Genomic DNA, 46,379 nt, shown 5'->3' on the forward strand with positions numbered 1-46,379 from the left:
TTGGCATCAGCATTATCTTCACTGATTATTTCATCACTGACGAGAGAATCAGCTTCAAGGAATTCTGGTCCAGTAGCAAGACCAGCAGCAAGGTCTACTCGATCAGCTTGGTTCTCCTCGTTATCGCAGTCGTTGTTTTAAACTTATTCATTCACGTCTGGAACTTGGACTAAATAATAGCCGCCAGCAAATTGGCAGTAATAGTTCTGTCAATGCGGGCCAAGCAGGCTAAACGGGGGTCATCTCATGAAGAACGCAATGAGATGACCATTAGTCTATAAAGTTGTCTCTCCTCAAAAAATAGATACAAGAAAAGAGTGAGTTCAATGAACCCACTCTTTTTACATATCATAGTTTATTCAACGATGCCGAAGCCGCCAGTCCAGGCGATTTGTTCGCTAGCTGCCAGGGTCATTTGCAGGAAGCCAGTTGCTTCCAGTTCTCTAGCCCGCTTCAAGGCACCGGCGTCAAATACCCGCAAGGGGCTGCCAGCTAAAGCTTCCTTGATGGTCCCCTTAGCTTCCTGGTCATCGCTAGCCAGAAGAACCGTGGTTGGCAGGTCGCCAATTTTTCCGCTTTGCAAAGTTGCGGCAAAAGTTGTGTTGAAGCCCTTGACTACCTTGGAGTCAGGCAGCCAGGACTGGAGCAATTGCGCGGCTGATGAGTCTGCTGGCACGACCAATTCGTCCCAAGTGTCAAAGTTCAGAGGGTTGCTGATGTCGATGACGATCTTGCCCTTCAGCTCGTCCTTATATTGGTTAGCAATGCTTTCCAAAGCACCGAATGGCACAGCCATGATTACCAGGTCGCCAAGATTTTCTGCCTTGTCGCCATTACCAAAGTATTCCACTTGATTGCCGGCCAGTTCAAAGTTCTTGCCGATTGCCTGCCCCATGTTGCCCTTGCCAAAAATTGTTACCTTCATTGTTTTTACCTCGTTGCTTTCTTTTTGTAAGTTGTTAATTAAAAGAATACACGCTTATCAAAAGTAAGTCAAGGCTTTTCTTATAAAAAGTTAGTAAAATAATAATCCAGCCCGAAATTGGGCTGGATTAAGTTTATTCTGGATCTCTGTTCTTTTTGATCATGTCTAAAATTGCCTGCATGGCTTTTACTCTTTGGACTTGCTCGCCATGGATGTCTGGATTGGAATTCCATTCATCAGTCGTCCAGCCCTTAAGGACATAGACGTGCCGGTTCTTGTCATAGTTGCGGATCAGTTCTAAAATATTATCTTCAATCTCTTTGTTAAACGTTTTGCCGCCATTAGCCAGCAGCTGGCGGAACTCCTCTTTAGGAATTGGGTCAGCTTCCTGGAGGCCACTCTTGCTCGTCCAGAGGAAGTGGTCAACGATCTTTCTGGCCAAGTCTTTGCTTTCCAGGCTGACAATCTTGGCATCCCTGCTCCCTAATTGGGTAAAGTAGGCCAGCATGTCCAGCTCTTCCTTCTCCTGCTGGTGACCAGCATAAGCCAGCATATCTTCCGGCTCCCAGTATACATTTGCGTACTCGCTAAAGTAGACATTGTAGACGCCTTCCAGTGATTTTAAGCCATCTGGACCCAGCAGGTCTGCATTCACAAGTATCCGTTCAAATTCTAAGTCGATCCCGTTTTTAAACAGCTCATGCTGTTCAAAAACATAGTAAGGCACCTTTTCCCGGCGAACCAGTTCAGCAAAATCGATGAATTCATCGTCGCTGATGTCAGGGTAATGATTTTTGCCCTTAATATCTTCGTAAATTTGGGCGAGGTCAACGAGTTCGATCACGCCGTAGAGGTTGACGGCTGCTTGGAAGAATTTGTGCAAGAAGTCCAGCTTCTCTTCATTAAAGCCGGCATCCGCATACCGCTTCTTCATGGTCTTATCGAGCAGACGCTTAGGGTAGCTGGCTTTTTTGCGCATTGCGGCGCGTGGGTGGGTATCACTGGCTAAGTCTAATAGCGCCTGGCCAAGTTGCTGAAGGTGATCAGTTAAGACCTCGTCTTCATCTAAATCGAAAAGGTCGTTATCATCTTTATAGAAAGAATCGTCGTAAAAATCATTCTCTGTGATGTCTTCCTTAGGGATACCCATCATCTCCCCATAAGAATAGCCGCCAAGGCCCCAGCAAGGGAGGTCGTAAAGTGCCCTCTTCATCAGCGTGCAGATTTCCTGGAAAGTGTGCTTGCCATAATCAAGCCGGTAGAATAAGGAGAGATTTTCAAATTCTTCAGAAGCTGCCTCCAAATTACCCGGGCTGGTTTGATAGGCATAGGTTACTAACTTAGTGATTTCGTTTAGGCCAGTGTCGTTTGGATAGATCTGACTTTCCACTTCATCAAGCGGTTTGCCAAAGGCCTTCAGCTCTGCCAGAACTTTTTGAAAAGCCCGGTCGTCGGCTGTTTCTTTGTGTTCTGCAAAGTCGCGGAGGTCTTTGGGCGTCAAGTAGAACTTGCTGCTGAATTCGCAGAGGTCCATGTAGAGATACCAGATTTCATGAATACTGTCTTCTTTCCAGGCAACACTTTCATGAACCAGTAGTGGGCTGGTTAAAGGGATGCCAGAATCATTGCAGTACTTGTTTATGATTTCTGGACTGAATATAGCGTAATGCTCAAGCAATTTACTGCCTGTGACTTCGCCGAAAGTGAGGAATTGCTCAAATGTGATTTCCGGGTAGACATGGTTTTGCATTTTGATATCTTTGTACAAGCCGTACAGGTCCTCAAGGGAGATGATCCCGTATGCATTAACCGCGCCAGTATAGAACTGGAGAAGGAAATCTATCGACTCCTCTGACAAGCCTATTTTCTTGAGTTTAGTGATTACAGATTTTTGCATGGTCAAGCTCCCCCCTTTTTGTAAAAAACGAAATTGCGTCTAAGACTATTTTACCCGATTTGGAGAGGAACGCTGGGATTTGTGGGACAAAAATAATCCAGTCCGAAAGTGGACTGGATTATTTAGTTACTTGACGTTGACGATGAAGTTGTCTGTGTCGTAGCGACTTCCGTCTGGGAACTTGATAGTTAAATACCCTTCATACTTCCCTGGATCCAATGTATCTGTAGAGTCCAAAGAATCATGGAAATACACCACAGTTCCCTTCGGTAATGCAGATGCGTTAGTCAAAAAGAAACTTGGATCAACTAATGTATTTTCCAATAAATCATCATCCCAGTATTCTAAAGCTGAGGATGATGAAACCGTAAAGCTTGAAGCTTTTGGTGCAACCTTAATCGTTTCAGCTTGTGACGGTAACACTGTAATCTTAAATTTGTTAGTATCTTCATAAGATCCGTCTGGATAAGTTACCTTAACGTGTACCGTATAAGTCCCTGGCTCCCTAACGGAGAATGAATTTTCTGAATCTGTTTGTAAGTCAAACTGTGTTCTATCAAATGTCCACTCAAATTGTGAAAAGATTGGGTCATTTGGGAAGTAGCCTGCTGGATTGGTAATGAAGTCCTTACGGATAGAATAATCAGCACCGTACTCAAGTGTTACATCATGGACAGTCGGCTGATACTTATCAACATCAGTAGTCGGAACCACAAAGGTTACTGAGCCAACTACTTCCTTTGAGCCATCACTATACGTTGCTTGAATTCTAGTCGTGTATGTGCCACCTTTCTGAGTATCAACTTTATCCAAGTAATCATAGTCAACAGTTGACGGTAAAGAAGATTTATTAGTAATAAACTCTTCTGGACGATTACCATCCAAATAAGATGTAAGACTCGCTCCCCAATCTACTTTAACTGTACCGCTCTTAACCTGTGGTTGGTACTTGTCCGCCATAGTCAGACGCTTAATAACCGTCTGAGCGGGTTTCTTAGTGGTGGCTTTCTTGACAACCTTCGTCACTGGCTTCTTGGTGGTTGTCTTCTTTACCACCTTTTTGGCAGTCTTCTTGCTAGTAGTCTTCTTTGTAGCAGCTACGTTCTTCTTGACTACCTTCTTTTTAGCCGCCTTCTTCACCGGCTTCTTAGTAGCTTTCTTCTTGCTAGTCTTCTTAGCTACTTTCTTAGTCGACTTCTTCTTGGTACTCTTTTTGGCTTTCTTCGCCTTCTTAGTACTCTTCTTTGCAGCTTTCTTGGTAGATTTCTTCGCCTTCTTAGTACTCTTCTTTGCAGCCATGGCAGTTGGCGTAGCTTCTACTGCTGGAACTGCAGCGCCTAAAAGAGCCAAGGCGACAGAAACCTTACTGATGGCTTTCAGCTTTTTACCCATAATTTTGTCCTCTCACATATTATTAGATGATTACACACTTTAATTTTTGACCCAAACGCTGTATTTGTCAAATTACTTTTTTGCAAAACAATCATCTATTGTATACAGACTAGTTTATCAGTCTTAATGCTTGCCCCAGCGCTAATTATAACAAAATTCGTAAATATCCAAAAAAATAAAAAAGTATGATCCCGAATATATATCGGATTCATACTTTAACAAGCTTAACTAATCTCCCTAATAATTACACTACTGTAATTACTTCTCACTTTGGACTTTCCAAGAGTCCTTGTAAGCTTTATAAGCCTTTGCCACTTGCTGATTAACCCCCTTAATCTTTTCCACTTTAGCATTGGCCTCCTCATAAGCCTTTTTACTGCTATTCACATTCTCTTGAGCAGCATTGACCTCTGACTTGTCAGCTTGTGCTTGTTCGTAGTTGGACTTTGCCGTATTCATAGGCGACTCGTAGGACGCTACATAACTGTTAAGCGCAGCTTCAAAATCATCAGCGCTCACTTGCGTCCCCGTTTCACTAGTTAAAATCTTTCCTCTGCCAAAATCTGCCGCGCTTGTCCCCGTACTTTGCAGCTGCCGCAGAAGAGAAAGACACATCCATAGAATGGATCGAGATTGAAACTCTTCTTAATTAAGTAAGCGAATCGATTCCCAGGCGCATATCGGTCTTACCACAAACAATGAACATTCGACCTAATTCATCTAAATTAATCATGGCTCAAGAACCTATCCACGACCTCGATCATAACCTCGTTCGTGGCATCACTGTAAAATGATACAACCCCTTTGGACTCCGGATTAAGGACAAGTCTATTCTTTGTGATCCTGTTCTTAGGCTTAACTCTGCCCTTCGGCAGCTCGAGCGGTACAATTGGATGTTCAGTCATAATATCGTAGTCCTCCGTATTCCGTATTCAATTGTTAAGAACAGTATATGACTATTGAATTTTTAACGTGTTAAGGAATAGAATTATTTTCTAATGTAGAATTGTGTTGTCGACTGTGTAGATATTGTCGTTGAAGTGCCATTTCGACACATCAACATTCTCCTTTTTATATTCTGCATTCATGGCCTTGGTGATAATTGGGTACTTAGCAGCCCATTTTGCTTCGTACTCACGGTAAGCCTTTTCGCCCTTCATGTATGCAGTATAAGCTTCTTTGGTGTAACATCCACCGGGTCTCAATGCTATTTCTCTAATATCTTGAGCATAGCTCTTGTTATGCTTCTCAAATGTATTTTTTGAAATATGAGTCTTCCACCGGCTTAGACCCTCGATCTCAGATTCAAGTGGGTGTGCGTCATCCCATAAACCTCCTGCCCAAGCAGTTGCTTCATGATAAGAAGCTTGGTCTTTTTCAGCCTCAGCGAGATTGGCATCATATGCAACCTTGATTTGAGCCGGCGTTGCGGTGTCACGGAGATTAAGGTCTTCGATGGCATCAACATCAGCATAGTCTATAAACTGAACATCTTTGAAGAAGTCTTGCTGGACGTCCTTGGCCGGGACCCATATTTCGCCACTGTAATTGCCGGGACCGCCATATTTGTTCTTCGTATCCCAAAAGTGCTTGTCGCCGGGCTTGGGTTCCCAGTATTCTTGATAGACTCGGTACATCAGCTGTCCGTTCAAGACTTTTTGCTCGCCGGTGACAACCTTAGTGCCTTTCTTAATACGGAGCTTGCCTTCATTTTTTCCGCCCATGCTCCATACATAGAGATTAAGAGGATTGCCCTTGCCGCTAAAGACAGTCACGTAAGCTGAAGCTGGGGTGACCTTCTTGGTCGTCTTCTTAGCAGTCGTGCTCTTCTTAGGCATTGTCTTCTTGACAGTCTTCTTAGTCACAGCCTTCTTTGCGGTCTTCTTGACTACCTTCTTCTTAGCAACCTTTTTCACCGATTTCTTAGTAGCTTTCTTCTTGCTAGACTTATTAGCTACTTTCTTAGTTGCCTTCTTCTTGGTACTCTTTTTGGCTTTCTTCGCCTTTTTAATACTCTTCTTTTCAGCTTTCTTAGTAGACTTCTTAGCCTTCTTAGTAGTCTTCTTTGCAGCCATGGCAGTTGGCGCAGCTTCTACTGCTGGAACTGCAGCGCCCAACAGAGCCAAGGCAACAGAAACCTCACTGATGGCTTTCAGCTTTTTACCCATATTTTTGTCCTCTCACATATTATTAGATGAGTACACACTTTCATCTTTGAACCAAGAGTTGTATTTGTCAAATTAGTTTTTTACAAAAAAATCATCCAATATGCGCAATAGATTTCTCCGACTCATAAAACCCATCATAATGCGTATTACGTCCCAAATTTACAATAATCTAAAAATTCAAGAAGACTTTATGCCTAGCATTTTACCGAACAATTCTAACACAAGCTTATTTTATTTATTCTAATAATTACGCTTTTATTATTTCTTCTTAAATGAAGCTTCCAAAGACTTTTTGTAAGCCTAATAGCCTTTTGCCAATTATTACTCAATTTTCTCATCCTTCCTGGCTTCACCATCTTCATTACTGAATCACTTTGCCCTGTCAATACAAGTGCTGACAGCGTTGTCTATGCCGGTGAATCCGGCGTAGAAACTGGCAAGGAAGCTGACAAGACCGGCGTTTTGAATTCTTCACAGATCAACACGCTGAACAGCCAGATTCGCAACATTCAAGCCAAGGCCAATGGGGCAATCACGATCAGCGACAATGTAAGGGAAGTCAAAGAAGATCAGCTGCCAAATGTTACCAGCAAGCTGAATACCTTGAGTTCTTTGATTGACCAGTACAACACCGCCAGAGCAACGATTGAAACGCAAAACCACTCAACGGAAGGTACTGTCGGGGTTGCCGGGCAACTGGAAACCGTTGACGTCACGGGGTCAAATCTCGATGAAACCATCAGCAATTTGCAAAAGCTTTTGACCAGAATGCAAAGCACGATTGCTGCCAATCAAAAGGCAGTGGATACGGACGCCAATGCCGCCAATCAAAACCGTGTCCTGATGGACAAGATCAGAGAAGCAAACCAGACCATTTCCGGGACCGCAAGCACGATCAAGAACTACAAGGACGGGATTACAGGCGACTTGGATGTGGTCAAGAGAAAGAGCCAGGACTCAATTGCCGCTGGCGGCGTAGTCGTTGACAACACCGAAACGCAAAAAATCAATACGGTCAAGACCAACCAGACAGTCACCGCAACGACCAAGGTAAACTCGATTGATGAAGCAAACAAGGAATTGTCCAGAATCTTGGCTGATTTGCAAAAGCAGAATACTGTGTGCAGCCAGGAAGCTGTCAAGGCCGCCAGCTACAAGGCCAATGCCTTGGCCAACATTGACAGCATCAACACTTGGCTTGGGGAAATGAAGCAGATTGCCGAAAATGCCAAGCAGACGGCAGGGACTTTGGACAAGTCCGTTTCCGCTCTTGATGCCTACAAGGCTGACCGGCTGGCCAAGCTTCAAGCAAAAATCGATGAATATAAAAAGATAGGCTATACTACTGAGGACACGCTGGACAAGATGCAGGCAGTCGTTGACGGCGTGAACAACTCAAACATTACGACTACCACTGTAACTGTTGGGCCAAGCGAAACGATCGACTTCGGTGACATCGGTCAAGCCTCAAGCGCAAATAACGGTGCAAAAGACGGCAGCATTGACGCCACCAAGGAAACCGAAAAGAATTCCTTGACCAGCCAAACCAATGCGGCACTGGCAACGGCTAAAGCGCAAGACGATGCTCTTGTGGCCAAGATCAATGAGGCATATTCAATCACTGACAATGCGATTGCCGAAATAGATAAAGCTATTGCCGAAGCCAAGGAAATGGCCAGAAAGGACAGCGAGTTCCAGCAAAAGCTGACTGCGTTCAAGGATTCCTTGACAACTCTTGAAGGCAAGATCAAAGAGGCCGACAAGGAACTGGACGACGACGATAAGAAGGCAGGCGAGGCGATTCTTAACAAGATCACCGATCAAATCCAGATCGCCCGTCAGCAGGTCAGTGAAAGAAAGTTTGAGAATAAATATCTGCCAACGACGGCAAGCACGATCAACACTGATGTTTCCGATTGGAATAATTTCGCTAAGACCCACTCTTCCGGTGGTGTTCAAAGTATGACTGAACCAGATATTAGAAAACTTATTGCCAAACTTGCTGGTAATACTGGGCAGTCTGAAGATCTTGAACGTTGGATTTGGAGAAATATGAAGGACTCTGTAGATCCTGCTGGTAAAGCTAAAATTGCCAAGCTGACCAAAGACCTCAAGGGCGATGTTTCAAACACGACCACTGCCCGCTTTATCGATGTTACTGAGCCTAAAACAAACCAATACTCGCTTATTTCCGCAATTAAGGCCAATAAGGACAAAGACATACAGAGCAACAGCTTTGGCTTTATTTGGAAGAACGGCAACTTAAAAACAGCCAAGTGGACTGATAAAAATGGCCTTTGGTATACTGGGCAAGGTAACAGTTTCATAAAAAAGGTATTTCACGATACGTTTGATACAAGTGAGCGACTTCTTGATCCATCATATAACCCTTGGTATGGCGACTACAAGAACCAGTATGCAGACAACAAAGACTATACCACTATAATGGCGATTGGGACGAGTTCCACTGAAGAAGTTACGATTCCAAATGGATTTGTCTACTATGACACTGCAACCAAAAAGATCTTGCGTCTTGATGTCAAAGTCAAGATGACACTGACCGACCAAAATGGCGATTCCCTTGATCTTTATGATCCCGGTAAAGATACGATCAAAGGTCAGCACTATGTCACTTCTGACACTAAAGTCTTAAAAATCTTCTCTATATCCGCAGGTGAAGACTGCAAGCTGCACATTAATGGCGGCGTCATTATGGGTCACAGGTATTCGGCCCAGGCTTTACGGGCAGCGGCGGCGTTATCATTCCGGGTGATGGGGAAGGATTGCTTCTTTCATCTTCAGCTGTCGGTCGGGGCGGCCAAGGATCTGGATTTTCGGGCACTCTTTTGCCAATGGCCGTTGCCAATAATGGCAAAGTAGCATACGGTCTACGGCTCAAAACCACGATTTCACTTGTTCAGCCAAAAGGCGTTTCTGATCCCGAGTGGTCTGCGGCAAAGGAGAATCGTGAGAACTCAATCTATGGCCGTGCGCACCATGCCTTTAACCAGATGCCGGTTGCCGTCAATGATATTGACGACGGTCAATCTATCATGACACAATCGGAATCGGGCAACATTTATTATTCCAAGTCTAATATGAACAAGTCAACGACTACGATTGATGGCAAGAAATATTTGGTTGCAACACCAAAAGATTCTAAGTCACAAGTTAACCTCAAGACTAACGACAACAACGAGATCAACAACTTCAACGTGGTCATTGACGACCAGTTTACAAAAGAATTTTATACTGTGCGTGATCCAAGCAATTCAACCACACCATACATGTCAATCGACGTTGCCTTCGGTGGTTCTGGGGTTGACCTTCTGCCAAGCAACAAAGAATTGCCTCCTTTGCCTAAAGCAACAACTCCGCCAAATATACCAACGTACCCAATCGTTCATACGACTGTTCTTGGCGGGCTCAACAAAGTTCAAGTGAATGACGTTACTGCCAAGGCTCATACCGCTGGCACATACAGCATTCAAAGTAATATCGAATATCTGACGGCTGAGGGCAATCCAACTTTCGTTCCAGAAAACATTGCCGGCCGGCTTAATCTTGACTTGGTAAAGGCAACGCTTGAGAAGATCAAGCAGACGTCAAGCAATACTTCGCTTGTCGTCAAGCGGGCTGAAGACAGAACCGTCAAGACTTCCTCCGGGAACTCCATGACTGTTCGGGTCAAGAACAACAGCGTCAAGACTTCCTCTGGGAACTCCTTGACTGTTCGGATCAAGAACAATACCGTCAAGACTTCTTCTGGCAACTCCATGACCGTTCGGGTCAAGAACAGCAATGTCAAGACTTCCTCTGGCAACTCACTTGTCGTTCGCAGACAAAATGATAAAAACGGGACTGTGACAACTCCTGTTGGGACGATCGAAATCTCCAGCTACGGGCCGACATTAACTGTCCCAGTGGGTGTCTCAATCATTACAGGCGAAGGGCCAAAATCCCCAGAGTCTATGGTTACGGATACCGTTTGGCCAATTGGTCAGAATGGCTTGAACGGTGCCGTTCCGGTCGTGCAGACAGATCTTGACGGAACACGGACAGTTGACATGTCGATCTATGCCGACCCTTCAATGCTCGAAATGGCAGAAGAAGCTATTTCGAAATGGAATGAAGCACTGGCAAAGTACAAGGTCAAGATCAGCGCTACTTACACGACAAGCGTGAGCGACCTCAAGAAAGGCGTGACCATCGCCATTATGGAATCCGCCTCAAACAACGAAGCAATCAGCTCCTACCAGCGGGCAGGACAAAGCGACATTACCTTGGAAAATCATGCGGGTCTTTCAACGGCTGTCGTAAGAGACATTCTCAAAGGCAATGGCATTGGTGACGTCTACAACAAGTCTGGCACGATCACTGCTGGCGATACGCTGAAGAACTCCCTGTTCACCGTTCAAATCAATACGGATGGGATTCGGCAGACTAGCGCTAATGCAAAAGATGCAACTTTCAAGACTCTGCTTCACGAACTGGGCCATGTCTTTGGACTCAGCCATGACGATAACGATTCATTGATGACGCCATCTATTGGCAACAATGCCTTTTCGGGCGTGATTTCAGACGCCGATGCTAAGCGTGCGGCACTTGAACTGGTAAGCGATCCAAGTCACCCGTCTGACCTGTTCATATAGTTAGAATTATTCCCCACATTTGTGGGGTTAATCTTCTGTAGAAAGATGTGTGATCACAATCTTTCTAGTTAGTCATAAAAAAACGACATGCCTTGTTTTGAGGACATGTCGTTTTTTTGTTTCGGGAGTAAAAATGTTAAAAAAGGCCTCCAGCGTTGTTCTCTGGATGCGAAAAGAGGATCAACCCCACAAATGTGGGGAAATTTTAATGCACAGAGGATTCTTACAAAGTTATTTTCTGATATTATCGACAGTGTAATAGTTATCGTTGTAGTGCCATTCAAAGGTGTTCAAGTTGTACTTCTTGATTGTATTACTTTCCTTCGTTACAGATCTTGTAATGTTTGGATACTTGGCAGCCCATTTTGCTTCGTATTGACGATATGCCTTTTCACCATTCATATAAGCAATGTAGGATTCCTTGGTATAGCCTACGCTCATTCTACCATCCTGTGCAGCTGCTTGAGCATAAGTTAAATTATGTTTTTCGAACGTGGATTTTGATACCTTGGTATCTTTGCTATACATGCGCAGGGCTTCGAGTGGGTGAGCATTGAACCATTCGATCATTCCGTCACTATTCTTTGGATTACTGTTTTCGATTTCAGCAAGATCGGCATCATATTTGGCTTTAATTTGAGCAGGAGTACCACTGCCTAAATAATAGTCAACAAAATGAACATTCTTGAAGTAGTCTACTTTGACATCCTTGGCCGGGACATAAACGTAAGGATCATGGTCAATTTGGTACATCAATTGACCATTGATAGTTCCTTGCCCTAAGACTTCAACCTTACTTCCCTTCTTTATGTTGGTCTTTTCCAGACCGTGATTGCCGGGTACATAGTAGCTGGTAGGCTTGCCCTTGATGCTATAGAAGGTTACATTAGCTGAAGCTGGAGTGCTCTTCTTAACAGCCTTCTTAGGCGTTGACTTCTTTACTGGCTTCTTGGGCACTGCCTTCTTAACGTGCTTCTTGACGTGCTTGATTGCCTTGTAGGTAATCTTGACAGTCTGGTTCTTGGTTTTTCTAGTGACCTTGGCAGCACCCACAACAGCTCTGCTTGCAGTATAGCCGGACACCTTTGCTACCTTATACTTCTTCCAAGAAGAAGTAGACCACTTGCCGTAAGTCTTCTTCTTGGTCTTCTTATTAGTCTTGACCTTCCGTTTAATGTAGGCCTTTTGAACGACCTTCTTTACGCCTTTAGGCTGGTACATCTTAATGGTTCTAGTGATCTTCTTGGTTTGAACACTATAGTGATACTTAGCAGTCTTCTTAGTAGCCGCCATTACATTGTCATTTTTTGGAATTGCAATGGTGGCTGTCGCGCTGGCAGCACAAAGCGCCAGCGCGACTGAAACTTTGCTGATATTTTTCAGTCTTTTATCCATGATTTTGTCCTCTCATATATTATTAGATCATTACACACTTTAATTTTTGTCCCAGACGCTGTATTTGTCAAATTGCTTTTTAGCAAAGCGATCATCTATTCATTGCGGACATTTTTGTTAGCCATTAAAGCTTGTCCCAGCCCCAATTATAGCTAAATTAGCAAATATCTAGAAAAAGAAAAAAAGTATGATCCCAGCTATACATATCGGGATCATACTTTAACAAGATTAACTAATTTGCCACACTCATTACACCACTATTATTTCTTCTTGTGTGCAGCTTTTAAAGACTTCTGGTAAGCCTTATAAGCCTTTGCCAATTGTTGGTTGACTACCTTGACCTTTTTCAGCTTAGCATTAGCTGCATCATAGGCCTTTTTACTGCTGGTCGCATTTTCTTGTGCAGCATTGACCTCTGACTTATCAGCCTTGGTTTGCTCATACGTTGTCTTTGCAACATTCATAGTCGACTCATAAGAAGCAACATAATTATTAAGTGCTGCTTCAAACTCATCAACGGTCACTTGCGTCCCCGATTCGCTAGTTAAAATCTTTCCTCTGCCAAAATCTGCCGCACTTGTTCCCGTACTTTGATCAAGAACCAAACCAACATACTCATAATCGCCCATGCAGTTCGTATAGTGGCCAGTCACACCACTGCCGTGAGCATCATAAATCGCCTTTTCTTCAGTGTACCAACCAGTTAATGGATCACTGTAGCCCCAAGCCAAATTCTCAGCACGGGAAGCATACACTTCAGTAGGAGCGTTCCTAAAATATGTATGATTCATCGTGCTATCTGAGATAAAACCAGAGATGCTTGCATAGATCATGAGATCATAGTCGACCCCTAGAGCATTATGATTGGAAAAATTGTTGTCCGATGCTCGGAGACTGTTCAGCTCTTTGATCAAAGTAACATCTTTCTTTAAATTGCTGGTCGACAGAAAACTCTTGACTGAATCATCCAAGCCATTTACATAGCCGGCCAACACAGCTACATTTGCCATGCCAGCTTTTGAGTCTTGGTAAAAATTAGCCGTTGCTTTGCTCATGATGAAATCATAGCCAGCTGCTTCATAAGCACTTGAGGCTTCATCATAACTTGCTTTAGCAGCTGCAACCTTGTTATTGTAGCTAGTTTCAGCATCCTTGTAGGCCTGGTTGGCACTATCAAAGGCTGCCTTCTTTTGACTCAAGTCATCTAGCGCGGCTTCTAATGAACCCAGTTCTGCAGCTTGCTTCTTGTACTTTTCATAAGTAGCCTTAGCTGGATTATAAGCCGCCTTCTTCGCGGTTACCTTAATCTTGATATTCTTGATCTTATCTTTTGACTTGTCTGGATAAGTCACGATCACGCTGACCGTATAAGTGCCAGCCTTCTTCAAGTTTGGCTTTGGTGAAAAAACATACTTAGTCTTAGCGGGCAACTTGCTGGCGTTAGTAATGACACTCTTGGCTGAAAGCTTGCTGCCAGCCTTGACAGTTGCGCTCTTAGCCTTTGGCGTGTATTTTTGCGCGTTTGTCTTCTTTTTAGCAACCTTCTTCACCGGCTTCTTAGAAGCTTTCTTCTTAGCTACTTTCTTAGTTGCCTTCTTTTTGGTACTCTTTTTGGCCTTCTTTGCCTTTTTAGTACTCTTCTTTGTAGACTTCTTAGCCTTCTTGGTAGCCTTCTTTGCAGCCATGGCAGTGGGAGCAGCTTCTACTGCAGGTACAGCAGCACCCAAAAGAGCCAGGGCAACAGAAACCTTACTGATGGCTTTCAGCTTTTTACCCATAATTTTTCCTCTCACATATTATTAGATCATTACACACTTTAATTTTTGTCCTAAACGCTATATTTGTCAAATTGCTTTTTCCCCACAATTGCTAAAAGCAGGCAAGCAGCTTCTTAATCAGTGAAAGCTTGTCACTATGCCGATTATAGATGACCTTGATCTTGTACCGGCTCCTCTCCTGCATCCCCGCCAATGGTAAATAACTTATATGCTCCCGATCCGTCAGCACATACTCAAACAAACCCTTAGGATAAAAAGCCACCGCCTTATTCAAGGACACCAGCATCTGCATCTGTTCAATATTGGAAATATGCGCGCAGCTGGCCTGACAATCCTCTGGCAAGGTCGACAAAAAAGCCTGCCGCAGGTAATGTGAGCTCTCCTCCGGCATATAATACAAAACCGGCAGCTTGCCAATCTCCGTAAGGGGAAATTTCTCTAGCTTGCTAAGCGGGTTCAAATCGCTGACGCCCATGATCATTTCATTTTCATACACGTCTGCACTGGCTAAATCCGGCTCAGTAACCACCAGGCCCGGATCCCCGTAATCCAACACCGTCGCCAGATCCACCAGGCCATTGGCAATATCACTCAGCAAGTGATCGATACTTTCATGCACTATGCTCAGCTGCATCTTTTTATCTAAGAAGCCGTACAGCTTTTCCCGCAGCAAGGCCCCGTCAAATGGCGAAAAATAGCCGCAGATCAGCCGCTGCTTGGTCGTTGACTCGTAGCGCAAAGCACTAACGTTCACGCTAAACTTCTGCAGCATATTCCTGACATATATGTAAAAGTCCCGGCCTACCGGGGTGACAAAAATCTTGTTCTTCTCTCGGTCAAAGAGCTTCAGCCCCAGCTCATCCTCCAGCTTCTTCATCATCTGCGATACCGCCCTTTGCGAGACAAACTCACTCTCCGCCGCCTTCTGGAAGCTGCCCTCTTCAACTACCTTGCAAAACATCTTCAGCTTTTCAAAATCCATCGTCTCACCTTTTCTAAAATCTGCCCGAACTATCCGCTTCGCCTGTGCAACCGTTTACTCTCTATTACTCTAACCCTAAATCCCTTATAGTTTCAAGTGTAAGTAATCTTAAGTAGTTTTTGTAAGGAGAAAATCATGACAATTGCAGCTAAAGACAAGTATGATGTAGTAGTTGTTGGTTCGGGTGCGGCAGGTCAAGCCGCTGCCTTGACTGCCCAGGAAAACGGCGCCAGCGTCCTCTTATTGGAAAAAGGCCGCACTACCGGCGGTAGCGCCAACTACAGTGAAGGAATCTTCGCCGTTGGCTCCTACCTGCAAAAGGAAAAAGGGATCGAAGTCTCCGGTACTGACGTTTTGAAGGAAGAAGTCGAATATTCTAAGTACAAGGCTGACTCCAGAATCTGGCGCAAGTACGTTGACGCCAGCGCAGAAAACGTTCAATGGCTGGCCAACGAAGGCGTTGTTTTTGAACGCGTGCAAGCCATGGGGGCCGGGGAAGCAACTTGGCACATCTACGAAGGCTTCGGCTACGGGGCCATCCACAAGGCTCTGGAACCGAAATTCCTCAAGCTGGGCGGGGAACTCTTAACCTCTACCGCGGCTGTTGCCCTGAAGCTGAACGAAGATGGCAGCAAGACCATCACGCTTAGAAACGAAGCTGACGGCACTACTGAAGACGTTACGGCCAAGGTTGTCGTTCTGGCAGCTGGCGGTTACCTCAACAACAAGGAAATGATGGCTGAAGAAACTGACTACGACTTGAGCCGGATGATCCCTGTTTCAAGCGGCAAGGGTACTGGTGACGGCCTTCGCCTGGGCTGGAGCGTTGGGGGCCGCAAGTACGGCACCGGCATGGCTATGCTCTTTGGCGGCTACTTGGATGACCCAGACCAGCCTTACTTCAAGATGATGTCCAGCCAGATGAACGTCGCTGCCGGCCAGCAGCCCCTTCTCTGGGTCAACGAAGATGGTGAACGCTTCGTCGACGAATCCGTCATTTACAACTTCAGCTACGCTGGCAATGCTCTCTACACCCAAAATGAAGTCTACAGCATTTTGGACACCGGGGTGATTGAAAAAATGGCTAAGGACGGCAACTACATGGGTCTGGGCGTTTACGTTGAACGTGGCGACAAGATGGACAAGCTGGCCGCTGAAATCGACCAAGCGGTTGCTGACAAGAAACCATTCATCTTTAAAGCGGACACGATTGAAGAACTGGCAGAAAAGACTGGCCTGCCAAAGGACCAATTGACTGAAACCATCGCCCGCTACAACGGCTTTGCCGCTAAGGGTGAAGACGAAGACTTCGGCAAGGATGCTGACTACCTGGTTGCTGTTGAACAAGGCCCATTCTACGCCTTCAAGCTCAACATCGGCGCCTTCTGCACCATGGGCGGTTTAAAGGTCAACGTCAACAACGAAGTTGAAGACGAAAAGGGCAAGGTGATCCCTGGTCTTTACGCGGCCGGTAACGACGCCAGCGGCTTGACCGGCGACACTTACGGCCCGAACATGCCTGGTACCTGCGCTGGCTACGCCTTCTACTCCGGCAGAAACGCTGCCCTTGACGCGCAAAAGTATCTGTAAACACACAAAAAGACTGCCTTCCGGCAGCCTTTTTTCGTTTAGTCGCTTATTTCTGGCTTCTTTGCCTAATTTTTGGCCAAAAAGCCACTAGGAGCAAGACCAATGCAGCGAGTCCGCTGATCAAGCTTCCTAGCTTCAGCTTCGGGATTGTGTAGGTCAGCTGGATCTTGTTGACGCCTGGCTTAAGCTTGAACTTCATGAAGGTGCCCAAGTAGCTGTAAATCTCAGCCTTCTTCCCGTTATTCATCGCCTTCCAGCCGCTCTTGACCGGCACTTCCAGGTAGGCATAGCTGGCCTTCCCCTTCTTGCCAATAGCGGAAAAAGTGATCCTTGGTCCCTTAAAGGAGATCTGCTTGATGGCCTTAGCTTGAATTTCCTGACTTGCCTTTGCCAGTTTTTGCAAGTCCAGCTGGTAAAACTGAGTCTGATAGGCATTGGGCGTCTTGGTCTTTAAGGTCACTCTGGTTCGCTTTTGGATCGGGATGTAGAAGACGCTCGGTGACAACCAGCCGGCGTAATTGGAGAGGACTTTCCCGTTGATTTCCAGGACATTGTCCCCGGCCTGGCTCCAAGGCAGATTGCCGTAGAGCGGGTTCTTTTTATCCTTTGCATTCAGCAGATAAGTTACCTTGCCTGCCTGAACCGTCTTTTTATAGGCCACTCTTTTATAAAGCGTAAGCTTTTTGCCCAGGAGCTGACTATAGGCCGCTTCCTGGTAGGCAAAAGGATTCCCTGTAAAGACCGGGTTATTTACGTCATTTTGGCTGGAAAAAGCCAAGGGCAAAGCTAAAGGATTGCGGTAGACGGATTTTCCGTTAGCAGCTGGTAGTGACGTTTTCTCCAAGCCTGGAAAATCTTGACCGGTCAGTACGTATTTAACCCCTAATAAGGAGTCAGCACCAAGGACTGAAGTGTTGACGATAGTCACCCGCTGGGCGGCAGACCGGTAGCCGACACTTTCCATAAATTTCAGCTGCTTAGGGTCCTGACTGGAGACATAACTGGCGATCGGCCAGTAATTGTAGGCCAGACCTTCATTGTATTCCGCGGTCAAGTTCAAGCGTAGTTTGAGTCTGGTAGAGGTCTGGCTGACCCGGTAATAGCCTGGATCATATTTCTTTAAAGCGGCGATCTGCTTTTCCTGCTGGCTGCTGTATGCAGCAAATTCATCAACTCTGGCATTTTTATAGTCATCCTTATAAGTGGCCCAGAGCTTTTTGGCATTGTAGGCAAACTCCGTTACGAGCAGGCCAGCCACTGCTATAAGAGCAAGCTTTTCCATCCCCTGCTTCCTGGCTTTTTCGTAATAAATCAGCAGGCCGGCCATAAGTGCTGTTGACAAGACAGTATAGACCACGCCCTTGCTGGTCAAGTTTTTCCAGTTCTGGATGATAAAAATGGTGAGATATGCTGCCGTCCCATACAAAAGCGGCTGGACCTTGTCTTTGACCTGGCTAAAGAAAATCCCGGCCATGAAGATCAAGATAAAGATGCCGAGATAAGAGTAGCGGGACCAGTAGCTGTCGACCAGCTTGAAAAGTGAAAAGGCGAAATTGGCTGGCTGCCAGTAAAAGAGGAGGAGCATCCCCAGCCCTAACAAGGCCATAATTGTCTTGAATCTCACTGTCAATTCCTTGCTAAAGAACAAGGCAAAGACTGCGATCACTACGATACTGCCGCAATAAAGGGAGACATTGGTGGAGTCACTCATCACGTTTAGACCCAGCTTGCCGATCGCTGTAAAAGGATTATTGATCAAGTCTGGCTTGAGCAGGCCCCAGTCAAAAGAGCTTCTTGCCCCGCTTTTCAGGCTGACATAGTTGGGCAAAAAGATAAAGGCGCTCAAAGCCAGGCCCAAAAATACTGCAGAGAGATAGCCGCCAAGCTTTTTGACCAAGGCTTTTAACTCATAATTGCCCTCATAGAGATACAAGACTTCCTCAATGACCAGCCAAATGGCGGAAAAGATGATATTGATAAGACCCGTATACCAGTTAAAGACCATACTGCAGGCGATGCTGATGGTAAGTAGGAAGAAGCCTGTTCTCTTGTCGACTGCAACTAGTTGGTATATACCCAGCAAGATTAAAGGCAGCAGGTACACCCCGTCCAACCAAAGGATATTGCAGGATTGAGCGATATTGTACTGGCAGAAGGCGTAGCTCATGGCCAGGAAGAGCTGGAATTTCCCAGTGATTTTTGGAAATCTCTGCTTTAAAAAGATGGCCATGCTGCTAGCCGATAAAGACAGCTTGAGGGCGAGCAAGATGTCATAAAAGATAGGCAGCTGGCTCTTTTGAAAAAAGACGACCAGGAAATTAAGCGGCGACATCAAGTAATAGGCAAATGTGGCCACCTCATCCCCGCCTAGCAAGGCACTCATCGTATATGTGGCAGAGTTTTTCCCGGCCAAGACATCCTTTAAGTAAGCAAAGAGATCAAGGTACTGGATATTGGCATCCGCCCCGGCAACCGACTTGAGGCCAAATGGCGCGTAGCCGAAGGCCGCGAAGATCAGCATGGTGACCAGGAAGCTGGCCGCAAAGGCAACGAGCGGCCTGGATTTTAGGACTTTTTTGACAAGATTCACGCTTTCTTCCCCTTCAATCTGGATTCAAGTTAAAATTATACCATCTTAAAGCAAAAGAGCATCCCTGCCCCGCAAATTCGCGGAGGGGATGCTCTTTCGATTACCGTAAATCCTCATAGCTCGGCTTGGTTAAGACCTTAGCCGCGTAAGAACAAGTCGCCCGCAGTCTGACGCCCTTCTCCCGGGCAGCAGAAACAACGGTATCAACCAACTTCCGGCCCAGGCCTTGTCCGCCATAGGCCGGGTCTACCTTAGTCGTCGTGATGATCCAGTGATCACCCTTGTCTTCATATACGCACTGGCCAATCAGCTTGCCGTCATCATATACCGCGGCCCGCTTTTGCTCTTCTTCAAACTTGATTTCCATCTTATTCACCTAATATTGCTTCTTCCAGCTTTTCAGCTGTATCCACGATCACAGTTGCCCCGTGTTTTTGCAAAAATGGCACGCTTCTAAAGCCCCAATTGACCGCGATTTCGTCCATTTCAGAATTTCGCGCGGTCTGGATGTCGATTTCAGAGTCGCCGATGTAGACGCACTTGTCTCTTGGCACGCCTAAGACCTTGACGCACTCACTGGTCATGTCCGGAGCTGGTTTGCGGCGGATCCCGCTTTTTTCACCCAAGGCAAAGTCGAAGCTGCCCGGGAAAAGTTCTTCAACCAGGACCTGGACGGCTTCATTTGGCTTGTTGGAAACGACAGCCAGCTTGACGCCTTTTTGCCGGAGATTTTTCATCAAATCCAAGATGCCTGGGAAGGGACCAGTTTTAATCTGGCAGTGGTCAGCGTAATATGGCTTGAAAACTTCCAAGACCCGGTTAACTTCTGCTTGGGTAACAGCTTCCGGGATCTGTTCATCCTTAGTGCCAAAGGCGACCAGACTTTCCCGGCTGCTGCCAGCTTCATAGGCCAGGGCCCGGGTCATGGCTACCACGACCCCGCTGCCGAAGAAGTTCTTGATATCTTCAACGGTAAAGTCATGCCGGTGGCCGGTTTGTTCAAACGCGTAGTTCAATGCGCTGGTTAAGTCAGCGCTCGTGTCTAGGATAGTGCCGTCCATGTCAAAAATCGCGGCTTCATATTTCATCAGTTTCACATCGCTTTCATTATACCATCTGGCGGAAAAAATAGGCCTGCCCGTATAGAGCAGACCTATTCCCTTCCCTGTTAGTGAGGGAAAAATCGATTATTCATCATCGCGCTTCTTGCGCCAAATTCCGCTTAAGGCAGTACCAACCGCGGCCAGGAGCAATCCGAGCCAGGAGAGCTGCTTGCCGCTGGCTTCACCAGTTTGCGGCAGCTTAGCTGACTGAGCCTTCGCCGTTTGCCCAGCTGGGCTTACAGCTTGCTGACCCTTTCCTGCAGTTTGGCTACTTGCAGGAACAGACGGCTTTTGGCCAGCTTCTTTACCTTTTCCAGTAGTCTTTGGCTTAGTTGCTTGCTTGCCAGGGGCAACGGAAGGATGCATGTCAAGCGATGGCACCAGGCGGATGACGAAGTTGTTTTCGCCATCGGTGCTTGCAAAGACTGCCTTCCAGATGCTTTCAAGATCGCCTGTTTCCTTGTACCCTTCCTGCAAAAGCTTTGCCAGCTGAGCCTTGGCTTGGCTGAAGTTGATGGCCTCATTTGGCTTGCCGCTGTCGAAGTCAGCCATAAGCTTGATTGTCTTGCCGGTCTTTGCATCAACAAAGGAGATCGTGGCTTTTTGCTTGTTCGGGTAGTAGTAGACGTTTTCTTGGCTGTCAGCATCCCCGTGGGTAACCTCCCGGCTTGTGATCAAGCTGGTGCTTGGCGTGTAATTGCTGAGCTCTGGCGTCTTTTGACTGGTGAATTCGCTGCGAGTCCAGTCGCCATAGCTAGTTGCGCCGGTAACCAGGTCGGTCGTGACCGGCCGGGTCAGTTCAGCAGTTTGTTCAACCGCTTCAGTCCCGCTTGGCAGGTGGTAGTTGATCGTCCGGGTGATGGTCTGCTTTTCGTCGCTCTTAGCGTATGAGTGCACCAGGTGAGCTTCGAAGAGCTGGGTAGGTGCATCAAGGAAGAGGGCGTAGGCAAACTTTTCGCCGGACAGGTCTCTGTTGCCGCTTGCCGCGAAGAGGTAGCCCATGCGCACGTAGTTCAATAAGGACGCGTCAGCAAAGTTGAAGTCGATTGCTTCACCAGTCTTGCCGGCCAGGGATGCGGTGCTGAGCAGCTGGCCAGTCGTATCGTCGTAGATCTTTACGAGAGCCTTTTGGCTTTCGCCCGTGTAGTAGATGTCAACCACTTGGTCTTGGGTTGAGCCATCTACAGGAGATTGGGCGACAGTCTTTTGGCTTGCAGTGTAGCCTGTGACCTCTGGAGTTGCTTTTGCGCTCCACTCACCGCTAGTCCATGAGGCAAAAGTCTTACTCTGGTCGACGTTATCCGTCGTAACCACTCTAGTCAGCTGAACTGGCTGAGTTACTGTCTCAACACCGTCCGGCTTGTGGTAGTTGATCGTACGAGTGACAGTTTTTGATTCTGTGCCCTTGCTGTAAGTGTGAACCAGGTGAGCGATGAACTCTTGCGTAGCATCATCAGCATTGTCGAAGTTGGCTGAAGTGAATCGACCGTTGGTCAAATCGCTGTTTCCTGATTCAGCTAAGGCATAGCCCTTGGTTAAAAGGCTCTTCAGCGATGCATTAGGTTGACTGAAGTCGATCGTTTCGCCAGTCTTGCCTGCAAGGGATGCAGTGCTGAGCAACTTACCAGTCGTGTCGTCGTAGATCTTGACTACTACAGCTTGACCATTTGCACTGTAGTAGACGTCAACTACTTGGTTTTGGGTTGCGCCATCTACAGGGGTCTGCGCTACAGAGTTTTGACTTGCAGTGTAACCGGTAATCTCTGGAGTTGACTTTGCATTCCATTGACTGCTAGTCCACGGATCAAAAGTCTTACTCTGGTCGACGTTATCCGTCGTCACCACTCTTGTCAGCTGAACCGGTTGAGTTACTGTCTCAACCTTGCCGTCTGGCTTGTGGTAGTTAATCGTACGAGTGACGGTCTTGGCTTCGTTTGTCTTAGCGTAAGTGTGAACCAGATGAGCCACGAACTCTTGAGTGGCCTCATCTGAGTTGTCGAACTTAGCTGAAGTGAACTGGCTGTTGGTCAGATCACTGTTGCCGGCTTCTGCCAATGCGTAGCCGCCTGCCAGGTAGCTAGTCAGTTGCTGGTTGGCTTCGTTAAAGTCAATTACTTGACCCGTCTTACCAGTCAATCCAGCTTGACGGAGCAGCTGGCCTGTCGTGTCGTCGTAGATCTTCACAACTGCGGATTGACCATTTGCACTGTAGTAGACGTCAACTACTTGGTCTTGAGTTGCGCCGTCTACAGGAGTCTCAGCTGCAGAGTTTTGACTTGCAGTGTAGCCTGCAACTTCTGGAGTAGTCTGTTCACTCCATTGACCGCTAGTCCATGGATCAAAAGTCTTGCTCTGGTCAACATTGTCGATCGTTACCAATCTCGTCAGTTCGACCGGCTGAGTTACAGTTTCAACCTTGCCGTCTGGCTGGTGGTAGTTAATTGTACGAGTGACTGTCTTTGTTTCAGAGCTCTTAGCATAGGTGTGAACCAGGTGAGCCACGAACTCTTGAGTAGCATCATCAACGTTGTCGAAGTTAGCTACAGTAAATTGACCATTGGTCAATTTATCGTTGCCTACTTCAGCTAAGGCGTAACCACTTGCCAGGTAGCTTGTAAGTTGCTGGTTGGCTTCGTCAAAGTCAACTGCTTGGCCAGTCTTACCAGTCAAACCTGCTTGACGGAGCAGCTTCCCAGCCGTGTCATCATAGATCTTCACGACTGCAGCTTGACCATTTGCACTGTAGAAGACATCTACCACTTGGTCTTGGGTTGAACCATATACAGGAGTCTCAGCTACAGAGTCTTGACTTGCAGTGTAACCGGTAATCTCTGGAGTTGACTTTGCATTCCATTGACCGCTAGTCCACGGATCAAAAGTCTTACTCTGGTCGACGTTATCCGTCGTCACTACTCTTGTCAGCTGAACCGGTTGAGTTACTGTCTCAACCTTGCTGTCTGGCTTGTGGTAGTTAATCGTACGAGTGACTGTCTTTGTTTCAGAGCTCTTAGCATAGGTGTGAACCAGGTGAGCCACGAACTCTTGAGTGGCCTCATCTGAGTTATCGAAGTTGGCTGAAGTGAATCGACCGTTGGTCAAATCACCATTACCGACTTCTGCCAATGCGTAGCCACTTGCCAGGTAGCTTGTAAGTTGCTGATTGGCTTCGTTAAAGTCAACTGCTTGCCCAGTCTTACCAGTCAAACCTGCTTGACGGAGCAGCTTTCCAGTCGTGTCATCATAGACCTTTACAACTGCTGCTTGACCATTTGCGCTGTAGAAGACGTCTACAACTTGATCTTGAGTTGCGCCGTCTACAGGAGTCTCAGCTACAGAGTTTTGACTTGCAGTGTAGCCTGCAACTTCTGGAGTTGACTTCGCGCTCCACTCACCGCTAGTCCATGGATCAAAAGTCTTGCTCTGGTCAACATTGTCAGTCGTGACTACTCTAGTCAATTCAACAGGTTGAGTTACTGTTTCAACCTTGCCATCTGGCTTGTGGTAGTTGATCGTACGAGTGACTGTCTTTGTTTCAGAGCTCTTAGCATAGGTGTGAACCAGGTGAGCCACGAACTCTTGAGTAGCCTCATCTGAGTTGTCGAAGTTGGCTGAAGTGAATCGACCGTTGGTCAAATCACCATTACCAGCTTCTGCCAATGCGTAGCCACCTGCCAGGTAACTAGTCAGTTGCTGGTTGGCTTCATTAAAGTCAATTACTTGACCGGTCTTCCCAGTCAAACCAGCTTGACGAAGTAATTTGCCTGTTGTGTCATCGTAGATCTTTACAACTGCTGCTTGACCATTTGCGCTGTAGAAGACGTCTACAACTTGGTCTTGGGTTGAGCCATCTACAGCAGTTTCCGCTACAGAACTTTGACTTGCAGTGTAACCTGCAACTTCTGGAGTTGTCTTTTCACCCCATTGACCATTTGTCCACGGATCAAATACCTTGCTCTGGTCAACGTTGTCGGTCGTGACTACTCTAGTCAATTCAACAGGTTGAGTTACTGTCTCAACGCTGTTTGGCTTGTGGTAGTTGATCGTACGAGTGATGACCTTCTTCTCACTGTCCTTGCTGTACGTGTGAACCAGGTGAGCGATGAACTCTTGCGTAGCTTCATCCGCGTTATCGAAGTTAGCTGAAGTGAATTGACCATTAGTCAGATCACCATTACCAACTTCTGCCAATGCGTAGCCACTTGCCAGGTAGCCAGTTAGTTGCTGGTTGGCTTCGTTAAAGTCAACTGCTTGCCCAGTCTTACCAGTCAATCCAGCTTGACGGAGCAGCTTCCCAGTCGTGTCGTCGTAGATCTTTACAACTGCAGATTGGCCATTTGTACTGTAGAAGACGTCTACAACTTGATCTTGAGTTGCACCATCTACTGGAGTCTCTGCAACTGACTTTTGACTTGCAGTGTAGCCTACAATTTCTGGAGTTATCCTTTCATCCCATTGACCATTTGTCCAAGGATCAAATACCTTGCTCTGGTCAACATTGTCGGTCGTAACCACTCTGGTCAGTTCGACTGGTTGAGTTACTATCTCAACGCCGTTTGGCTTGTGGTAGTTTATCGTCCGAGTGACGGTCTTGGTCTCGTTAGACTTAGCGTACGTGTGAACCAGGTGAGCTACGAAGTCTTGGTCTACCGCATCATCATTATCGTAGTTGGCAGCGATAAACTTGCCGTCAGCCAGGTCGTCATTGCCAGTTTCTGCCAAAGCAAAGCCCTTTGCCAGGTAGCTAGCCAGTTGCTGGTCAGCCTCCGTAAAGTCAATTGCTTGATCAGATTGGCCTGCAAGCCCTTCTCCCCGGAGCAGTTGCTTGGTCGTGTCGTCATAGATCTTGACCATCGCTTTTTGCCCCTTGGCAGTGTAGATAATATCTACTACTTGGTTCAAGCTATCGCCATCAACCGTGACTTGCCCAACGCTATCCAGACTTGCCGTGTAGCCAGCAATTACCGGAGTAGTCTTTTCATCCCATTGACCCTTTGTCCAAGTGCCAAAAGTCTTACTCTGATCAACCTTGTCAATCGTCATGTCTCTAGTCAGTTCAACCGGCTGCGTTACCGTATCGATCTTGCCGTCTGGCTTGTGGTAGTTGATCGTCCGGGTGACCGTCTTCTTTTCACTATCCTTACTGTAAGTGTGAACAAGAATTGCAATAAATACTTGGTCGACATTGTCAACATTATCGAACTTGCTTGGCGTAAATTGCCCATCAGTCAGATCGCTATTGTCGTCTGCCAGAGCGTAGCCCTTTGTCAAGAAGACTGCCAGTTGGTCGTCAGCATTCTTGAAGCTGATCTTCCCGTCAGTAGTGCCTAACAAGTTCTCTAGGTAGATGTCTTTGCCAATCGTCTTGTCAAAAATCTTCACGACGGCCTTTTGATCATTAGCCGTGTATCTAATGTTAATCGTTGTGTCTTGGCTATCTCCATTGACCAAGACTTGGCCAACGGAACTCTCACTTGGCGTGTAGCCAGCGATCACTGGAGTGTCCTTTGCATCCCATTGACCGCTAGTCCATTCACCATAACTAGGCACCTTGGTAACCTTGTCAGTCGTCACGTCTCTAGTCAGTTTAACCGGCTGAGTCACCGTCACCACGCTGCCATCTGGCTGCTGGTAATTGATCGTTCGGGTTACCGTCTTATTTTCAGTACTTTGAGCATAGGTATGTACCAAATGTGCCACGAATTCCTGGGTAGCTTCATCATCATTGTCAAACTTGACTGGAATGAAGCTGCCGTTTGACAGATCATCATTGCCTTTTTCCGCTAAGGCATAGCCTTGGTTAAGGTAAGCTTGCAATTGGTCGTTGGCCGGCTTAAAGTCAATCATCTGATCCGACTTACCAGGCAAGTCCATTTCCTGGACCTTTGCTCCAGTATTATCGTCAAAGATCTTAACCTTAGCAGTTTGACCATTAGCAGTGTAGACAATATCAATCGTTTGATCCTGGCTGTGTTCATCAACCGCAACCTGACCAACGCTGGCTTGGCTAGCCTTGTAGCCTGGAACAAGTGGACTGATTGCTTCATTCCACTGGCCGCTTGTCCACTTGCCAAAAGTCTGCGTCTGATCAACATTGTCAGTCGTTACAACTCTAGTCAGTTTAACTGGCTGCTTTACAGTCTCAATGGTGCCATCTGGCTTGTGGTAGTTGATCGTCCGGGTGATGGTCTTTGGCTCAGTCTGTTCAGAATAAGTGTGAACCAGGTGAGCTTCCAAGATCCGCGTATCATCTGGCAAGTAGTTAGTTGGCTTGAACTCGCTGTTCTCAAGAGCTTGGTTCTTGTCCTTAGCCAATGCGTAGCCACTAGCCAGCTTGCCTGCCAATTCCTTGTTGACTGAGGCAAAGTCGACTGCTTGGTCAGTCTTGCCAGACAGACTGGTAGTAAACAAAGTATTCCCAGTCTTGTCATCGATGATATTAACTGTTACTTGTTGCGTATCAGCAACGTAGTACACATCGACGGTTTGAACTGGAGTATTGACAGTAACCGCCACTTTATCAACCTTTGGTTGAACCGCCTTGTAACCAGGGATTGCTGGTGTTATCTTTTCATCCCAAGTTCCAGTTGTCCAAGAACCATAGTCCTTGGTTTGATCAACGTTATCAGTTGTAACCTTTCTGCTCAATATTACAGGCTGAGTTATTGTGTCAACCTTACCATCTGGCTTGTGGTAGTTGATGGTCCGTGTAATTTGAATATCTTCAGTTGACTTAGTATAAGTATGCTGCAGGTAAACCGTGAAGACTTCATCTACAGTATCATCACTATCCATTTTGGCTGGAACAAACGCCGTTCCGCTAACAATGGTCTGCCCATCTACTAAGGCATAACCAGCTTTAAGCAAACTTGCCAGTTCCTGGTTAGCCAAAGTGAAGTCGACATCCGCGCCTTGCTTCTTGGCCTCGTTGCTCTTTGCATCTACAAAAAGCAACTTATTCTTGGTCTGGTCAAAGATCTGAACGATTGCCTTCTGGTATTTCTTGTAAGCTAAAACGCCGGTCTGATCAATTTTCCGTCCTTGGTCATCCAAAAGCAGACTCGTCTGACCAATATTCTGGTCATCTGCTTCGTACCGGTACCAGCCATCGAAGTCAACACCGGAAACTACTGGAACCTGTTCATCTGGTACACCGCCAGTTTCGGTGCTGTTTACCTTAACCGTCCAAACACCAAGATTAGTCGTGTAGTCACCTGTCACAAGGTCAATTGTGTAGGTGATTCCGCGCTGGTAGATAACAGTTTGTACGATATCGCTTGCTGCCGGCACTTGTTCATTAGGATTCGTAGTTTCAAACTTATGTCTAATTGTCCGCTTGACTATGACTTCATTTGTAAATACATCTGGAATTTTTACAGCTGTCGTCGTCGGGTAGTTGTAGTCTGTACCATTTACATCCTTAAAGGATTTGCCGGCTTCCGGCAGACTGTTTACCGTCACCTTCTGATGAATCAAGTGAGCAACAAAGCTTTGGTCGCTGTCGTCCAATTCGTCAAAGTCAGCTGGAGTAAAGACGTTGCCCGTAACTGTTGACTTGACATCATCCAAAACATACCCACTTGCCAAGTATGATTTAAGTGCAGTGTTTGCATTTTTAAAGTCAACTGAAGTATCTTGCTTGCCAGTTGTCGTAGTATCAAACAACATCTTCTTGTCTGGATCAGATTCATCGTCGTCGATTACCTGAATCTTTGCATTCTGATAATGCTTGTAGGTAAGATCAACCGTCAAATCATCACCGGTTGCCAATGTCTTAGCATCAACGTTAGCAGAAGTCTGGTACCAGCCAGCAAAGCTGCCGGTTACGGCTGGAACTTCAGCTGAAGCAAGATTATTTGTTGCCCCATTGACAATTACCGGGCCACTTTCTTTCAAAGTTTCGGCTGACGTGTTGCCAGTAGATCCAGATACAAATGTCCATGCTCCGTAGATTGGATCATCTTTAATCTCACCAGTTACCATGTCAACCCAGTAGCTCTTGTTTCTATTGAAGTTGATTGTCTGCACGACTGTGTCTACCACCGGCTTAGCCGTGCTGTTGCCTTCAAAGACATAGCGTACTTTCCGTGTAGCAGTTGCGTTCTCACTAAAGTTAGAAGCGTTTTGCAGTTTAGTATCAATCTCCTTCGGCGTGTAAATAACAGGTTGATTATTTTCATCATGAACATTGTCGCTCTCGCCTACAGTCGGCACACCAGAAACAATCGCAATTCGGTGAATTAAGTGAGCAACAAAGCTTTGGTTGCTGTTATCTAACTTATCAAAGGTGGCAGGGGTAAAGGCATCATCAGTAACATCGGACTTACCACTGACTAAGACATAGCCACTAGCCAAGTAGTCTTTAAGCCAGCCGTTAGCTTCGTCAAAGTCAATTACCTCGCCTTGCTCACCGGTCAAGTCTTTGCTATTCAAAACAGTGCTAGTTGTATCGTCAATTACTTGAACAACTGCCTGTTGGATCTTTGAATAGTGCAGACTGCCTGCGACATTTTGTCCCGGCGTCAAAGTCATTGCGCCGGCATTAGTTGAACTTGTCAGATACCATCCGTCAACATCAGTTGGAGCTGCTGAAATTTTGTCATCCTTTGAAGTCCATTCACCATAAGTCGGTCCATCAAGAATATCACCAGTTGCCAGATCAACCTTGTAAGATACTGGTCTTTCAAAGTTGGATTTTTGCACCAGATCTGCCTTTTGCGGCTTGTCTGTGCTGTCGCCATCAAAGACGTAGCTGACCGTCCGACTTGCAGTACTCTTGACCGTAAAGGACTTGTTTGCCAAATTGTCAGTCTTTGGATTGTAGTCGACTTGCTTACCGTCTTCGTCAGTGACCTTTCCGCCAATCGTTGGCCGGCTGGTAATCACCGCCATGTCGTGCTTCAAGTAGATTGTGAAGGTTTGGTCGCTGTCATCTTTGTTATCCAAAGTTGCTTTAGTGAAGCCAAATTGATCACCGGTTGAAGTCTTATCAGTTGCAAAGATGTAACCATGACTCAACAGATATTGAAGTTTAGTATTAGCAACCTTAAAGTCAACGTTGCTCCCCTGCTCCTTCTGAGCATTGATTTGATCATCGTAGTAGATTGCCTTGTTTGTATCCTTACTGTCTTCATCAATGATCTGAACGATTGCCTTCTGATATTTCAGATAGGTCAAGTTCACTTCTTGATCCTTGCTGCCTTGTTTCAATTCTGTAGCATTAGCTGTTGCAGATTTTGGATCAAGATACCAGCCTATTGCAGTAAAGTCACCGCTAACAGCTGGTACGATTGCATCCTTACCCAAGCTCTCTGGCTCAGAAACAATCGTCCCATCAGCTTGTGCAGTTTGCTTAGTCGTTGTTGATACATTGCTTGAGAAACTGTAGTCCCCATAGCTGACATTCAAAATTGTCCCCTCTACCAAGTCAATTGTATAAGTGACTGGCCGAGTGTAAGTGACTGTTTGTACAACGTAAGCGACGCTTGGCTTATTCGTGCTATCACTAGCAAAGACATAGTTGACTGTCCGCTTTACTGAGCTTGCATCTGTATAACTTGCTTTATTCTTAAGCTTGTCAACGATCGGCGTTGTTGATGGCACTAGCTTGTCAGCATTGGTATTGCTGCCAGCAATTGGCACACCAGTCAATTTGGCGGTGTCATGCTTTAAATGAGCTTCAAAGTATTGAATTACAGCATCAGACTTTTGCGCGTTGTTAGTTGCATCGAATTTCTGTTCAGCAAAGCTTTGCAAGTCGGTTGCCAGATCGGTGTTACCACTAGCAGACAGAATGTATCCTTGGCTAAGCATTTCCTTCAGCTTAGCATTAGCATCTGTAAACTTGATAGCTTCGCCAGTGTAGCCATCAATCGTGAAGGTAACTGTCTTGGTTTTATCATCATCATCAATCAATTTGACGACTGCTTGCTGGAAGTCAGCCGTGTAAGTCACGGTCGTGTCCTTGCCAGCATCTTCAGGAGTGATGGTTTCTGTCGTCTGTTTCTCTACTGGATCAAAAGTCTTAGTTCCGGACTTCGTTGTGATCGTCGCCGTATAACCTGGATACAAGTTAACTTGGCCAGTCACCGTCTTAGCGTCAGAATTGGTCGTGTATTGAACCTTTGTGTTGCCACCCGGTTCATTTTCACCAATTACAGAGCCATTCGGTTCGTAATGAACCGTGTAGACAATAGTTGGATCGGTTTCCGTTGGCGTGTAGCCACCGGCAGTGTCAACGGTTTGGCTGCTTTGATCAGTCGTCTTCTTTGCATCAACGCCCGTTACGTGGTAGCCAGGAACGAATGGGTAATCGGTCAAAGCATCAAATGGTTTGATTCTCCAATTACCAGTTGACTTCAGCTTGCCAGTTACCTTGTCAAAAGTAGCGGTTCTGGTCAAAGTCTGCGTTTGTACGTCATCTGCTGGAGCTATGTCATTAGGTACGTCAAAGGTGATCGTCTGACTAGCTGCCTTGGTCAAGTAGTCTCTCGTAGCTTCACTTGGATACGTTGCAATAGCTGCCTTGCCAGTATTAATCTTGCCACCGGCAGTCTGCGGGCCATTAGCCCCAGTTTCTTGCCCATCCAAAGTGATGGTGTCATGAACAAGGTAAATCGTGAATTCTTGAGTCGTATCGTCATCACTGTCATATTGAGCTTCCTTGAAGCCGCTGGCCGTCCCGACGTCCGACTTTTCAAACTTAAAGCCGCTGTTTAACAAGTCCGCCAAAAGTGTGTTGGCACTGCTAAAGTCGACATCATCGCCTTGCTTCTTTTCGTCAGCCAGGGTGATATTGTGAACAAAAAGTTCTCCTTTATCGCTGCTATCGCTAGTTAAGACGCCTTTTTGCAACGTCATCTTATCATTTGCGTTGTCATCAATGATCTTGATAACCGCAGTCTGGTACTTCAGATAGTGAATTTCACCGGTTATAGTGTGGTCTTTTAGTTTGTTCTTTTCCACAACAGGTTCAATAAGCGTGCTATCTGCGTTGTCCCGCCAGTCTTCATACCAACCAGCTTTGGTAAAGTAACCAATGGCCCCGGGCACTTCTGGCGAATCTAACTGTTCTGCACCATAGTAGGTAATTTCGTTACCATCACTTACAGCGATCGTTTCTGTAGTCCCGTTGTTCCCATACATGTCAAAGCTTGGGTTACCATAAGTGGTCGTCACAATTGCCCCGGTGACCAAGTCAACTTGATAAGAAACGGATTGCTGGAAGGAAATAGTCTGCATGACTTGGCTGACTTGAGGTGCTGAAGTACTGTTGCCATCAAAGACATAGCTGATTATCCGTTGTACCGTTGCCTTGTTTGTATAACTGTTACTGTTTGTATAGGTCGGATTATTTTTAACCACATTTGGCAGATCTACTTCTTCTCCAGAAATGTCAGTAATCTTAGTCTGATCTGGTGTAATCGGTCCGCTTAAGTTTGTTCTGTTGTGAATTACCTTAATCGTTACAACTTGATCAACACTATCATCATGGTCAAAAGTAGTTGGAATTGCATCAACACTCTTAATTACGTAGCCCAGAGTATGATAGTAATACTCCAAAGTTTCCAGTTCTTTATCTACACCAGTGTAGCTAGCAATCAACTTCCCAGAACTAATTTTCTGGTCACTGACCCCAGTAGCAAGCGTATCGTCACTATCTTTTGTCAGAACGGATTTCGATAACGCTGTCACGTTATTCTTCTTCGGATCCGATTCTTCAATGTCAATAACCTTGTAGCGCAAAGTCTGAGCATCTGGGGAGTAAGTTACAGTTGAGTTTTTATTGGCCAGACTAGTGTCAAACTGGTATACCTCATTTGCTGGCGTCTTTTCAGCACTGCCGTTCCAATCCCAGGTCGTATCACTAGTGCCATCATTGCCAATGTCCAGCTTGGCCGTGTAGCCTTGGTGGGCTGGAATGGTGATCGTTACCACACTTGGATCGGTGTCGCTAGTTACGTAAGACCCAACATCAACTGTTCCCGTGTTGCTGGTCAGGCTGCCATCGCTCCCGTAAACCGGTTCATTGACTTTCCGCCATTTACCGTCAGTTTCGTAGTAAACGGTGTAAACCGGTGTCAGAGTTGCCTGTGAGTCGCCATCGCTATTGCTTGCCGTGTAGCTGTCCTTGCCATCAGCTACCGCATCACTAACCGTATAGCCAGCAACTTTTGCATCCTTACTGATGACATAGTGGTAGTTGTTAACGACAGGAGACTTAACACCATCAAAAGTAACTGACGCAAAGCTACTGATTGACATCTTGCCCGTAACCCGGTCAACCGTAACTGTTCGGGTTAAAGTCTTTTGGCTGACGCTACTGTCGTTCGCTTTTTGCTTACTGTCTTGGAACAAATAATTGATTGTCTGAGTGGCTTGCCGGGTCAGACTCTGGTAAGCTGACGCATCACTCGACAGATCAATCAAGTCTGCATCAGATTTCAAGCTAGACCAAGTCAACGTGTTGGTTGACGAATCTGGGTTGATCTGGCTGCTCATTGATACCGTCTTGCCATCACTGGTTACCGTGTTGTTAGTCGCGCCAGCCTGCAGGGTTGCTGAAGCGTGCTTGAGGTAGACCGTGATAGTCTGATCGCTAGTGTCATCAGAGTCAAAGCTTGCAGGCGTAAACGTACTGCCAGTCAATGACTTCGTATTTTTTGTGTCAACGACATAACCGCTCTTGAGCAGTTCATCCAGCTTGGCCTGCGCGTTCGTAAAGTCGATCGCTACGCCTTGCTTTTGGGCCACATTCTTGCTGTTAACGTCACTGCCACTTTCGTCATACAAGGTGCCCTGGTTATCAGTATCGTTGTTGTCGATAATCTTAATGTAGGCATTCTGCAGCTTCTTGAAAGTCAAGGTAACGCTTGTTTCAACATTATTCTTAGCAGCTACCTTGTCAGTGGTTGGAGTTTGCGCGGCTACGCGACTTGCATCCCCGCTGTCCAAATACCATCCGCTCACGGTCCCAGTGACTGCCGGGAAGACAGCATCAGTAAAGCTGCTTTCCTTGCTTTGGCTGACCTTGCCGTTTTCATCAATCGTAGTCGTCGTGCCGGCTTCGCTGGTCCCAGTCGTTGCAGAGTTCCATGCTTCATAGTCTCTAGTCGCAGTCCCAGTTACCAAGTCAACCGTGTAAACGATTGGCCGGGTGTAAATAACGGTCTGGGTCACGGTCTTTCCATTGACATCTTTTACACCTGTTGGCAATGCAGCATTACTCTTGAAGGCAAAAGTTACCTTCCGGGTAGACGTTGCCTGCTCGCTGTATGAAGTAGCATCTGTCAGCGTCGTATTAGTCAAAGCGCTGCCTAAGTATGCGGTCCGCCCTGACTTGGCAGTGATTTGGCTGTCTGTTGTCAAAGTATTTGCTACAGTCGCCGTGTCGTGAATCAAGTGCGCCACGAAGGTCTGCGTTTCATTGTCCTTGCTGTCAAAAGCAGTAGCCGTAAAGGTGTTACCCGTCAGTTGACTATTGCCATCGGATGCCAAAGCATAGCCAGCGGCTAAGTAGTTGGCAAGATCACTGTTGGCCGCATTAAAGTCAATCTGGTCTCCCTGCTTGCCGTTTTGGCTGTAGCCAGTAACCTTATCATCCTTGAGGACTTTGCCAGTCGTATCGTCAATGATCTGGATCGTAGCATCAGCATATCTGCGGTATTCCAGAACCACATTTTCATTGATGGCCGACCCGTTGTCCAAAGCCTTAAGCAGCTGCTTGCCAGCATTGGCAGCTGAGCTGACCAAGTACCAGCCGGAGAATTCACCGCTGACTTTACCAATGAAGCCCTGCGTTACTTCATCGTCAGTCAAAGCAACCGGCGTCAAAGTTACCTGGTCATCACTTCTGCTGGTAGCATCCTGCCCAGCCTGGGCGTTTGGACCACTTGCAACATAAGTCCAATCAGTGTAAATCGGCGTTTCTTTCCCAGTTACCAAGTCGATATTGAAGCTGACGTTTCTGGTCCAGGTAACTTTTTGCACGAAGTCAGCCACTTTCGGCTTGCTGGATGAGTCACCGCTGAAGACATACTTGACCGTCCGGACGGAAGTTACAGTCTGCGTGTAGCTGGCTGGGTTAGTAACCTTCGGGTTGTCAACGACTGGCGTGACATAGCTGATCGTATTGCCATCCTTGTCAACAATCGTCGTAACCGTCTTCTCAATTGCTTTATCGGTAGTAGCCGTGTCGTGAACCAGGTAGACGACAAAGCTTTGATCCTTGTCATCCTCATTGTCAAAGTTGGCGGAGTTAAAGCTGGTTACCCCATCATCAGTCGTAGCAACATCGCTGTTGTCAATGCCGTCTCCGGTTGCCAGCAAGTAGCCATGCTGTAAGTAATATTTAAGACTGCTGTTGGCGGCAGTAAAGTCAATCTTACCCGCGGTTACCCCACTTGGATTAAATTCACTTAAGACAGTCTTGGTCGTATTGTCAATGATTTGGATATCAGCTGCCTGGTGGTCTGCCTTGTAGCTGATGTCAACTACTGAATTTGGCGTACTGGAATTTACAATTTGCTCGTCAACGCTAGCCCGCGTTGCCGTGTAGCCCTTAACCACGCTGCCGACCGTCGTATCACCACTAATGACTTGGGTATTGTCTTTATCCGGGCTTACCTGCTTGCTCCAGTCTGATGAACGAACCGCTTTTTCCTGGCTAGTAGACAAAAGCTTGCCATCCTTGTCAGTAAGGCTTTGCACGATCCATGAGTAATTGCTTTCACCAGTGGTCCAAGGAGTGTAGATGACGCCGCCAGTTACCCGGTCAATGTCAGTCGTCCGGGTCATCCGCACAGTCTGCAGGCGGGTCAAAGTGCTGCCGTCTGGCAGGTGGTAGTGGATCGTCCGGGTGGTGTCCTTGTAAGTTGAAGCATTGTTGTTGCTCTTGTCTGGATCATAGCTGTAGTGGGTCCGCCCATGCTTCAAGAAGAAGAGGAAGATCTTGTCAGTCGCGGCAAAAGCAACATCAGACAAGCTAAAAACAGTCGTGCTAGTGCCATCAACGGTTGTAGTCGTCGCGGTGATTTCGCCAGACTTATCCCCTTGGACAAAAGCATACTTAACCACTTGCTTGGTCTGCCCGTTTTCCATTCTGCTTGGGGAAGTCGTGATGGTTTCGGTGATTGTTTCAGCGCCTGTTGCGGCTGGCGTGTAAAGCCGGGTCTCTGTCACCGTTCCATCATCTGCCGTAACAGTGTTTGATGAGGTCAACTTAGCCATGTAAGAGCCAGAATTTGGATTGACAAAATCGTCAACCCCAATCTCATAGCCCTGCTTCAATAAATCTTGAAGATACAAGTTGGCATGGCTGAAGTCGATGGCATTCTTGTAGACCCCGGCGGTTTGACCATCATATGAGCTGGCATAAGTAAATTCAGGCGTGATCGTCTGCCCGCTAGCATCTTTAGTCGGCGCGCTTGAGCTGCTGTCAAGGAAGACTATCCGGGCTTTTTCCACAATGACTGGGAAGGAAATATTGATTACCTGGCTGGTCGTGTCCGTTCCGATATTGTTGACTGCTTCGACGCTATCAAGACTTGCCTTGTAGCCAGTCGTGTCAATACCGGCATCCTTGGCGACAGTAGCCGTATCTAAGGCGGCCCAAGTAGCAACCGCCTCGCCTTCAGTCTTGGTAGCAGCAGCCCCGTTGACTGATACCGTAGTGCTACTCTTAGCTAATGTCCAGTTGCCATAACTGGTCTTATCAGTTACCTTGTCCAGGCTGACCGTCCGCGTGTAGTTGACTGCCTGAACAAAAGTCTTGGTCGTCCCGTTTGGGAAGCTGTAGTTAACCGTCCGGGTAATTGACTTGGTCTGTGGGTCTTGTACGTCAATTCCGTGCGTCAAGTAAACGATGAATTTTTGATCGTTAGTCGCGAACTTTTTCTCAGCAAAAGCCGTACCGGCTTCATTGATGGCTTGGTCAGCCAAAGTGCCGGTCGTATCAGCAACATAACCTTGCTTCAAGTAGTCAGCCAAACGGGTATTAGCAGCTGAGAAATCAACACTATTGCCAGACTTGCCGTTGATTTGGACTGAATACAAGTTAGTATTTGTAGTCTCATCGACAATCTGCACCGTGCCGCTGATCCCGTCGCCTGGCTTGTTGTAGAGCACCAGGACTACCTGGTCACCGGTATTTTTAGAGATCCCGGTCTGCTCTGCTACAGTTGCCTTGTCTGGGTAGTAGCCATCTGGGACATCAGTTGGATCAGTTTCATGGGTTGGTGAAACAGCTTCAGCCCAAGTGCCAGTGGTCTCCGAAGTACCAGTGGTCCAGCCAGTATATGTCGTCTCGCCAGTTACCTGGTTGACTTTCTTGGTCCGGGTAACTTCTACTTTTTGCTCAAGTGTCTTAAATGGCTTATCTTTCCCGCTGATGATGTATTGAATAGTTCTAGTGGACGTTGCGGATTCTGTTGTTTCCTTAATGCCTTGCACCAGGTGGGCTTCCAGATTCACGCCTTGCGTGCCGTAGTTAGCAGCATTAAAGACTACTGGAGAGGCTGCAGCGGCTACAGCAGAATTATTTTTATCTGATAAAACATAACCGTTAGCCAGGTAGGACTGCAGCTTGCCGTTAGGGCTGACATTGCCCATGGACTTGGCCGGCTTATCAAAGTCAACGCTGCTGCCGTAGTCCCCGGTTAAGTCAGCTTCTGCTAGAATCTTACCAGTCGTGTCATCGATAATGTTAACTTGCACGTGCTCAACATCTGGCGTGTAGACAACCGTAATCGCCTTGTCTGGCGTTTCAACATTGACGCTTTCTGCTTCAATACTCGTTTCACTTGGCGTGTAGCCAGTTACTTCTGGAATAGTTTCCGCGCTCCATGAGCCAGTCGCCTTCCAGGCACCATCGCTGCGGCTGCCGGTTACTAAGTCAGTTACCGTGCTGCAAGTAAGGACTACTTTTTGCACCAAGGTCTGGGTCCCGGTCGGGAGCTGGTAGCTGATTGTCCGGTTGACAGAAGAGTAGATCGTCCCAGTCTTGGTCTTGTGCTTTAAGTGAATCTCGTAGTTCTGGCTGGCGTCACTACCCGCGTAGATGTCTTCTGCCGTGATGCTGGACAAGTTACCGTCCTTGTTGTAGGCGATGACGATCTTTGAGTTGTTGCTAGAGGCAAAAACGTAATTACCATCCAGGTAGCTGGTCAGCTGCTTGATCGCGTTAGTAAAGTTGATCTGGCCGGCAGTAGTCCCGGATACCAGGTACTCGTTTAATTCAGCGTTGCCGGCATAGTCATCGATGATCTTGATGGTGGCACTGGCTGCCTTTGGCAGGTAGTTGACCACGATATCAGCATCTGACGTCGCATCTGTGACATCAACTTTAGGGATGCTGGTGACACTAGCGTCATAGCCGGTTTCAGTTGGTACATCATAGGCTGCCCAAGTCCCGGTCGTCCACGTGTCGCTGGTCGTTTTGCCAGTAACGTTGTCAGTAATGATCGTTTCCGTCAGGTTAACGGTCTGCTTGGTCGTGTAGCTGTCGCCTTTGACTGGATTAATGGTGATGTTCCGGGTAACCGTCTTATTTTTGGTCTGGGTAGTCGTGCCATGCAAAAGCTTAAGCGTGATGGTTTGGTCAACCGTATCATCGCTATCAAAGCTGTTAGCCCATACATAAGTCTTATTGCCTTGCTCATCGCTAACGACATCAATAATTGCTCCATTTGCCAGCTTGTAGCGGACAGTTTGGGCATCCACTTGACTCGTAGTTGCATCAGTCGTGTCCAAAACGTAACCAGCCTTGATGTAGGCATTCAGTTGGGCATTGGCATCACTGACAGAATTAATCGTAACCTTGCTTTCATTACCGGAAGCATCTTTAGTAGTTAAAGTGGTTTGTTCATCGATCTGCTTAAAGTTGATGGCTGCCCCTTGCTCCCCATTCTGGCTGTAATTGTCCAGGACCTTGTCGCTGTCATCGCCATCGATAACTTGGATAGTGGCTTTTTGCAGGCGCTTGTAGGTCAGAGTAACAGTCTGGCTGTCTCCTGCCTGTAAGGTTTCTGCTGGCAGGTATTCACCATTAGCCGCGTCTGCCAAATACCAGCCGCTAATGGTCTGCGGGGTAACAGCAGAAATATCTGCCTGGCCAGTCTTGACCGTCCAAGCCCCTTCTGACTTGGTCACCGCGCCAGTTACTTGGTCAACGGTATAGGTGATTGGACGTGAAAAAGTGACGCTGTCAGTTTGGTCAGCCACGCTTGGCAGGTCAGTGGAATCGGTTGAAGAGAAGACATACTTTACCGTCCGGCTGGCAGACTTACTTTCTGAATAAGATTTTGAATCTTGCAGAGTCGTCAAGTTTTCGGTCGAAATTTTGGCCTTAGTTGCAGCACTAAGAGTGCTGAGGTCGCTGCTGGTCAAGACAGTTGTGCCGTGCTTCAAGTGAACGGTATATGCTTGAGTAGCTTCGGTATCGTCATCGTAAACCGCGTCAGTCGGCAAAGTACTGCCGGCAGCTAAAACGTAGCCAGCTGCTTCATAGCTCGCAAGCTGGGTTTTGGCATTAGCAAAGTCGATCGCGGCATCAGTTTGCCCCGTTAAGTCAACAGTAGTCAGAGTCTGCTTTGCTTCATCACTTTCATCGTCATCGACAAAAGTTACTGTTGCCTTTTGCGCAAGTGGCGTGTAAGTAACAGTGATATCTGAAACAGAGTCTGTATCTGGCGTAACTGTAGCAGCTTCACCGGATACACTCTTGCTGTAGCCAGTAATGTCCGGGATGGTAAAGCTGAACTTGCCGTTAGCTGGGCCAGAAGTTTGCGTCCAAGCGTCCCCATTTTTGACAAAAATAATGGTCTCACTTTGGTCAGCTGGCGTCTTCGCTCCGGCACCAGAGAAGGTCACCTTCTGGGTGAAGACCTTAGTCTGAGCGCTTGGCACGTAGAGCAGCTGGGTATCCTTAGTTGGATCAGCAACCGTCACGCTAGTCTGCGTTGCCCTGTAGTCTGCGACAATTGGCAGGTTAACGATCACCTGGCTGGCATCTGCTGGCTTGTTGGCGTATGCCAAAGAAGCAAGAAGCTTGCCGTTCTCATCAACTGCATTTAATTTGCCGACTGGCTGGTAGACAACCGTGATATTGCCGGTAGCGCTTGAACTGATCGTTACCGCAGCAGCTGGGCTGACATAGCCGGTGATGACCGGGTTTGCCAGTTCTGCATCCCCGTCTTTTGCCGTCCAAGTAACTGTTACCGCATCTTGGTCTTCGTTGTACTTGCCCAGACCTTCAAAAGTAACCGACTTAGTCTGGTCATCGGCCAATTTTTGCCCGCTCGCGTCTTGGTAGCTGGCAGTCAAGCTGACAATCTTTTCCGGGTGCGTCAAATAAGCGGTGAAGCTTTGTCCGCCGTCAGCCGCGTAACTTGCGGCGGTAAATTCGCTTTCCGTCAAGTTTGGGTTATTGCTGGAGACCTGGTAGCCGGCAGCGATGAACTTGGCCAATACTTTGTTGGCGCTAGTAAAGTCAACGTCCCCGTCAGTTTGCCCGGTTAAGCTGCTAGTGTACAGAGTCTGCCCTTGGTCATCGACAAAAGCAACCGTAGCACTTTGCTCGTTTGCCGTGTAAACCAGAGTCTGATCAACTGCCGCATCTGCCCCAGTCAAGGTGATGGTGCTGCCTTGAGTGACAGCCTTTCCGTTTAAAGTAGCGGTATAGCCTGCTTCTACTGGGACCGTGAAGCTGACAGACGTAGCATCCTGGCTGTAAGTCAGGGCAGTTTGGCTAGTCCCTTTTTGGCTGGTGATCTGGCCAATCTTGTAGTAGTTGACCTTAGCCGTTTCATCTTCGCTGTCTTTAGTCACATCTTTTGCGCCAACGCTGGCTTGGTCAGCCACATAGCCGGCAACTTCTGGAGTCGTCACTTCTGCCCAAGAACCGCCGTCTGGCGTCCAGGTGTCGGACAAGGTCTTGCCAGTAACATCATCAGTAACTTTTTCTTCAGTGAAGGTGACCGGCTGGGTCTGGCTGCTTGGAGCCGTAAAATCACTGTCAGTTGACTGGTAGTTGATCGTTCTGGTGACGTTCTTGCTCGTCGTCGTGGTCGTAGTCTTGTGCTTAAGGTGGATCGTGAAGATCTGACTGACCGTGCTTGCGTCATCGCTAGTATCGTAGCTAGTTGCCTTGAACTTGCCAGTTGCCGGATCGATCACAGTATCGTTGGTTTGGCTTAATTCGTAGCCGGCAGCCAGCAGATTTTTAATCTGGTCTTCGGCCGTAGTGAAGTCAATGCTTTCGTCGGTCTTACCAGTCAAACTAATGCTGTTGGCAGAAAGATCCTGGGGATCGCTGGTATCATCATCCTTAAAGTTGACGGTCGCCTTGGCGTCATTAGCCGTGTAAGTTACCGGAACGTTGATGTCGCTTGAATCGGCCGTTACCGTTTGGCCCTTGACGGTCGTGGCACCGGCAGTATAGCCTTCGATAGTTGGCACGGTCACATCTTCAAAAGTTGCACTGCTCTTGTCCCAGTCACTGGTCGTGGTCTTGCCGTCGTTGGACCGGCTGGTAGTTTTGGAAAAAGTAATGGTCTGGCTGTTCTCAGCCGGAGTCTTAGTACCAGCACCGGTGTAAGTAACAACTTGCTTGACGTCCTTAGTCGTCGTTACCAGGAGGTAGATGACCTTGGTATCTTCCGTCGCGCTGGCCGGAGTGATAGTTTCATTGGCGCTGTCGGCCAAGATGTAGCCATCGATAGTTGGCGCGGCTGTTGCAACGACCTGATCAGCTCTGGTCGGGCTGTTGCTATATGCCACTGGAGCCACATAGTTGTCCTTGATGTCAGCCGTGATTTCATTACCTTTTTCGTCAACCGGCACAATGCGGCCCACGGCCTTGTAAGTTACTTGGCTAGTGTAGGTATCATTGGAGACGGCGCTGCTTTTTCCAGTAATATTGTCGCTACCAGTAAAGCTGCCGTCACTGTTAGCTGAAACAGTTTGCGTCACTTGGTCAGTGTTGGCAACGTAACCCGAAACAACAGGCACAGTGGTGGTCACGGTCGCCGACTTGTTAGTCCAGTCGTAACTCTTGTCTCCAGTCTTTTTGCCAGAAAAAGTCGTCTTGGTTTCCTGGGTTGCCGGATTTTGGTCAGAACCAGTGTAAGAGACCTGAGTCTTGACTTGGGTTGAAACTGTTTCCGGCTGGCTGCTTGTCGCATCAGTGGTCGTTGTACTGCTGTCATTAGTGGCAGTCGTTGCAGTATTTGTACTGGTGTCGTTAGCAGTAGTCGTTGCAGCGGTGTCGCTTGTAGTAGTTGGCGCAGCATCGTTTGTGCTTACAGTTGTCTGACTGCTAGTGGACGTACTTGTACTGTCAGTACTGCTTTGACTGCTAGTAGACGCAGCGGTTGATTCAGCAGTTGAACTTGTGTTGTTCGTTTGTTCAGCGGTTGAATCAGTTGTAGTACTTGTGCTGCTCGTCTGCTGAGTTGTCGCCACTTGAGCAGGAGTATTATCAGCCGCGGCTACCTTGCCAGGCGTAAATGTAATTGCCAGCCCACCTAATGTAAAGCCGAGCAAAACTGACGCCAAACCTGTGTTGACCTTTCTGAAACTGTAGTGTTGCTCCTTTCGCTCCATTTTCTGAAGCTTGTTTCTCGCGGATTTCTTTGCTTCAATCATGTGAAACTTCTCCCCTTTTTTAACACGCAATCAATTAGAACATCATTCACTAAGGCCATTATCCATTAGCTACTAGCAATAGTCTGTTTTGTTTTTATTTATCATTAATTTCTCATTCGATTTATAAACAGCATGTTTAACACTTATAGGATAACTTTCAAATCTGATTTTTTCAATCATTTCACTTTTTTTAGGTGGTAAGTTTTTATTTAAACAATGATAAGTACTTTTATGATTTACAGCAGACAAACATGATCGGTATAATATATACGCTATAAAAAAGCTACATCTATCAAAACAATAGATGCAGCTTGGGTAGCTTATGAAACTGATTGCGTCATTTATATACTATTTGTACAAAATTTCTCTATAAAAAAAGTCCCAACCGTGGTCCGCAGTACGTTTCCGCCTGATGCGTGGTGGGCTCTCTCACGCCAAGTATACTACATAAAAACATGTCTGTACAAATACTATGTGCTACAATATCAAAAGAGAGCCTTACGCCAATAAGACTCTCTCGTATGCGCTCCGCTTCAAGGCGGTGACAGTATCAGAACAATCCGAGTCGTCCTTAACTGTGCAATCAAAATTAGAGGGACGACTTTTTTGGTTTCTCTTCTTAGTTTTCCAGATTTATAGCTATGTCCTTCCTGCATACCATCTTGCTCAAACAGTATTTTTCAAAAAGCTTACGCCCCGCTATCATAAAAGCATCAAGAGAATCCGACAAGCAGAAAGGAAAATAAAACATGAAATTACTGATTTTGGCAGCTAACGGCCAAATTGCCCACATTATTGAAGAAAGAATTTTGACTGAAGACAAGTTCAAGGATGTCGACCTGGTCCTGCTTTTGCGCCGTGCCAACCGCTTGCAAAGCCTAAAAGACCGCTACCCAGACCGGGTAACTTTGGTCGATGGCGACTTGAACAACAAACAAGACGTAGTTGATGCAGCTAAGAGCTGTGACATGATCTTCTCAGCGGTCGTTGACCATGACGACGCTAACCGCCCAACCAAAAACATCATCGCGGCGGCTGAAGCAAATAAGATCAGCCGGGTGATTGAAACCAGCCTTTTAGGCATCTATGATGAAGTTCCAGGTAAATTCGGCAAGTGGAACCGGGACTTCTGCTTTGGCGGCAACCCAGAAGGCAGCTCGCCAGTCAAGGCTGACCAGCTTTTAGAAGATTCCGGCCTTGACTATACTACCTTGCGTCTGCCATGGCTGAACGACCGGCCAGAAGTTAAGTACTCTATCACCCACCGCCATGACAAGTATGTTGGCGTATCTGGCTCAAGACGGAGCATGGCTGACGTCGTCTTGAAGATCGTGGCTGACCCAACTTTCGGCAACCGAGACAGTTTGGGGATCGCTAACCCAGACACTGACGGTTTGACCCGCCCTGTATATTAAGAAGAATAGGCCTGCTAAACCAGCAGACCTATTTTTTCGCCTTCCCTTTTGCTAGAATCGAGAAAAAGGTAGAAAAAAAGCCGCGGCTAAGCAAATCAAGCGCATCATCCTTAACAGCTACAGCTTTCAAGCACCAAATTGTTACAAGAAAATGGGCTACAAGCAGCTGTTCAAAATCGCTCCAGCCTTTAAGGGTTATGACCAATACTACTTTATCAAGGAGCTTTAAATAGAAAAATGGTGATCCGTTCTGGACCACCATTTTCGTTTTGCCTTGCTAGACCCTATACCCAATTACTTTTTCTTCAACTTCCCTAATGACATCTTCTGGAATGTCAGTGACGGCAATGCGATAGACTTGATTTAGGCGGGGATTGTAGATGCCTAGATACTTGATGCTTTGCAACTCCGGATGAGCCGAATGCAGGCCCATCCGCCAGTACATAAGTAGTTGCAGAGTGTGCTCTTTTTTCACCTTTGCCTTTGAAACCTTGAAATCCCAGAGCGTGTCAGCCGTGGTAAAGTCACCGTCCCCCTTGTTTACCGTATCCGTATAGCCGCCTTCAAAAGTGAATCCATCCAGCAGCTTTGGGCCATAGAGCTCAAGAAAATGCAGCGAGCGCTCAACCATGGTTCTCACGTTCTGAATCGTTGCTTGATCCGGCTTAATCTCGCTAACCGGCTTATAGCCAAGGCCAGCCCGGTAGCCAACATCAAATCCGGTGAGCTTAATGGCATTAGTGATCGAGATATCGTCCAGTCCTTTTACTTCCGCCAGCAATTTTGCGGCTAAAGCATCTTCTCCAATATTACTTGCTCCCAGCAGCGAAATTTCAAAAGCTTCTGACGCACTTGCCCCCGACATAAAGCGGGTCAGATAGTCGACAGCTAAACCAACCAGGTTTGGGCTAATGTTCTCGGCTGAATTCAGCGCCTCAATACCAGGGCCCAAGGAGTCTGCCTGGAGCTCTCTCGGGTTGATATACCCGCCCCGTGGCTGCTTCACATTTTTTATTCGCTGAGTTACGGAATACCCTCTGTTCATGGTCCCATCCTCCTTTTCTAATATCTTATCATCAAAAAATGGTGGAGTCCGAATGAGATCGAACTTCACCATTTTCGTTTAGAGTCTGTTTACCAGGCTCTTTCTTTTTGCCTAAAAATTAATCTTTCTTACGCTTCTTGCCAGTGACAAAGCCGGTTGCAGCGGACAGAGCCAGCAGGATTGCACCCATCAGGGTCATTTCGCTGCTTTGCTTGTCGTCACTGCCAGTTTGTGGCAATTCAGCGGTAGTCATCTTGCTTGGACTGGTCTTTTTACTAGTCTGAGAAGCAGTTACGACTGGAGAAGCCGGAGTATTCTTCTTCTCGATAGTCTTAGGTTCTGCCGGAGTTGCTGGCTTAGAAGGAACGCTAGGCTGCTCAGGTTGAGCTGGTCCTTCCGGAGTTGACGGCTTAGACGGTACAGTTGGCTGATCCGGAGTTGACGGTTCAACTGGAGTCTCTGGAGTAGTCGGCTCAGTCGGTTGCTCAGGTTGAGCTGGTTCTTCCGGAGTCACCGGCTTAGACGGTACAGTTGGTCGGTCTGGAGTAGATGGTTCAACTGGAGTCTCTGGAGTAGTCGGCTCAGTCGGTTGCTCAGGTTGAGCTGGTTCTTCCGGAGTCACCGGCTTAGTTGGTTCAGTCGGCTGATCCGGAGTAGTCGGTTCTACTGGAGTTTCCGGCTTAGTCGGTTCAGTCGGTTGTTCTGGAGTAGTCGGTTCTTCTGGAGTTTCCGGCTTGGTCGGTTCAGTCGGTTGTTCCGGAGTAGTCGGTACTTCTGGAGTTTCCGGCTTAGTTGGTTCAGTTGGCTGATCCGTAGTAGTTGGTTCTACTGGAGTTTCCGGCTTGGTCGGTTCAGTCGGTTGTTCTGGAGTAGTCGGTTCTTCTGGAGTTTCCGGCTTGGTCGGTCCAGTCGGTTGTTCCGGAGTAGTTGGTTCTACTGGAGTTTCCGGCTTGGTCGGTTCAGTCGGTTGTTCCGGAGTAGTCGGTTCTTCTGGAGTTTCCGGCTTAGTTGGTTCAGTTGGCTTAGATGGTTCAACTGGCTGAGCAGGAACATCGTAGACAATGTAAGTGTCACCAGATGGGTCACTCGGAGTCAGTTTCTGCCCTACTTGAACAGTTTGCGGCTGGTAGCCCTTCACTTCTGGAACGACAACGTCGAGAACCTTGGTTGGATCTTCTGGATCAGTCGTGTACTGGTCTGTGCTAGTGCCAGGCAGTTGCTGCCCATTTTTATCAACCAGGATGACACGGCCATTTGGAACGTAAGTGACAGTTTCTTCAACTTCTGGCTGGTCTGGAGTCGCGGTCAAACCACCGGCGATCTTCTTATCAGAGTGGTAGCCGTTGATTACTGATACAGTTTCCTTGCCAAAAGTCTTCTGGCTAGTCCATGGACCTTCTTCTACCACCTTGCCAGTTACCAGGTCAACTACAACAACTTGCTTGAAGGCATCCTTTTGAGTCTGAACCTTGTCAGGCAGCTGCAGGCCAGTGCCAACGTAGTGGACCGTCTGCTTGGCGTCCTTAGTGTTGACTCTTTCTTGAGTCTGGTGCTTCAGAACAACCGTATAGATTTGCTCAGTGCTGTCGTCATTGTCGTAAGCTGCGTCAGTTGGGTAGTCACTTGATACAAATACGTAGCCTGCTGCTTCCAACTTCTTGATCGTGTCTTCAGTGCTGTATGCAATTGCATCCTTAGATGAGCCAGTCAAGTCGTCAGAAGTTTCAATCACTGCATTGTTGCCATCTTGGTCAATGTATCTTACCAAAGCCTTCTGCTTGTTAGCAGTGTAGACAACCTTGACAGTG

At 47.0% G+C, this 46,379-nt stretch carries 19 protein-coding genes; 4 read left to right on the forward strand and 15 right to left on the reverse strand.

Translation table 11 applies throughout. From position 1 onward, the window contains the following. Positions 1-355: 355 nt before the first annotated feature. From ACLUXO_RS06800 to ACLUXO_RS06825, 6 genes are all read right to left on the reverse strand, one after another. Positions 356-925, reverse strand: coding sequence for an NADPH-dependent F420 reductase (locus tag ACLUXO_RS06800; RefSeq protein ID WP_412136888.1), 570 nt, complete (start codon positions 923-925; stop codon positions 356-358). Between the two features lie 133 nt (positions 926-1,058). After that, positions 1,059-2,822: a hypothetical protein gene (locus tag ACLUXO_RS06805; protein WP_412136889.1), complete on the reverse strand. Its 1,764-nt coding sequence runs from the start codon at positions 2,820-2,822 to the stop codon at positions 1,059-1,061. Positions 2,823-2,948: 126 nt separating this feature from the next. Beyond that, positions 2,949-4,214: a Rib/alpha-like domain-containing protein gene (locus tag ACLUXO_RS06810; protein ID WP_412136890.1), complete on the reverse strand. Its 1,266-nt coding sequence runs from the start codon at positions 4,212-4,214 to the stop codon at positions 2,949-2,951. Between the two features lie 258 nt (positions 4,215-4,472). Further along, positions 4,473-4,733 carry a hypothetical protein gene (locus ACLUXO_RS06815; protein WP_412136891.1) on the reverse strand — a complete coding sequence of 87 codons (261 nt, stop codon included), beginning with the start codon at positions 4,731-4,733 and terminating at the stop codon, positions 4,473-4,475. A gap of 206 nt (positions 4,734-4,939) precedes the next feature. Further along, positions 4,940-5,119 (reverse strand): hypothetical protein, encoded by a 180-nt coding sequence (locus ACLUXO_RS06820; protein ID WP_412136892.1) that lies wholly within the window; start codon positions 5,117-5,119, stop codon positions 4,940-4,942. Between the two features lie 90 nt (positions 5,120-5,209). Then, positions 5,210-6,382 (reverse strand): hypothetical protein, encoded by a 1,173-nt coding sequence (locus ACLUXO_RS06825; protein ID WP_412136893.1) that lies wholly within the window; start codon positions 6,380-6,382, stop codon positions 5,210-5,212. Between the two features lie 462 nt (positions 6,383-6,844). On the opposite strand from ACLUXO_RS06825, the gene ACLUXO_RS06830 reads away from it, so the two are divergent. Both ACLUXO_RS06830 and ACLUXO_RS06835 read left to right on the forward strand, forming a co-directional pair. Beyond that, positions 6,845-9,262, forward strand: a complete 2,418-nt coding sequence (locus ACLUXO_RS06830) for a hypothetical protein (protein ID WP_412136894.1) — start codon at positions 6,845-6,847, stop codon at positions 9,260-9,262. Further along, entirely contained in the window at positions 9,235-11,034 is a 1,800-nt protein-coding gene (locus ACLUXO_RS06835; protein WP_412136895.1) for a zinc metalloprotease, read from the forward strand. Before ACLUXO_RS06830 ends, ACLUXO_RS06835 begins: the two co-directional genes overlap by 28 nt. A 231-nt stretch (positions 11,035-11,265) precedes the next feature. On the opposite strand, the gene ACLUXO_RS06840 is transcribed toward ACLUXO_RS06835, so the two are convergent. The 3 genes from ACLUXO_RS06840 to ACLUXO_RS06850 all read right to left on the reverse strand — a co-directional run bounded on the left by ACLUXO_RS06840 (position 11,266) and on the right by ACLUXO_RS06850 (position 15,189). Further along, positions 11,266-12,429: a mucin-binding protein gene (locus tag ACLUXO_RS06840; RefSeq protein ID WP_412136896.1), complete on the reverse strand. Its 1,164-nt coding sequence runs from the start codon at positions 12,427-12,429 to the stop codon at positions 11,266-11,268. 260 nt (positions 12,430-12,689) lie between these two features. Then, complete coding sequence (locus tag ACLUXO_RS06845) at positions 12,690-14,207, reverse strand: Rib/alpha-like domain-containing protein (protein ID WP_412136897.1); 1,518 nt, start codon at positions 14,205-14,207, stop codon at positions 12,690-12,692. 91 nt (positions 14,208-14,298) lie between these two features. After that, the gene (locus ACLUXO_RS06850) at positions 14,299-15,189 is read right to left on the reverse strand and encodes a LysR family transcriptional regulator (RefSeq protein WP_412136898.1); all 891 of its coding nucleotides are present in this window, start codon (positions 15,187-15,189) and stop codon (positions 14,299-14,301) included. Between the two features lie 135 nt (positions 15,190-15,324). On the opposite strand from ACLUXO_RS06850, the gene ACLUXO_RS06855 reads away from it, so the two are divergent. Continuing rightward, positions 15,325-16,779 carry an FAD-dependent oxidoreductase gene (locus ACLUXO_RS06855; RefSeq protein ID WP_412136899.1) on the forward strand — a complete coding sequence of 485 codons (1,455 nt, stop codon included), beginning with the start codon at positions 15,325-15,327 and terminating at the stop codon, positions 16,777-16,779. Positions 16,780-16,825: 46 nt separating this feature from the next. On the opposite strand, the gene ACLUXO_RS06860 is transcribed toward ACLUXO_RS06855, so the two are convergent. From ACLUXO_RS06860 to ACLUXO_RS06875, 4 genes are all read right to left on the reverse strand, one after another. Next, complete coding sequence (locus ACLUXO_RS06860; RefSeq protein WP_412136900.1) at positions 16,826-19,369, reverse strand: YfhO family protein; 2,544 nt, start codon at positions 19,367-19,369, stop codon at positions 16,826-16,828. A 100-nt stretch (positions 19,370-19,469) separates the two neighbouring features. Continuing rightward, on the reverse strand, positions 19,470-19,736 hold the full coding sequence (locus tag ACLUXO_RS06865) for a GNAT family N-acetyltransferase (RefSeq protein ID WP_412136901.1): 267 nt from the start codon (positions 19,734-19,736) through the stop codon (positions 19,470-19,472). A gap of 1 nt (position 19,737) precedes the next feature. Further along, the gene (locus tag ACLUXO_RS06870) at positions 19,738-20,457 is read right to left on the reverse strand and encodes an HAD family hydrolase (RefSeq protein ID WP_412136902.1); all 720 of its coding nucleotides are present in this window, start codon (positions 20,455-20,457) and stop codon (positions 19,738-19,740) included. Positions 20,458-20,556: 99 nt separating this feature from the next. Beyond that, entirely contained in the window at positions 20,557-42,111 is a 21,555-nt protein-coding gene (locus tag ACLUXO_RS06875) for a mucin-binding protein (protein WP_412136903.1), read from the reverse strand. A 749-nt stretch (positions 42,112-42,860) separates the two neighbouring features. On the opposite strand from ACLUXO_RS06875, the gene ACLUXO_RS06880 reads away from it, so the two are divergent. Beyond that, positions 42,861-43,526 carry an NAD(P)H-binding protein gene (locus ACLUXO_RS06880; protein WP_412136904.1) on the forward strand — a complete coding sequence of 222 codons (666 nt, stop codon included), beginning with the start codon at positions 42,861-42,863 and terminating at the stop codon, positions 43,524-43,526. Positions 43,527-43,803: 277 nt separating this feature from the next. On the opposite strand, the gene ACLUXO_RS06885 is transcribed toward ACLUXO_RS06880, so the two are convergent. Continuing rightward, complete coding sequence (locus ACLUXO_RS06885) at positions 43,804-44,571, reverse strand: hypothetical protein (protein ID WP_412136905.1); 768 nt, start codon at positions 44,569-44,571, stop codon at positions 43,804-43,806. 118 nt (positions 44,572-44,689) lie between these two features. After that, a partial coding sequence (locus ACLUXO_RS06890; protein ID WP_412136906.1) for a mucin-binding protein occupies positions 44,690-46,379 on the reverse strand: 1,690 nt, incomplete at its 5' end.

The sequence above is a fragment of the Lactobacillus delbrueckii subsp. bulgaricus genome, from assembly GCF_046938665.1.
In the GTDB taxonomy this organism is placed as follows: Bacteria; Bacillota; Bacilli; order Lactobacillales; family Lactobacillaceae; genus Lactobacillus; species Lactobacillus delbrueckii_C.

Bases quoted from the DNA above. Each gene is read 5' to 3' on its own strand.
- ACLUXO_RS06800 (WP_412136888.1), bottom strand. From the start codon at position 925: ATGAAGGTAACAATTTTTGGCAAGGGCAACATGGGGCAGGCAATCGGC.
- ACLUXO_RS06835 (WP_412136895.1), top strand. From the start codon at position 9,235: ATGGCCGTTGCCAATAATGGCAAAGTAGCATACGGTCTACGGCTCAAA.
- ACLUXO_RS06885 (WP_412136905.1), bottom strand. From the start codon at position 44,571: ATGAACAGAGGGTATTCCGTAACTCAGCGAATAAAAAATGTGAAGCAG.
- ACLUXO_RS06810 (WP_412136890.1), bottom strand. From the start codon at position 4,214: ATGGGTAAAAAGCTGAAAGCCATCAGTAAGGTTTCTGTCGCCTTGGCT.
- ACLUXO_RS06840 (WP_412136896.1), bottom strand. From the start codon at position 12,429: ATGGATAAAAGACTGAAAAATATCAGCAAAGTTTCAGTCGCGCTGGCG.
- ACLUXO_RS06870 (WP_412136902.1), bottom strand. From the start codon at position 20,457: ATGAAATATGAAGCCGCGATTTTTGACATGGACGGCACTATCCTAGAC.
- ACLUXO_RS06825 (WP_412136893.1), bottom strand. From the start codon at position 6,382: ATGGGTAAAAAGCTGAAAGCCATCAGTGAGGTTTCTGTTGCCTTGGCT.
- ACLUXO_RS06845 (WP_412136897.1), bottom strand. From the start codon at position 14,207: ATGGGTAAAAAGCTGAAAGCCATCAGTAAGGTTTCTGTTGCCCTGGCT.
- ACLUXO_RS06855 (WP_412136899.1), top strand. From the start codon at position 15,325: ATGACAATTGCAGCTAAAGACAAGTATGATGTAGTAGTTGTTGGTTCG.
- ACLUXO_RS06875 (WP_412136903.1), bottom strand. From the start codon at position 42,111: ATGATTGAAGCAAAGAAATCCGCGAGAAACAAGCTTCAGAAAATGGAG.
- ACLUXO_RS06805 (WP_412136889.1), bottom strand. From the start codon at position 2,822: ATGCAAAAATCTGTAATCACTAAACTCAAGAAAATAGGCTTGTCAGAG.
- ACLUXO_RS06850 (WP_412136898.1), bottom strand. From the start codon at position 15,189: ATGGATTTTGAAAAGCTGAAGATGTTTTGCAAGGTAGTTGAAGAGGGC.
- ACLUXO_RS06820 (WP_412136892.1), bottom strand. From the start codon at position 5,119: ATGACTGAACATCCAATTGTACCGCTCGAGCTGCCGAAGGGCAGAGTT.
- ACLUXO_RS06865 (WP_412136901.1), bottom strand. From the start codon at position 19,736: ATGGAAATCAAGTTTGAAGAAGAGCAAAAGCGGGCCGCGGTATATGAT.
- ACLUXO_RS06880 (WP_412136904.1), top strand. From the start codon at position 42,861: ATGAAATTACTGATTTTGGCAGCTAACGGCCAAATTGCCCACATTATT.